The organism is Celeribacter persicus, from assembly GCF_003050785.1.
GTDB classification, from domain to species: Bacteria; Pseudomonadota; Alphaproteobacteria; order Rhodobacterales; family Rhodobacteraceae; genus Celeribacter; species Celeribacter persicus.
The window spans coordinates 53,476-110,121 of sequence record NZ_QAOH01000001.1; the positions used below are offsets into that span (position 1 = coordinate 53,476).

Here is a 56,646-nt window from a genome sequence, read left to right on the forward strand (position 1 = left end):
CTGAACGTCTTGCGTCTGGCCGGACCACTGATGGTCACCTCTGCCAACCGCTCCGGCGCGGACACGCCCGCAACCACCGAGGATGCGCTCATGCAACTCCATGGCTCACCTGATCTGGTGGTGCCGGGCAAGGGCCTAGCCCCCACCCCCTCGACCATCGTCAATTGCACCGTCACCCCGGTCGAGATCGAACGCCATGGCATCGTCTCCCCCGTGCAAATCGCGGAGGCGTTGGCATGAGCGGGCTGATCCTCGGCATAGAGACCTCTTGCGACGACACCTCCGTGGCGCTGGTGGACCGGACCGGCCATGTGGCCGCGATCCGCACCGTGTCGCAATTCGAAATTCACGAGGCCTTCGGTGGGGTTTATCCGGAACTTGCCTCCCGCGCCCATTTGGAAGCCATCCTCCCGACAGTGGAGGGCGTGATGGCCGAGGCCTCCGTCACACCGTCCGATCTGACCGCCATCGGGGTGACACGCGGGCCGGGGCTGATCGGGTCACTTCTGGTGGGCCTTGCGACAGCGGAGGCGCTCTCAATGGGCTGGAATGTCCCCGCCTATGGCGTCAACCACCTGCGCGGGCATATCCGCTCGGTCGAACTGGAAAGCGGGCGCACGGAGTTCCCCGCCGTGATCATGCTGGTGTCCGGCGGGCACACGCTGATCGCCGAATTGAAGGACGCGTGGTCCTATCGCTTGCTTGGCACGACGCGCGACGACTCGGTGGGCGAAAGCTATGACAAGGTGGCGCGGATGCTGTCGCTCGGTATGCCCGGCGGCCCGGCAATCGACCGCGCAGCCAAACTCGGCACACCGGTCCTCCGCCTGCCACGCCCGATGAAGAACGAGGGCTACGAGTTCTCCTTTTCCGGGCTGAAATCCTCGGTCGCACGCCATATCGAGCAGCACCCTGAGGTGTCCATCGAGGATATGTCCGCATCCTTCGTGGCCGCCTGTGTCGATGTGCTCACCGCGAAGGCCGACCGTGCACTTGATGAGTGCAAACCGCGTTCTCTGGTGATCGTCGGCGGGGTCGCCGCCTCGCCGCAAATCCGCGACGCCATGACCGAGGTGGCCAATAAATATGGTGTAGAGCTTTGCCTGCCGCCAATGAAATGGGCGACGGACAATGCTGCGATGATCGCCATGGCAACATGGGATTACGTCGAGCGCGGCCTGCAACCCGATCTCATGCCGAAACCCAATCTCAGCCTTGAGACGCCTTAAAGCACCCCCGACAGCTTGAGTGCATCGCGCGCCTCGACCACAGCTTTGAGGGCCTCTGTCAGGTCGTGATCGCGGGTGCGGTGGTTGACAAAGGCCGCGCGCAGGCAGGTGATGCCTTTCACCTTTGTCGTCGAGAACACCGCCTTTCCAGAGAGTTGAAGTTCATGGCTGATCCGCGTGTTGAGCGCGCTTTGCTCCTCGGGCGACAGGCTCTCCGCTGCGGTGAAAACACAGATGTTCGACACCACCGCTGCCATGAGGCACAGCCCCGGCGTATCTTCGATCAGCGCTCCCATGCGGGCGGCCTGTCGGCAGTTCATGGTGATCGCCGCACCGAGACGCACCTCACCGAGGCTTTCCACCGCCATCCAGACCTTGAGCGCCCGGTTGCCCCGCGACAGGTCCACGCCATAGTCGCAAAACCACGGTTCGGCCCCGGCGAGACCGGCACTTTGCCCTTCGAGATAGGCAGGGCGTGCGGCGAAAGCGGCGCGTTGGTCGACCTCTTCGCGAATGAGTGCAAGGCCGCAATCATAGGGCACGGACAACCATTTGTGAAAATCGCAGGCGAGACTGTCGGCGCGCTCGATCCCGTCGGAAAGATGCCGCCAGGGCGCGTCGGCCAGCCGCGTCCAGGCTCCGAAAGCGCCATCGACATGGAACCAAAGGCCTTCCGCCTGGGCGATCTGCGCCAGCGTTTCGAGATCGTCGAAGCGGCCCATATCCACGGAGCCCGCCGTGCCGATCACCGCAAACGGGCGCAGGCTCTCGGCCTTGTCGCGGGCAATCGCGGCGCGCAACACGTTCATATCCATGCCCGTGTCGCTTTCCGGAATGCGACGCAATGCTCTGGAGCCAAGCCCCAGAAGCTCCATCGCCTTCGCCGAAGAGCTGTGCACCCCTGCCCCTGCATAGGCCACCAAAGGGGCTCCCTGTACGCCCTCCGCACGGGAGGACGCACCCAAAGCACGGGTGCGGGCGGACATGAGCGCCACCACCGTGGCCTGCGACGTCCCTGTGACCAAAACGCCAGAGGCCGTGTCGGGAAAGCCGATCACCCGCCGCGCCCAGTCGATCACCGCGCGCTCGACATAGGTGGCCGCATGATCGCGCCCACCGGCGTTCGAGTTCATCGTGGTGGCGACAATCTCGGACAACAGCCCCTGCGCCAGCCCGGTGCCATGCACCCAGCCCCAGAAGCGCGGATGGGTGTTGCCGGTGTGATATGGCAGGATTTCGCGGGCAATGCGCCGACTGGCGGCAATTTCACCATGGCCTTCGCCCGACAAAGCCAGATGCGGAATGGCCTCTCGCGACATCAATTGCCATGGGTAATCGCGCGCATCACGCAGCCGGTCGATGCACAGGTCCAGAAGCCCATGCGCTTCGGCGCGAAACGCCTCCCAATCCTCGGGGTCCAATCCGTCCCTGTCCATCGCGCGCCTCCTCTTCTGCCGACTGCATAAAGCGCCGGCGAAGGCGGCTCAAGCTCAGAAGGTAAAGCTCGGCAGGCTGTCCATGGCGGATTTCAGCGCCTCGCCCCAGCTTGTCGATATTTCGTGATAATAGGGATCATCGGCCTCGATGCGGCGCTGATAGGCAATCTTGTAGGTATCCTTTTCGATCACCTGAAGATCGAAGGGTAGCCCCACGGAGAGGTTCGCCTTCACCGTGCTGTCGAAAGACACAAGCATGAGCTTCACCGCATCCTCGAACGACATTTCCGGGTCATAGGCGCGCACGAGGATCGGTTTGCCGTATTTCGTCTCGCCGATCTGGAAGAACGGGGTTTCCTTGCCCGCCTCGATGAAATTGCCTTCCGGGTAGATCAGGAACAGCCGTGGCGGCGAGCCCTTGATCTGACCGCCCAAAAGAACGGTGGCGTTGAAGGTGCTGTCGGCGCGCTGGCCCTCATTGGCGTTGGCCGCGATCACATCCTTGAGCGTGCCGGCAACCAGACGGGCGACCTGAAACATTGAGGGGGCGGTCAGAAGATCCGGCTCCCGCTCGCCCGGCGCCTTGGTGCGTTCGTCCAGGATAGAGACCAGCGCCTGCGTCGTCGCCAGATTGCCCGCCGTCATCACCGTCAGAACCCGCTCGCCCGGCACTTCCCATGTGAACATCTTCTTGAAGGTCGAAATATTGTCGACACCGGCATTCGTCCGTGTGTCGGACATCATCACGAGGCCCGCCTCAAGCATCATTCCCACGCAATAGGTCATCGGACCGGTTCGCCTTTATTGTTGCTCTTGTTGTTGCGACACTTCGATCTCGACGGAGAGTGTCTCCCCCGCGCCGCCGTATCGCGTTCCTGTTACAGGAGCGGCCTCCTTGTAGTCCAGCCCCGTTGCGACGCGCACATAGCGTTGATCGGGACAAATCTCATTGGAGACGTCGAAACCGACCCAACCGAGCCCCGGCACATGCGCCTCCGCCCAGGCGTGGGTCGCATCCTGAAGCGTGCGGTCATCCATCATCAGATAGCCCGAGACATAGCGCGCAGGCAGACCCATTTCGCGCGCGCAGGCAATGAAGACATGGGCATGGTCCTGACAGACGCCCTTGCCCTCGGCGATGGCCTCCTCGGCGCTCCATTCCGGGTGCGAAGCGCCGATCTCATATGTGATCGCCTCGCCCACCAGACGCGACAGCGCGTGCAAGCGCTCCAGATCGCTTTCGCCCTCGACCTTTTTGACCAAAGCGCGCACACCCGGCCCCGGTTTGGTCAGCGGCGTCACGGTTTCGAACAGCCAGAGCGGCGAGGGCCCGGTGTGCGGTCCGACAACGCCGTGGTTCTCGGCGATCTCCACCTCTCCCTCGCAGGACACGGTCAACTCGCGGGTTTCGCGCTCAAAGGACAGAAGCTCCACGAGATTGTTCATATGATCGTGGTAGCTCAATTCTTTCTTGCCACCCTGCACAGAGGTCTCCCAGCGGATCACCTCCTGCCCGTGACCGGTTTTCGGCGTCTTGCGCAGCTGTTGCAGCCCGTAAGTCACCGGGTTCTCGAAGGCATAGCGGGTGGTGTGGCGAATGATCAGGCGCATCGGGCTCACTCGTAGAAACGGAAATCTTTTTCGATCTGGCCACCAAGCTGGCCAAAGGAGATCAAAACCGACTGGATATATTCATGCAGCCCGGATTCGAACACGGCGTCGATGTCATGATGCGCGAACCGGTCCACCAGCGACTGCGCCATATGGAAAGACGGTGTTTCCTCGCCGTAATCCGACACCAGATAGCGCAAGTTGTCATGGATTTTCGAGGCGCAGAAATTCAGCGAGCGCGGCATGCGGCGATCAAGGATCAGGAATTGCGCAATGTCGCGGGCGTTGACCTGCGAGCCATAGGCCATGCGGAAACCACCGCGGGCGGAGACCGACCGCAGGATGGTTTCCCAATGCACATTGTCGAGCGAGGAGCCGACCGAAAGCGCGGAGGGCAAAAGCACGTAATATTTCACATCGAGAATGCGCGCCGTGTTGTCGCCACGTTCGAGAAAGGTGCCGATGCGGGCGAAATCGTAGATGTCGTTTCTGAGCATCGTGCCATGGGTCGCGCCGCGCACCAAAGCCGTGCGTTGCCGGATCAGGCCCAGAACCTTGGGCAGGTCGCGCTCCGACACCTTGCGCGCCAGAATGTCGCGGGCTGCCATGTAACAGCCGTTCATCGCCTCCCAGACCTCGTGGGTGAGCGCGGTGCGCACCATCCGGGCGTTCTGACGCGCCTCCGAGATCGTGGAGAGCACCGAGGACGGGTTATCCTTCGCGCGCAGCATCCAGTCGATTGCCGCCTCTTTCGTCACTTCGTCATGGCCCGCCCTGAACGCGTCCAATACAGAGGCCGATTGCATCACGGAGGCCCATTCGTCATCGTCCTGCCCCAGACGGGTCAGACCGATCCGCTGGCCAGTCTCCACGAGGCGCGAGGTGTTTTCGGCCCGCTCCAGATAGCGGTACATCCAATAGAGGCCGTTTGCGGTCTTGCCGAGCATTGCCATCGCGTCAGTCCTCCAATACCCATGTGTCCTTGGTGCCGCCGCCCTGAGACGAGTTCACCACGAGCGAGCCCTTTTTCAGCGCCACACGAGTGAGACCGCCCGGCGTGATGTTGATGCCTTCGGGGCTACAGAGGACAAAGGGCCGAAGATCGACGTGGCGCGGCGCAAGGCCCGCCTTGGTGAAGATCGGCACGGTGGAGAGCGAAAGCGTCGGCTGGGCGATGTAATTGCCCGGCTTGTTCATCAGTTTCTTGCGGAATTCGGCGATTTCCTTTTTCGAGGAGGTCGGCCCGATCAGCATACCGTAGCCGCCCGAACCATGCACTTCCTTGACCACAAGCTCAGACAGGTGATCGAGCACATAGGCAAGGCTGTCCGGGTCCGAACAACGCCATGTCGGCACGTTCTCCAAGATCGCCTTCTCACCGGTGTAGAACTCGACGATATCGGGCATGTAGCTGTAGATCGCCTTGTCATCGGCAATTCCCGTCCCCGGCGCGTTGGCGATGGTGATGCCGCCGGAACGATATACGTCCATGATGCCGGGAATGCCCAGCGCGCTTTCCGGGTTGAAATTGAGCGGATCGAGGAAATCGTCATCGACCCGGCGGTAAAGCACGTCGATCGGCTGATACCCTTGGGTCGTGCGCATGGCGACACGACCGTCCACCACCCGAAGATCGTGACCTTCGACCAGTTCCACCCCCATCTGATCGGCAAGGAACGCGTGTTCGAAATAGGCCGAGTTGTAAATCCCCGGCGTTAGCACCGCCACAGTGGGCACGCCTTCGCAACGGTTCGGAGCACAGGCCGCCAGAGACCGCCGCAGATCGGCGGGGTAATTCTGCACCGGCTGCACACGGTTGCGAGCGAAAAGCTCCGGGAACATCTGAAGCATCGTCTCGCGGTTCTCCAGCATGTAGGAGACCCCCGAGGGCGTACGCGCATTGTCTTCGAGCACGTAGAATTGATCCGGCCCGGTGCGCACAAGGTCGATGCCGACGATATGGGTGTAAATCCCGCCCGGCGGCATCATCCCGATCATCTGCGGCAAAAACGCCTCGTTGCGCGCGATCATATCCTGCGGCAGACGTCCGGCCTTGATGATCTCCTGACGGTTGTAAATGTCGTAAAGAAAGGCGTTGATCGCCCGCACCCGCTGCTCGATCCCCTTGCACAGCTTTTGCCATTCACGCCCCGAAATGATCCGGGGAATGATGTCGAAAGGGATGAGACGTTCCTCGGCTTCGGCCCGGCCGTAAACGTTGAAGGTGATGCCCGTAAGGCGGAAAACCTCTTCCGCCTCGCGTTGTTTTGCCCGCAGCCGCTTCAGGTCTTCGTCCTGAAACCAGCCCTGAAATTCCGTGTAAGGTGTGCGCAACGTCTCGTCGCGCCCCCACATCTCATCGAAAATTTTGTCCTCACTCATGGATCAAATTTAGAACCTCCCGAAATGCCTTCACAATCGGATTCTCGCATTCCGCAAAACGATAGCGGTGATCAAATGCGCATTCGCCTGTTTTTTAGACAAACGCCTTTCTCCGGCATTTTCCTGCGCACAGTCGTACTCCGATCCGCTCAGTTCAAAGCGGTACGGGGGAAGACTCAGTGCCGCAGACCGCATCGGTATACATTCGCACACATTGACTTGACCCTCCGACTTCGCTACCCGGTTTTCCAAGCGCAGACGGGGCCATTTTGCTCCGCTGCATGTTCGTGACAGTGGAGGACCAAATGGCCGACAAGACCCCCGACATTATCTATACCATCGTGGACGAAGCCCCCGAGCTTGCCCGCGGCTCGCTCCTGCCGATCATCCAGTCCTTCTCCGAGGCTGCGAGCGTCGAAGTGGCGACCAGGGACATCTCGCTGGCCGGTCGTATCCTCGCCCTTTTCCCGGACCTGCTTTCCGACGAGCAGCGCGTCTCCGATGACCTCGCCGAACTTGGCGAACTGGTGAAAACCCCCGACGCCAATGTCATCAAGCTGCCGAACATATCGGCCTCCGTGCCGCAGCTTGAAGCCGCGATCAAGGAACTGCAATCGCAGGGCTACCCGATCCCGGCCTACCCTTCTGACCCGCAAACCGACGAAGAGAAAGCCGTTCGTGCCAAATACGACACCGTCAAAGGCTCCGCCGTGAACCCGGTGCTGCGCGAAGGCAACTCCGACCGTCGCTCCGCCAAGGCTGTGAAAGAATACGCGAAAGCCAACCCGCACCGCATGGGCGAATGGAAATCGACCTCGAAAACCACCGTCGCCGCCATGCCGGGCGACGATTTCTTCGCCAATGAGAAAGCCGCCACCATCACCGCTGCGCAGGCCGGTGGCGCGAAAATCGTCTTCACCGCGAAAGACGGCACCGAGACGGTTCTGAAATCCGGTCTCAAGTATCTCGAAGGCGAGATCGTCGACGCGACGTTCATGTCCGCCAAGGCATTGCGTGCCTACATCAAAAAAGAAGTCGAGACGATGGAGCCGGGCGTACTCTTCTCCGTGCACCTCAAAGCCACGATGATGAAGGTCTCCGACCCGATCATCTTCGGTCATTTCGTGTCTGTGTACCTCGAAGACTTCCTTGCCAAGCACGGCGACAAGCTCGATTTCAACCCGAACTCCGGCATCGGCGCGCTCGAAAAACTCATCGCTGGCAATGCCGAGATGGAAGCCGATCTGAAAGCCGCACTTGCCGCCAAGCCGCCGATGTACATGGTCGACTCTGACCGCGGCATCACCAACCTGCACGTCCCCTCGGATGTGATCATCGACGCCTCCATGCCCGCCGTGATCAAGGCCGGTGGCATCGGCTGGGGGCCGGATGGTAAAGCAGCTGACACCAAATGCTGCATCCCGGACAACTCCTACGCCTGCGTCTATGACGAAACGGTCGAGTATTTCAAAGAAACCGGCACGCTCGACGTCACCACCTGTGGCGCCGTGTCCAACGTCGGCCTGATGGCGCAAAAAGCCGAGGAATACGGCTCCCACCCGACCACCTTCGAGATGACCGCCGACGGCACCGTCTCCATCGTTCTCGACAGCGGCGAAGTGCTTTTGTCCAACGAGGTCGAAGCGGGCGACATCTGGCGCTCCTGCACCGCGAAGAAAGCCCCGATCCTCGACTGGATCAAAACCGGCATCGAACGATTCGACGTCGAAGGCACCGGTGCCTTCTGGCTCGACAAGAATCGTGCGCACGACGCCGAGCTGATCAAATATGTCGAACCGGCTCTGAAAGAAGCGGGTAAGGACATCCCGATCATGGACCCGCGTGCGGCTACCCGCTTCACATGGGAAGAGATGCGCAAGGGCAAGAACGTCGTGACCATCACCGGCAACGTGCTGCGCGACTACCTCACCGACCTGTTCCCGATTCTCGAACTGGGCACCTCCGCCAAGATGCTCTCCATCGTGAAACTGATGAACGGTGGCGGTCTGTTTGAAACCGGTGCCGGTGGCTCCGCGCCCAAACACGTGCAGCAGGTTCAGGAAGAAAACCACCTGCGTTGGGACAGCCTCGGCGAGTTCTGTGCGCTGGGTGAAAGCTACAACTTCCTCGCCGCGTCCAAGGGCAAGCCGAAAGCCGCCGTGCTCGGTGCCGCCGTCGAGGTCGCGACCCAGAAGCTACTCTTGGAGAACAAATCGCCGGAGCGCAAGGTCGGTCAGAACGACAACCGCACCTCGCATTACTGGTTCGCCCGCTACTGGGCCGAGGCGCTGGCCGCCCAAGGCGACGACGCCGATCTGGCCGCGCATTTCGCGCCCATCGCGAAAGAGCTGGCCGAGAAAGAAGCGACCATTCTGAGCGAGCTTCAGGCTGCCGAAGGCAAACCCGCGGACATGGGCGGCTACTACCACGCCGACCCTGCCAAGATCGCTGCGATCATGCGCCCCTCGGCCACGTTCAACGCGATCATCGGCTGAGACCACCTCAGGTCAGACAACGCAAAGGGGGAGCGCAATGCGCTCCCCCTTCATCATTTCGCACGGTACCCTTTGGGCCCGGATCACATCTTGAAGATGCGATAGATCGCCGGGATGACCAGAACCGTCAGAGCGGTCGAGGACAGAAGCCCAAAGAACAGCGACAGCGCCAGCCCCTGGAAGATCGGATCGGCGAGGATCACCGCCGCCCCGATCATCGCCGCCACGGCGGTCAGCAGGATCGGTTTGAAGCGCGTGGCTCCCGCCTCGATCAGAATCTCCGTCGTCACCTTGCCCTCGTCATCGGCGTTGCGGATGAAATCGACCAGAAGGATCGAGTTCCGCACGATAATCCCCGCCAGCGCGATGAACCCGATCATCGAGGGCGCGGAGAACGGCGCATTGAACAACCAGTGCCCGATGATGATACCGAGGAAGGTCAGCGGCACCGGGGTCAGGATCACCAGCGGCAGACGGAAGGAACCGAACTGCGCCACCACGAGGATGTAAATCCCCAGAAGCGCCACACCGAAGGCCGCTCCCATGTCGCGGAACGTGACCCAAGTCACCTCCCACTCACCATCCCAAAGAAGCACCGGTTTCGACGTGTCGGTCGGTTGACCATGAAGTGAAATCTCCGGCTTCATCCCTTCGGGCCAGTCCATCTCGTCGAGCTTGTCGGCCACGGCGAGCATACCGTAAAGCGGAGCCTCATAGGTTCCGGCCAGTTCCGCCTGAACCATTTCCGCGTCATAGCCGTTGTGCCGGAAGATCGGGTAGGAGGTGGTCTCCTCCGTGATCTCCACTACATCGCCCAACTCAACCACGCCACGCCCACCGGGCAGCGCATCGGCCGGAACCGGCGTCGACAGCGCCGCGGCATCCATCACGCGGTCAGACTTGTCCCGCCCGACCACGATCGGGATCGGACGTCGGCCCTCGCCACGATGCGAATAGCCGATCGTGGAATAGCTGTTGAGATATTGCAGAGTCTGCGCGGCATCGGCCTCCGCCACCTGATAGAAGTTCAGATCGGACGGCTTCATCTCCGCCCGGAGACGTCGGGCCTGTTCGCCATAGCTGTCATCGGTGTCGACAATGAAATCGACGCTCTCGAAGGCTTCGCGCACCTTGTCGGCCACGGCACGGCGGGTGTCCCCGTCCGGGCCGTAGATTTCGGCCAGAAGCGTCGAGATCACCGGCGGTCCCGGCGGCGGTTCGACCACTTTCATCGCCGTGCCCGGCGGCACGGTAATTCCGCTCAACAGCATCTCCCGAAGTTCGAGCGCGATATCGTGCGAGGTCCGGTCGCGCGCATGTTTCGGCAGAAGCTTGAGCTGTACCTCGCCCATCTGCGGATATTCCCGCAGATAATAGTGCCGCACCAAGCCGTTGAAGTTGAACGCACCGGGCGTTCCCGCATGGGTCTGCGCCGAAATCACCTCCGGCAGGGTCATGGCAAGACGCGCCGCCTCCTGTGCCACCGCATCGGTCGCCTCGACCGAGGAGCCCTCGGGTAGGTCGATCATCACGGAAAGTTCGGATTTGTTGTCGAACGGCAGGAGTTTCACCGTAACATGCTTGGTATAAAGCGCGCCGAGCGAGCCGAAGGACAGCACGATGACAACCAGCAGGAAGATCCAGGCATGGCCCTTACTGTGCAGCACCGGGCGCGCAATGGTGGCGTAGATCTTGCCGAGCCTGCCACCGGGCACCTCGCCTTCCACATGCTCGCCGTCATGATGCAACTCCGCCCGACCCGCGATTTTCAGCATCAGCCAGGGCGTGATCATCACCGCCACGAAGAAGGAAAAAATCATCGCGGCAGAGGCGTTCGCCGGGATCGGCGACATATACGGCCCCATCATGCCCGACACGAAGAGCATCGGCAAAAGCGCCACCACCACGGTCAGCGTCGCGACGATGGTCGGATTGCCCACCTCCGCCACGGCGGCCACGGCAGCCCCGAACCGGTTCTGCCCCGGACGTTTCATGCCCCAGTGCCGCGCGATGTTCTCGATCACCACGATGGCGTCATCGACGAGAATCCCGATGGCGAAGATCAGAGCGAAAAGCGACACACGGTTGAGCGTGTACCCCATGATATAAGAGGCAAAAAGCGTCAGAAGGATGGTCACCGGGATCACGATGGCAACTACGACAGCCTCGCGCCAGCCGATGGCGATGAGCACGAGACCGACGATGGAGAGCGTCGCGAGGCCAAGGTGGAACAGAAGTTCATTGGCCTTTTCATTGGCGGTCTCGCCATAGTCGCGGGTCACTTCGACGGACACGCTGTCGGGGATGATCTCGCCCTTCATCGTCTCGATGCGATGCAGGATTTCATCGGCCACGACGACCGCGTTGGCGCCCGCGCGTTTGGCAATCGCCAGCGTCACCGCCGGACGACGGATCACCGGCGCATCAAGATCGACGGTTGCGTGTTCGCCCTCGTCCGCCTCATGTGCACCTTCACGGGTCAGGGTCGCGACATAGTGCTCGTCGAGATCGGAGACAAAAGCGACATCAGCCACATCCCGAACATAAACCGTGCGCCCGTCGCGTGCGGTGAGCTCGAGATTGCCGATTTCCTCGGGTGTGGTCAGCGTCTTGCCCACGATCAGGCCGATCTGTTCGCCACCTTCGCGCAACATGCCGGTTGGGGCGGCGGAGTTCGCCCCCTGCACCTTGTTGACAAGCTGTTGCAGCGTGATGCCATAGAGCGCCAGTTTCTCGGGATCGGGAGCCACCCGCAGCGCCTCCTCCGTCCCCCCGATCACATAGGTCAAACCCACGTTTTCGATCTGTGAGAGCCGGGTTTCGACTTCCTTGACGACCCGCGTCAGATCGGCGGCATTCATGTCAGGGTTGTTTTCGTTCGGCGAGAAGGTCAGCGCCACGATGGCCACGTCGTTGATGCCGCGCCCGACCACCAGAGGTTCTTCGATCCCCACGGGCAGGCGGTCGAGATTGGCCATGATCCGGTCGCGCACCCGCACGATGGCGGTTTCCGACGGCACGCCGACTTCGAAACGGGCCGTGACCATGATGGTGTCATCATTGCTCTGGGAATAGACGTGTTCGACCTCGTCGATACCCTTGACGATGGTCTCAAGCGGTTCGGTCACGAGTTTCAGCCCGTCCTGCGCCTTGAGGCCGGGGGTGTCGACGTGAATATCCACGAGCGGCACCGAGATTTGCGGCTCTTCCTCGCGTGGCAGGGAAATAAGCGCGATCATCCCCACGGCCAGAGCGGCCAAAAGGAACAGCGGGGTCAGAGGCGAAAGGATAAAGGAACGGGTCAGGCGCCCGGCAATGCCGAGCGAGCCCGTCGGTCCGTGCGGATTACTCATGAGACGTCACCACCACATCGCCGGCGGACAAACCGCTCAGGATTTCCACGTAATCGCCATCTTCGAGATGTACCGTGTTGCCCGGCACGACCACGCGTTCCGAGGCGTGGCCATGGGTTTCCACCGTCACGAAATCGAGCCCGCCTGCCTGCGACAGCGCAGTGACCGGCACAAGAAGCGCCTCATGGCTCCCCACCGGCAGGCGCACCTGCACCCGGCGACCGATGAAGCTCGCATCCAGCCCTTCGACCTCGACATCCGCCTCGACCCGGCCGCTTTCGATCAACGGATAGATCTTGGCGAGCTTGCCCGAGCGCATCCCGCCGGTCTCGTAAATCTCGATTGTATCGCCTTCCTTGAGGTTGTCGGCATAGCGTTCCGACACACCAAGGCGCAGGTAGGCGTTCCCGGCTGCGATGGTTGCAACCTCCTCGCCCGACATGATCACCGCCCCTCTGGACACCGGCACGTCGATCACCAGACCGTCTTCGGGGGCAAGCACCTCTCCCTCTTCGATCTGGCGCGAAATCACCTGACGATCGGCCCTCAGCGCAGTGATCTGACCTTCGAGCACGTTCACATTGGTCTGAAGCGCCTGAAGGCTTGAGGTCGAGATGACGCCCCGCTCGGAAAGCGACTCACCGCGGGTCAAATCGTCCTGTGCCTTTTCGAGCTGCGAGGCATAGGAGGTGAGCTGGGCGTCGATGCCCTCGATCTGGAACTGGAGCTTGGTGTCCTCAATCAGCGCCACACGCTGACCGGCCTTGACCATATCCCCCTCGGTCACGTCCAGCGTGGTGATCGTTCCCCCGATCCGCGCCCGCGCCGGGACCTGATCCCGGGTCTCCACCTCGGCATAAACCGGTTTCCACTCCGTCACCGATTGCGGCGACAGGGTGAGGGTTTCCGACAGGACGGGACTTCCGGCCAGGAGCATTCCCGGCAGAAGCGTCATCGTAAGCATAAAGGCGCGGCGCATTTGGACCTCTGTTCTGAGAAACGGTCTTTGCCCCCTCAGGCGCAGACCTAATATTCAATTTATTGCATATGTAGCAAATTTCTTACCATACGCAAGTATACTGTTGATCGGAAATTATGATAGGGCATTCACCGGACTGCGGTCATTCACCCCCGGGCCGCATCGGGAGCCATCGCCACTCCGCGTGGCATTGTAACGCGACACGGCAACACTCCCTGTATCCGACCGTTTTCAAGCCAGACCGAATCGTAAAGATGCCTTGGATCATCCCTCAGCGGCTTGCGTTCACCATGATCTGGCCACAGATTTTCGTATTTCCCGTTGATTTTTGGCATAAACCCGCCGAAACGGTCAAAAAAACATCGCAATTTGTTAATTGCAATCACGATCTCACAATGTTCTCATGTGATCGTGATAAAAGCACGCTAAAGTATATTATACTTCGTAGTATGGGTGAGCGCGCAGCCTGACCGCCCAGACTGCAAAGATGGACTGAACATGCATCCGGATTTTGATCAGGTAACGGTTAAAGGCATCAAAATGACTTATATTTCCAAGTCCGCCCAAGAATTTGTACCAGGCACCAAAGTCTCCGCATCGCCCGCGAGCATTTCCGACCCGGTGAAATTCTCCTTTTACCGCAAAATAGGCAAACGCGCGTTCGACATCCTGTTCCTGTTGCTGGTTTCCCCCATGGTCTTGCCGGTCATCTTCCTGTTGGCCGCACTCATCAAACTCGATGGCGGCCCCGCCTTCTACGCTCAACGCCGGGTTGGCCGGAACGGCAAGGTCTTTCAGTTCTACAAACTTCGTTCCATGCATATCAATGCAGATGAATTGCTGGTCAAACTCTGCCGTGAAAATTCCGAGATCGCGGAGGAATGGCAGACTTTCCAGAAGCTGCGCAACGATCCCCGGATCACGAAGATCGGCCATTTCATCCGCAAGACTTCGCTCGACGAATTACCCCAGCTTCTGAACATCTTCAAAGGCGATATGAGCTTTGTCGGCCCGCGCCCCTTCATGCCCGGCCAGCAGATGCTCTATGAGGCCGCTAATGGGAAGGCTTATTTCCGGCTCCGCCCCGGTCTGACCGGCGTATGGCAAGTGTCCGCGCGAGGCGAAAGCAGCTTTGTCGCCCGCGTCCGCTACGACAATCTCTATGACCGCAAGATTGGCTTTCTCACCGATCTGGCCCTGATCCTGCGCACGTTCAGCGTGGTGTTGAAAACCACCGGACACTGAGCCTCGGGACCATTACACACCCGCGCGTCGATCTGCCGCTGAAATATCAGTTCGTCTGACGCAGACACTCCACCGCAACCCGCCCGATGCGCAGTTGCCGTCCGGTATAGGCCCCTGTGATGGCCAACCCTTCCAGAGGCACCGCGTCACAAGGCAAGTCCCCCGTGACGACGACCAACACCTCTCCTGTGGCATCTTGTGGCAAGGTCCGGGTCTGGGCGTAATAGCTCGACGCGCGCCCGTCTTCCGGCAAGGCATAAAGCGCCACACTCCGGTCACGTCCGGTGTAGAACAGATCCGCCAGCACATCGCGGTTGCCACTGACCACCGGCAGCCCTTCCGCTTTGGCCAGATCGAGGATGCTTTCCGAGAGGGCATGACGTCCGAGATAGCGTTCCAGCAGCGGCCTTCCCCCGATCTCGGGCCATGGCGCGAGGGTGATCAGGATCGGCAGGCTCACGGACAGCACCAGATTGAAAACCAGCGCGGCGATCCGCCAGACCCGCGTCAGCGTTATAACTGCAAGAACTGTCCCGGAGAAATAGGTGGCGATCGCCCAGTTGGCATAGGCCTGGTCCAGAAGCGCCTGCACGGTGACGGTCAAAAGCGCCGGGACCGAGAACATCACAAGCGCCGGACGCATTCCACCGCGCGGCCGAAGATAGGCGAGGATCAGCGCGCCCATGGTCACGGGGCCGAACACGCCGAACTGGCTCAGCAGGAACTCCGCCATCGAGGCGAGATCGAAGGCCGCGCCGTCGCGCACCCAACCGGCATTGTCCATCGTATGAGACACGGTGGTCAGCTCATGCGACAGGTTCCAGAGCACGTTCGGCGCAATCACCACGGCGAAGGCGACGATCATAAGGCCGAGATTGCGCCAGCCGGGACGCAGCGTGGACTGCGTCAGCATTACAAGCGCCGATCCCACCAGAAAATAGATCGCGGCATATTTCGCCATGAAGGCCATCCCCGCGAAAACTCCGACCGCCAGCGCATCCCCCGCGCTTCGCGTCTCAGCCGTGCGGAAAAAGAACAGCAAAGCCGCCGCGTAAAACGGCGCCATGACCGTATCGGTGGAAATCATCACCGAGCCGAGCGCCACAAAAGGCAAGGTCAGGTAAAGCGCCACAGTCCAGAGAGCCGCCGCCCGCCCTGCAATCCGGGCGGCCAGCGCCCCCAGCAACAATGCCGTAATCCCGTGCAGCACCGCTCCGGGCATCCGCACCCAGAAAGCCGCATCCGACCCGGCGAGATCGGTCCCCAGACGGATCACCCAGCCGATCAGCGGCGGCTTGGAATAATAACCGAAATCGAGGTTCTGCCCCCAGAACCAGTATTGCACCTCATCGACGAACAAGTCGGTGCGATCAAAAGCCAGTGCCAGAAGCCGCAGCGTCACCGCCACGGCCACAAGGACCAGCGCCCGGGGCAACCAGTCCTCAAGCGGCGTCTTTTGCGGGATCTTTTGTGACGCGTCGGTTTGCATAAATCAGCCAGAGATTGCGGGAATAGATGATCACGCCAAGCGACTGGCCCAGCACGAACACCGGGTCCTTGCGATACAGCGCATAGGCAAAGAGCATCAGCCCGCCCACCAGAGAAAAATACCAGAAGGCAATCGGCATCACCGAGTTCTTCGCCCGCTCCGAGGCGATCCATTGCAGCAAAAACCGTGCGGTGAACATGAGCTGCGCTGCGAGACCGAAGAGCACCCACCAGAGCTCGCCCGTCGTGTCCACATGCAGGATCGTCATCAGCCACTGCATCGCTTCAGCCCTCCGTCCGATCCACGACCACCTCGGTCGGGCGCGCCTTTTTCCGGCGCTTGAGCAACCATGCCACGCCCATCAGATCGACGATGCCAACGAGCCCGCGTTGCAGGTTCGAGTAATGCGACCGTCCACCGCCACGTGCGCGGTGCGACACGTCGACATGGGCGACTTCCCAGCCATCGCGAGCAAAGAGCGCCGGAAGATAGCGGTGCATGTGATCGAAATAGGGCAGAGCCAGAAAATCGTCGCGGCGGAAGGCCTTGAGCCCACAGCCCGTGTCGCGCGTACCATCCTTGAGGATCTTCGCGCGCAAGGCATTGGCGAATTTCGAGGCGTAGCGTTTGGAGAACGTATCCTGCCGTCCGACCCGCTGCCCGGCGACGACACCAATTTTTGCGCCGTTTGGCCCGGCAAAGGGCGCAATCATGTTGGGAATCTCGGTGCCCGGGTTCTGTCCGTCGCCATCGAGCGTGCAACAGATCGTGCCGCGCGCCGCACGTACACCGGAGTGGACTCCCGCCGACTGCCCGCCGGAGCGGTCGTGCCGGATCACCCGAAGCTGCGGCATCTCCCGCATCCGTGCGGCCAGAATATCCGCCATACCGTCGTCCGAGGCATCGTCGATCACGATGATCTCATAGGGACCGATCGCCGTGCAGGCCGCCACGATTTCGTCGAGCAACGCGCCGATATTTTCCGCCTCGTTGCGGCACGGAATGATGATGGAGGTGTCACACATGCACTTTACCGCCTTACTCAAAGTCGCCTCCGCGCTTACCGGAGCCGCCCCATGATGTAAAGCGAAACGCCCCTCCTGCCGCGCGCATGGCTCAATCCGGCCCGCGCTCCGAGTCACTGAGAAATGGCCCCTGACGTATCCAATGGCATAGTCTTCCGAGATCGCAGGGGCATGTAAATCCCCCCAGAGCCTCCAGCGGATCGCTCTCGTGATAATCGCCTCGAAGAGTCAGCGGCTTATGGTAGCATCCGGAAAAGGCAATCATCTGGCAGAATGAATCGCGCACCCCGCGGACGCCGACAAAAAAACAGGCGCCCCCGGTCCGCACACCGGGGACGCCCGCCCATCAGGTCGAACGGAACGAACCGACCCTCAGGATTCGGTCACCTGTTTCGGCGGTTTGACGAGGGACTGGATGGTGTAGACCAGAATGGCCATACCAATCGCCCCCATCACCGCCACACCAAGGAATACGATCACGTCAATCGCGCCACCGATGTCGGAGGGCGCGGAATGGGTCATCGCCATGACGAACCACACCGCGAGCACCGCACCGACCGGCATGGAAAGCTGGGCCCAAAGGAATTTGCGCCAGCTCACCGCACGGTCGCGGATCAGCACGTAAAGATAGGCCAGCGTCACCACGACAGCGGCGACCACCATGGCCCAGAACAACCCGCGCCCGAAGATTTCCTCGAAAACGGCAATCAGGGTTTGAAACGTAAGCTCTTTCATGTCGCTCTCTCCTTAGGCCTTGCCGCGCAGCATGGCGTTATACGTGGCCTTCAGCGCCACCTCTTTCATCAGCCAGGAAATCCACAGCTCTTCGAGCGGCGGGATGATCCCCGGGAAGGAGGGCGTGAGGTTGTTGTTGTAGTCGAACTCCACCAGCATGGCGCGGCCGATCTTGGTGATCATCGGGCAGGAGGTATAGCCGTTGTAGCTTTCCGACGGGTCGGAGCCTGCGATGGTGGAGACGATCTGGTCCTCGACCACCGGCACCTGCCATTTCACGGAGGCGGCGGTTTTGCCCTTTGGCACACCGGCGACATCGCCGAGTGCCCAGATTTCCGGGTAGCGCAGGTGACGCAGCGTGGCCTTGTCGCATTCGACCCAGCCCTGATCGGTCCATTTGTCGGCCCAGCTCAGACCGGACTGACGGATCACCTCGGGGGCGCGTTGCGGCGGGATCAGGTGGATGTAATCGTAATCCATCTCCTCTTCACCGTTTTCGGTGTTGAAGGTCACGCGTTTCGCACCCGCGTCGATGGCTTTGACCGTATGCTTGTAGACCGGTTCGATGTCGCGGTCGCCAAAGAGCATGCGTACTTTCTCCGACACGATCGGCACACCGAAGAGCGCGCCGTCATGGGCGCCATAGGTGATCTCCGCCTTGCCACGGTTACCCGCGCGGCGCAGGCGGTCGTCGATCAGGAAGGTGTGTTTGAGCGGTGCACCGGCGCATTTCATCTCGGTGCCGGGACGGGTGAAGATGCCATGACCGCCCTCCTCGATGAATTTGGAAGCCGCCTGCCAGGTCTTCGCGGCATATTCCGGCCCTGCGTAAAGCGCGCCAATGCCATTCTGGCCAACCATGTCGAGCGAAAAGCCTTCGATGGCGTCGTGATCGAGGATGAGCCCCGGGGCCACGACGAGGAAATCGTAGGACAGGGTCTGGCCGCCCTCGGTCGATACGGTTTTCGCGACGGGGTCGATGGCGGCGGCTTTCTCCTGAATGAGGGTCACATCTTTAGGCAGCCAGTCGGTCGTCTCAGACAGTACATAATCGGCGGGTTTCAGACCCGCCGCAACCAGCGTCAGGCCCGGCTGGTAGAGGTGGTTCTTGCGCGGGTCGATCAGGGTGATTTGAGCCCCATCGAGACGCTCGACGAGGCGGTTGGCCAGGGCGGTGCCGCCAGCGCCGGCACCGATGATGACGATCTTGGCGTTGGTCTGAACGGTTGCGGCCCGGGCCTCACCGGAGGTGGCGGCGAGTGCCGTCGCTCCGGCGGCGAGGCCCAGAAAGCCCCGGCGGTTCACCGCGGGAGATTTGGGTGAGTGCATGTCTCTCTCCATATATTTGCATGCATATGTATGCATATTTTTTGGTGCGGAAAATTCCGCCCACCGGCAGCGGGCGGAACAGTTTGATAAGCGCCCCGGGGATGGTGGAACGACATCTCCGGGGCAATGCCACCTGAAGAAGGGACGTAATCAGGCGGTGTCGTCGTGCTCGTCTGCGAGGCGCGCGTCTTCGCGCATCTCAAGCCACATCGCGTTCAGAACGGCGAAGAGGGCGGCGAGCGGAAGCCCAAGAATCCAGGCGAAATACCACATAAGTCGCTCCTTTCTCAGTAGCTTTGAGCGTTGTTTTCAAGCTCTTCCTCGGTGACCTTGCCCCAGAGCACTTTGTAAACCCATGCGGTGTAGGCGAGGATGATCGGCACGAAAATAACGGCACAGATCAACATCACGAACAGGGTCAGATGCGAGCTGGAGCTGTCCCACACGGTGAGAGAGCTGTTCGGATCGACAGTCGAGGGCAGGATGAACGGGAACATCGTGAGCCCGACCGAGGAGATGATGCCGGTGATACCGAGTTTGGACCACAGGAGCGTCGAAACTTCCTTGCCCTTGCGCAGCCCCATCACCGCCATACCGATGCCGAGGAAGGCAAGCACCGGAGCGATCACGATCCAGGGACGGTCCGCATAGGCCTGCATCCAGGAGCCGCCATGGGTCACCTCGGACATCAGTGGGTTGGAAGGACCGTCCTTCACGACCTCACCGACGATCTGGTAGCCTTTGATGCCGAGCGCGAGCCAGACACCCGCGAGCGCATAGGCTACGGCGGCGACAATACCCGCGACAGTGCCGATTTTCTGCGCCCGTTGCTGCACCACACCTTCGGTTTTCAGGCCGAGCCAAGCCGCACCATGCATCAGGAGCATGGAGAGGGAGACCACACCGGCCAAAAGCGCGAAGGGGTTGAGCAGAAGCAGGAGCTTCATGATCGCGTTGCCATCATAGCGCGGCATCAGCAAATCCGGGGTGATGTGGAAGGGCACGCCTTGCAGCACGTTGCCGACCGCGACACCGAAAATCAGCGCCGGAACCGCACCGCCCACGAAGAGGGCCCAATCCCAGTTGTTGCGCCAGCGCGCGCTCTCACGTTTCGAGCGGTATTTGAAACCGACCGGACGCAGGATGAGAGCCGCGAGGACGAGGAACATCGCCAGATAGAAACCCGAGAAGGACACCGCATAGAGCGGCGGCCAGGCCGCAAAGATCGCGCCACCGCCAAGGATGAACCACACCTGGTTGCCTTCCCAAACCGGGCCGATGGTGTTGATCACCACACGGCGCTCGGCATCGGTCTTGCCGACGAAGGGCAGCAGGGCGCCGACCCCCATGTCGAACCCGTCCGTGAGCGCGAAGCCGATCAGCAGCACACCGAGGAGCAGCCACCAGATCACGCGGAGGACTTCGAAAGTCATGAATTCATGCAGGATCATCGTTCGTTACTCCGCAGGTTCGGCCGCAAAGGGCCCTTTGCCATCATGGGTGCTCAGACGGTGGGAATGGCGTTTCATCCATGCATCCGTTTCCTCGACATCCATATACGGACCTTTTTTGATATATTTGATCATCAGGCTCATCTCGATGATGAAGAGCACCGTGTAGAAGAGCACGAAGCCTGCAAGCGTGATCAGAAGATCGGTGATCGACAAGTGCGAGGCGGACAGAGCCGTCGGAAGCACGCCGTCCACGGTCCAGGGCTGACGCCCGAATTCCGCAACGAACCAACCGAGTTCGGCCGCGATCCACGGGGTCGGAATGATGACCACAGCCGCACGCAGCGCCCAGCGCGGGAATTGCATGCCTCTGAAAGATGCCCGGTAGAAGAAGTAGAGCATCACGGCGATGAAGCTGAAGCCCAGAGCCACCATCAGACGGAAGGCCCAGAACAGCGGCCCGACGCCCGGAACAGTGTCATCGGCGGCCATGGCGATCTGCTCGTCAGTGGCCTGACGCGGATCGTCCACGTAACGTTTGAGCAACATGGCAAAGCCGAGATCGGCGGAATGTTCCTCGAAGGTCGCCCGCACTTCCGCCGGGGTCGCATCGCGCTGTTCGCGGATGGTCATCAGCGCATCGTAGGCGACGATACCGGACCGGATCTTGTCATTGGCCTCGGCCACGAGCTGATCCACACCCGGAATTTCATTCGTGAGCGAACGCGTCCCGATCAGCCCCATCACATAGGGAATGTGAATGGCGTAATGGGTTTCACGCGCTTCGCGGTCCGGAATACCGACCAGCGTAAAGGAGGCAGGCGCTTCCTGAGTTTCCCACATGCCTTCGATGGCGGCGAGTTTCATTTTCTGGGTGTGCGTGGCGGAATAACCCGACTCGTCGCCCAGAATGACGACGGAGAAGGCAGATGCCAGACCGAAGGCCGCCGCAATCGCGATGGAGCGACGGGCCAGTTCCGTATGACGCCCCTTGAGCAGGTACCAGGCGGAGACGCCCAGAACGAAGACCGACGCGGTCACGTAGCCCGCAGATACGGTGTGCACGAATTTCGCCTGCGCCACTTCGTTGAAGACCACCTCAAAGAAGTTGGTCATTTCCATGCGCATGGAGTCCGGGTTGAACTCTGCCCCCACCGGGTTCTGCATCCAGCCGTTTGCGATCAGGATCCAGAGCGCGGAGAAGTTCGAGCCGATGGCCACCAGCCAGGTGACGACCATGTGGGCGACTTTCGACATCTTGTCCCAGCCGAAGAACATCAGACCGACGAAGGTCGCTTCCATGAAGAAGGCCATGAGTCCCTCGATGGCGAGCGGCGCACCGAAAATGTCACCGACATAATGGCTGTAGTAGGACCAGTTCATGCCGAACTGGAATTCCATCGTGATCCCGGTGGCCACACCGAGCACGAAGTTGATCCCGAACAGTGTTGCCCAGAATTTCGTCATTTGCCGCCAGATAGGCCGGCCGGTCATGACGTAGACCGTCTCCATGATCGCCACGATGATCGACAGACCAAGCGTGAGCGGCACGAAGAGGAAATGGTACATGGCTGTCATCGCAAATTGCAGGCGGGACAGCTCAACGAGTCCGAACTCCATTTTCCCTTGCTCCTTTCCTGCGAAAACATGTTTCGCAGATACACTTTTGTAACGCCGGATTAGAACGTCACACGCTGGGGTACTTTGACCCAAATCAAGAATGCCATATTATAGATGTATCTTAAAGTGACCGCGACATCGCGGCGCGCCCTCCCGTTTTCCGATCACTTGCCCGTGATTTTGTCTGTGATCTCGCCTGTGATCTCGCCTGTGGTGTCGGAAACCTGAGAACCGACCTGCCCCCGCTGAAGATGCAGAACGCGATCCGCGGCCCCCTGTTCTTCGATGCGATGGGCTGCCATCAGCACCGCCGCGTGTGGCAAAGCGGCGCGAATCCCTCGCAAAACCCGTTCCGCCGTCGCGTGATCGAGCCCTTCCGTGGGTTCGTCCAGCAGCAACACCTGTGGCCTGCGCAACACCGCCCGCGCCAGCACGAGCCGCCGCGATTCGCCGCCCGAGAGGCCGGAACCACGCGGACCGAGCCGGGTTTCAAGCCCGCCCTTCCCTCGGATGACCCCATCGAGCGCCACCGCAGTGAGCGCCGCCCAAAGAGCTGCGTCATCGGCCTCAGGCGCCGCGAGACGCAGGTTTTCCGCAACCGCCCCCTGAATGAGTGCCGATCTTTGCCCGACGAGCGTCACCAGCCCGGGCAAACAACTTACAACGGGCTGATCGGCCAGCAAAACCTGCCCGGACAGAGGCCGGATCGCCCCCGCGGCAAGCAACAGAACCGTGCTTTTGCCGACGCCGGAGGCACCTTGCAACGCAACCCAGTCGCCGGGCATCAGAGACAGGTTGAACCCCGAAATCACCGCGCGAGCCTCGCCACGTGCAAAGCTCACATCCTTGAAGTGGAGCGCCAGAGGACCGTCGGGCACATGCGTCGGCACCGGCTCGGACGGGGTCCGCATCTGCTCGTTCACACGGCGGGCTGCGCCGATCATACGCCCGATCTCGGCCACGGCGCGACGCAGCGGCGCCACGGTTTCCATCAGCGCCAGTGCTGTGAAAAACCCGATGGCGGCGCGTGCGGGCGTGATCTCCCCCGCCTCGGCGAGTGTGCCGCCGATCCAGAGCGCCGCCGCCCCCGCCAGAGCGGAAACGACCATCAACGCGGCCCCGGCCTGACGCTCGCGGAAATCGGTAACGGTGGCGGCGGCCTGACGACGGTCCTCCGCGTGCTGTGCATCGTCAAGTTGACGCGGCAGTTGCCCATAGACGGCGAGGTCTTCGCGGGTCGTAATCAGATCAATGAAGCGGCTGCGAAAGGCCTGCGCCGCCGCCTCGGCCCGCCGCGACGGCGTGCGGGCACGGGACATGCCCCAGAGCAGAACAGCGAAACCACCCAGCGTATAGATCGCGAAAACCGCCAGCGCCACGGAGGGGGCGACCAGCCAGGACAGAATGACAAGCGCGAGAAGCTGCGTCACGCCACCAGCGATCAGCGGCACGAAGAGGCGCAAAGGCACACCGTCGAGCGCATCGACATCGGCGAGAATGCGGTTGAGCGCCTGCGCACCCCGGAGCCGGATCAGCCGTTCATGCGAGCGCAGGGACAGCGCCGAGAGAAGCGCCACGCGCAGCCGCGCGAGTGCGCGCAAGGTGGCGTCATGGGTCAGCACCCGCTCGCCGTAACGCGTCGCCGTGCGGGTGATGGCGAGGAAGCGGACCATGGCGGAGGGGCGGAACACGTCGAAGACCGCGCCGACGCCCGCAAGCCCGGCGGCGGAGGCGGCGACGATGAACCAGCCGGAGAGGCCCAGAAGCGCACCGCCCATGATCAGCACCAGCGCCGCGAGAAGAAGACCGCGCCGCAATGCCTTGGCCTCGCCTTGCATCATGACGCGGAAGATATGCCAGAGGTTACGCATCGGCGATCTCCTCGATCGCGGGGGCGATCTCGATCACCCGATCCATTTTCGCGATGAGACGCGGATCGTGGGTGGCGACGATCAGGGTCGCCCCACGGGATTTGAGCGCCAGAAGCGCCTCGGTGACCCGGTCGGCGGTCTCTTGGTCCAGATCGGCGGTGGGTTCATCGGCGAGGACAAGATCGGGCATGGCCGCGAGGGCGCGGGCCAGCATGACACGGCGCGCCTCGCCGCCCGACAGACCGCCACCGGTTTCGCCGAGCACGGTCAGATCGCCTTTCGGCAGGGCGGCCAGAACGCCATCGAGCGCGGTGTCCGCGATCAGATCGGGGGTAAGGGCAGCCCCGAAGGCGATATTGTGGCGTAGGGAGCGGCCAAGAAACATCGGTGCCTGCGGCATCCAGCCGAGGCGTGCGCGCCAGGCGTCAGCGGTCTCCTCCGTCAGAGGTTGCCCTGCGACAGTGATCTGGCCGGAGGCCGGTTTCTCAAGCCCCGCGATCAGACGCAGAAGCGTGGTCTTGCCCGCACCCGACGGGCCGGAAAGCGCCACCCGCGCACCCGGAGCAATCTCCGTATCGGGATAGGAAATCGTCCGCGCACCTCGCCGCGCGGTGAGATGGTGCAGCGCAACGGAGGCAGGACCGGCGAGCGGTGCGACCTTGGCCCCCTGCCCCAGAAGCGTCTCGGCCTCATGCTCTTCCCACTCCGCCAACTCGCCCGCGACGGCGAGGGCAGCGGCCTTGTCATGCCATGCGGCGGAAAGATCGCGCAGCGGCTGGAAATAATCGGGGGCCAACAGCAAAAGGAAAATCCCGCCCCAAGGCGTGATACCCGCACCGTAAGCACCCCATGAAATCTCACCCAGAAGCGAGAAACCGACCCAAACCGCGACCATAGCAACACCAAGGGCAGCGAACAGTTCGAGCACGGTGGAGGACAGAAAGGCGATGCGCAGCACCGCCATGGTGCGCGACCGCAGATCGTCAGCAGCATGATCGAACCGGGCGATCAGACGCGGCGCGGCGCCCAGAAGCCGGATGTCGGCCAGAGCGGCCAGACGGTCGACCAGGAGATCGCCCAGAGAACCGATTTCCTGCATCTGCCGTTCGGAAGCCTCTTTCGCGGCATAACCGACGAGCGCCATGAAGAGCGGAATGAGCGGGCCTGCGATCAGGAAGACCAGCCCCACCGCCCAGCTTTGCCAGAACGCCAGCGCAAGAATGGCGAAAGGTACGGTCATCACCCGCATCTGCGCGGGCGCGTAACGGGTGATATAGGGCAGAAGCGCATCGAGCTTTTCGCCCGCCAGCGCCGCCAGCGCGCCGGGACCGCCCAAAGGGGAATGTCCAGTGCTTTGCGCCTCGCGCGCGAGAATACGGGTGCGGGTCGTCGTCACGATGGACTGACCGGCGCGGAACAGAAGACCTTCGGCGAGATAGTTCAGGATGAGACGCAGGGCGGCAAAACCGAGAAACCCGAGCGTGCCGATGAGAACCGAGACCCCGCCCTCGCCCAGAAGCAACCGGGAGAACAGCGCCGCCACCAAAGCAGCCTGTGGCAGCCACAACAGCGACGACAGCGCGGTGAGCCGTGACGCCAGACGGATCGCTCCGGCTCCGGGGGTCAAAAGCGTCTTGAGCATCCGCTTGTCGGCGGAGGGCTGCTTTTTCGTCTCTCGTGTCATGCGCGCGTGATCCGACGATGGTTTTTTGCTTCTTGCGGTCTTGCTGGCACGTCCTGCCATGGGATGCAATCGTATGCCGTCCCGCAAAAGCCGCCTGCGTCGGGGTGTCTCACCTCAAACAGACCACAAAGGAGGCTTTCAGCGTGTCTCTTCCGTTTTCGCTCGCATCTCCAAAGGTGTCACAAAACTTTCACTTGGCTCAAACCTTATATTTCGATAATTCGAGAATTATGGAACAATTAAACCTCGACTCCCCCACTGCCACACGCGCCTTCGCTGCACTCGGCCATGCCGGGCGGCTTTCTGTCTTTCGCATGATCATGCGTTTTGCGCCCCGCCCCGTGCGCCCCACGGAAATCGCGGAGGCACTCGGCATGAAACCCAACACGCTGTCGGGCTATCTCTCGGATCTGATGCAGGCCGGGCTGATCGAGGCGGAGCGCGACGGGCGCGCCCTTTATTACAAGGCCGCACTTGCGACTTGCGACGCGCTGGTCGGCTATCTGGTCAACGATTGCTGCCGGGGCCGCCCGGAAGTCTGTCTGAACAGCCTGCCGCTCAGCGGGGATCGCCCCTACCGCGTGCTCTTCCTGTGCTCCGGCAATTCGGCGCGGTCGATCATGGCGGAGGCTTTGCTGCGTGATCTCGGCGCAGGCCGGTTCGAGGCGGCCTCAGCGGGCACCGACCCCAATGGCGAGATCCATCCGCAGGCGCGCGCGCTTCTGGAACGCAAAGGGCATGACACGCTTGGACTGTGGTCGAAACCGATGTCGCGGGTGCAAGGCGACGAAACCGGGTTCGATTTCGTCTTCACCGTCTGCGACCGCACGGCGCGCGAGGAATGTGGCCCCCTCCCCGGCCAACCGCTGTCAGCACATTGGGGCCTGCCCGATCCGGTGAAGGTCGAAGGGACAGAGGCCGAACGCGCGCTGGCCTTTGCACAAACCTATGATGCGCTGCGCCGCCGGATCGAAATTTTCACCGCCCTTCCCATCGAGAAACTGGATCGGATGTCGCTTCAGGCGAAGATCGACGATCTCTCTGTCATATAGAGGATGACCATGCCAAAAATCGCCCTGAACGGCCTCGGCCGGATCGGAAAACTTGCGCTGCGCGACCTGTTCGACCGGGGGCTTGGCGAGAATATCGTCTTGCTCAACGATCTTGCCGGAGATGCGGAGCAACATGCGCTTCTCTTGGAATTCGACTCGGTGCATGGGCGCTGGGGGGCGGAGATTTCCCATGATGCCGACAGCCTCACCGTGAATGGCACACATATGATGCTGACACGGGCGGCACGGATCGAAGACCTGCCTTTGGAACAGTTGGGCGTCGATCTGGTGATCGACTGCACGGGGTATTTCAAGACCGCCGGTCGGATTGCACCCTATTACGAGGCCGGGGTGAAGAAGGTGGTAGTCTCGGCCCCGGTGAAGGACGGCGGCGCGCTCAATCTTGTTTACGGGGTGAACAGCGATCTTTACGACCCGACGGCGCATGATCTTGTGACAGCGGCGTCCTGCACGACGAACTGCCTTGCGCCGGTGGTAAAGGTGATCCACGAGAACCTCGGGATCAAACACGGCTCGATCACGACAATCCATGACGTGACCAACACACAGACCATCGTCGACCGGCCCGCCAAGGACATGCGGCGAGCGCGCTCGGCGCTCAACAACCTGATCCCGACCACGACGGGGTCTGCCACGGCGATCACACTGATTTACCCGGAGTTGAAAGGGCGTCTGAACGGCCATGCGGTGCGGGTGCCTTTGCTCAACGCCTCACTGACCGATTGCGTCTTCGAGGTGGAGCGGAAAACTACGGCGGAAGAGGTGAACGCGCTGTTCAAGGCAGCGTCCGAGGGGGAATTGGCGGGCATTCTCGGCTATGAGACGCGCCCCTTGGTGTCCTGCGACTATATCAACGATTCGCGCAGTTCCATCGTGGACGCAAACTCCACGATGGTGATCAACGGCACACAGGTGAAGATTTACGCCTGGTATGACAACGAATGGGGCTATGCCTGCCGTCTCGCCGATATTGCGCGGATGGTTGCGGGGGCGATGTGATGGCGCAGACTGCAACGGCGGAGAATCCCCTTCGCGCCTATATGGCCGTCACGGCGGCCTATTGGGCCTTCATGCTGTCGGACGGCGCGTTGCGGATGCTGGTGCTGTTGCATTTCAACGGGCTCGGGTTTTCGCCGATCCAACTAGCCTACCTGTTCCTATTCTACGAAATTGCAGGCATCGTGACGAACCTCTCGGCGGGCTGGCTTGCGGCACGGTTCGGTTTGACTTCAACACTTTACGCGGGGCTTGTGATCCAGATCGGGGCGCTGGCGGCACTCGCCAGGCTCGATCCGACGTGGTCGGTGTCGGCCTCTGTCCTCTATGTCATGGCAGTGCAAGGGGCGTCGGGCGTGGCCAAGGATCTTGCGAAAATGTCGTCCAAGTCAGCGGTCAAGATCCTTGCCCCCAAAGGTGACGGCAGCCTGTTCAAATGGGTCGCCGTTCTGACCGGATCGAAGAATGCGGTGAAAGGCTTCGGCTTTTTCCTCGGCGCGGCTTTGCTGGCGCTCGCGGGGTTCAAAGCGGCGGTCTGGGGCATGGCTTTCGTGCTTGCGGTGATCCTCGTGGCGGTCGTGGTCTTCATGCCGAAGGGCCTTCCGACCGGCAAGAAAGGCACCAAAATCTCCGCGATCTGGTCGAAGGACCGCCGGATCAACCAGTTATCACTCGCCCGCATGTTCCTCTTCGGCGCGCGCGATGTGTGGTTCGTCGTTGGCATCCCGATCTATTTCAAGGCGATTTTCTCCGACGGCACACCCGAAGGCGCACGACAGGCGTTTTTCATCGTCGGCACCTTCATGGCGCTCTGGATCATCGGATACGGCTTTGTGCAGGGCATCGCGCCGCGCTTTCTCAAAGGGGCGGCGGGCGATGATGCGGCAGGTGCGCGCATGGCCGTCAAATGGGTCGGGCTATTGACGCCCATTCCCTTTGCCCTCGCCGCCCTCGCGCTCATGGCTGGCGCACCGACGCTCTGGCTGACGCTTTCTCTGGTGGTGGGGCTTTTGCTCTTTGGCTTTGTCTTTGCGGTAAACTCTTCTGTGCATTCTTACCTCATCCTCGCGTTCTCGGGAGAGGACCGCGTAACGATGGATGTCGGGTTCTACTACATGGCCAACGCGGCGGGGCGGCTTTTGGGCACACTTCTGTCGGGGCTCTCGTATCAGGTGGGAGGATTGCCGCTCTGCCTCGCGACAGCGGGGGTGATGGCAGCCTTGAGTTTGCTCTCGGCAAGACAGCTTGAAACCTGACCATGCGGTCGGGAAATACGGGAGTATTCCTGTATAATTTTGCAGCTCCGTGCGATGCGCCAGCGTTTTGAAAAACTTCTCCGCAATTTTGCAAATCAAACCGCTGCCTATCGAAAAAGGGGGTTTACCAGAGGTCAATGAGCCGCTTATCACTCAGCGCCAAAGACACAAGGCCGGCGCGAAACCGGCTCAGCTCCGGAGGAGAGACCATGACCACGCGCGACATCACCCTGATCGCTTTGTTTACCGCCCTGACCGCCGTGATGGCGGTGTTCCCGCCGGTGACCCTGCCGCTTCTGCCGGTGCCGATCACGGCACAATCTCTGGGCGTGATGCTCGCAGGTGGTGTGTTGGGCGCGAAACGTGGCGGGCTGTCGATCCTCCTGCTTCTGGTGCTGGTCGCCATCGGCCTGCCGCTTTTGTCGGGCGGGCGTGGCGGTCTGTCGGTGTTCTTCGGCCCGACCGCAGGCTTCCTTCTCGGCTGGCTTCTGGCCGCCATCGCCATCGGCTGGATGACCGAGAAATTCTGGGACGGGCTGTCCTTTGTCTCCGCCACGCTGATCTGCGTCATAGGCGGCATCGGTGTGATGTATGCGGTGGGCATTCCGGGTATCAGCCTCGCCGCAGGCGTGCCGTTTTCCAAAGCCTTCATGGGCTCCGTGACCTTTATTCCCGGTGACATCGTCAAGGCCCTGATCGCCGCCGCCGTGATGGTGACGGTCAAGAAATCCTACCCGATCATCGGTCAGGCCGCCTGACCATGACCATGCGCTTCGACAGGGTCTCCGTAACCAAAGGCACGCGCGAGATCCTGTCGGAGATCACCCTGAGCCTGAACGAACACCGCGTCGGCGTGATCGGCCACAACGGCTCCGGGAAAAGCACGTTTCTGCGGCTTTTCAACGGGTTGGAGAAACCGTCTTCTGGCACGGTCCGGTTCGGAGAGACCGAGGACGACCTGCGCCACCATGTCGGTTTCATGTTCCAGAACCCGGACAATCAGGTCGTCTACCCGATGGTTGAGGAAGATCTGGCCTTTGGCCTCAAATCCCGAAAATTACCGAAAGCCGAAGTCGCTGCGCGCATCGAGCGCGTGCTGAGCGAGCTGTCTCTAACCCATCTCAAAGACCGCCTGACCCATCAGCTCTCCGGTGGCGAAAAACAGATGGTCGCGCTGGCGGGTGTGCTGGTCACAGAGCCGGAATTGATCTGTTTTGACGAACCCACGACGCTTTTGGATCTGCGCAACAAGATGCAGTTCATGAGTGCGCTCTCCACCCTACCCCAACCCGCCGTGGTGGTATCCCATGATCTCGACCTCTTGGCCGGGTTCGATCGCATCCTGCATATCGCAGATGGCCGCATTCACGCGGATGGCAAGCCCGAAGACGTCATCCCCGCTTACAAAGCACTCTGCGAAGATTTGGACGAATGCTGACCGATCTCTATATCCCCGGCGACAGCCTGCTGCACCGTGCGCGACCCGCGTGGAAGCTGGGCGTGCTGTTTCTCTATTGCACCTCGGTTTTCGTGATTTCCCATCCACTGATGCTGGCGGCGGGGCTTGCGCTTGTCGCTCTGGGCTACGGCATCGCCGGACTCGGTCCTCGCGACGCGTTCACCGCAATCCGACCCGCCCTTGTCGTCCTGCTGATTATCTTTGTCGCCCAGCTCTGGCTCGAAACCCTCTCGCTCGCAGCTTACGTGACGCTCAGACTCATGGCCCTTCTGATGGCCGCCGCTCTCGTGACCTACACCACGCGGGCGAGCGAATTCACCGAAGGCATTCTTGCGCTTCTGTCCCGCGCGCCGAAATGGGTGCCGAAAGACAAGATCGCGCTCGCCATGTCCCTGGTCTGGCGGTTCATCCCTATGATCCGCGCCCAGTTCGACGAGGTGCGCGAGGCCCAACGCGCGCGCGGGCTGGAACGCAACATGCTGGCGCTTGTCGTGCCTTTGGTTGTGCGCACCCTCAAAACCGCCGATGAGGTCGCCGAGGCGATTACCGCGCGGTCTCTCGATTAGAGCACCCGCCTCAATCCGGACTGCACTTTGAGCAATTTCGGCAGGTAGGTCGGCATCAAAGCCTCGGCCTTCTCCTGCGTCGCGGCCATGCCGGTATTCAGCGCGGCGACAATATGGCCGTGACCGTCGACCAGCGGCACGGCGATGGAGCGCAGACCGATTTCCACCTCCTGATCAATGATCGCATACCCCTGTTTATGGGCTTCCTCGACACGCTTCATAATCTCGTCCGGGTCGGTGATGCTGAACGTCGTGCGCGGAGACAGGTCGGAGGCCTCGACAATCGCACGGGCTTCGTCCTTTGGCAAAGCGCCCAAGAGAATGCGCCCCATGGAGGTGCAATGCGCCGGAAGACGCGAGCCGGGCATGAGGCCAATGGACATCACTCGCTTTTGCGCGGCGCGGGCGAGATAGACGATCTCCGTGCCATCGAGGATCGAAACGGAACAGCTCTGACCGATCTGCTCGGTGAGTTGATCGAGCCAAGGCTGGACGATCTGTGGCAGGGGCAGCGCGGAGATCGCCCCCATTCCGAGCCGCAGCGTGCGCGGCGTGAGCGTGAAGAATTTGCCATCGTAATCGGCATAACCCTCCGCATGAAGCGTCAGAAGACAGCGCCGCGAAGTCGCTCGGTCGAGCCCCGTCGCCTTGGACACATCGGTAATCGAAAGCTTCGGCGTCTTCGCCCCGAAACATTCGAGAACGCGGAGCCCCTTCGCGAGAGAAGAGATGGTATCGGATGATTTGCTCGTCGCCCTGTTCGTCATGCGCACAACTTTTCGCGGCATCCGAACAAATGTCAAGATGCGTACAAAAAGACTCGTCGCCACGCGCACGGAAGTCTAGATCAGAGCGCGTAATCTGGAGGACATCATGGATAAAACCATCTCTACCGTGGCCGAGGCGGTCGCGGACATTCCCGATGGCGCACAGGTGATGATCGGCGGTTTCGGCGGCTCTGGCGCGCCAATCGAACTGATCCACGCGCTGATCGACCGTTTCCGTGCCACCGGCAGCCCGAAAAACCTGACCGTGATTAACAACAACGCAGGCAATGGCTATATCGGCATCGCCGCGATGATCAAGGCAGGCATGGTCAAGAAGATGATTTGCTCCTTCCCGCGCAGCTCGAACGCCGAGGCGTTCAACGAGAAATACCTTGCGGGCGAGATCGAGTTGGAGCTGGTGCCGCAGGGAACGCTCGCCGAACGCATCCGCGCAGCGGGCGCAGGCATCCCGGCGTTTTACACACCGACATCTTTCGGGACGGAACTGGCCGAGGGCAAGCCGACCGAGGAATTCGACGGCAAGATGTATGTGCGCGAGCGTTGGCTAAAAGCCGATTTCGCGTTGATCAAAGGCCAGCAGGGCGACACGGTCGGCAATATGACCTACCGCATGGCGGCCCGCAACTTCAACCCACTGATGGCGATGGCCGCCGCGAAAACCATCGCGCAGGTTTCTGAACTGGGCGAGCCGGGTTCGATTGATCCGCAACAGGTGATCACCCCCGGCATCTTCGTCGACGCGATTGTCGAAGTTGCACAACCTCAACAAGAAGAAGTGCTTGTGCGCACGGGAGTGGTCTACTGATGCCCGATTTCAACATTATGGAAGACAAGCTCTCCAACGCCCAGATCGCATGGCGCGCCGCCCAGGACATCGAGGACGGCTCCTATGTAAACCTCGGCATCGGCTTCCCGGAGATGATCGCGAAATTCCAGCCGGAAGGCCGCGATGTCACCTATCACACCGAAAATGGCGTGCTGGGCTTCGGCAAGGCACCGAAAGAAGGTGAGGAAGACTGGGACCTGATCAATGCGGGTAAAAAGGCGATCACGCTCAATCCGGGTGCCTCGTTCTTCCACCATGCCGACAGTTTCTCCATGGTCCGTGGGGGTCACCTCGATCTCGCCGTGCTGGGCGCCTATCAGGTCGCGCAGAACGGCGATCTGGCGAACTGGCGTGTCGGCACCAAGGGCGTCCCGGCCGTGGGTGGCGCGATGGATCTGGTCCATGGCGCCAAACGTGTGGCCGTGGTCACCGATCACGTCACGAAAGATGGTGGACCGAAACTGGTCGAGACCTGCACCTTCCCGCTCACCGGCGTCGGCTGTGTAACCCGTGTCTACACCTCGCTCGCCGTGATCGACATTGAGGGCGGCAAGTTCATCCTGCGGGAGAAACTGCCGGGTCTCACTATGGAAGCGCTGCAAGCCGTCACCGGGGCGACGCTCCACACTGACGGCAACGTTCTTGATCTGATTGTCCCGGAGGACCTGTGATGACCGACGTTTATATCTGCGACTATATCCGCACGCCCGTGGGCCGTTACGGCGGTGCGCTGTCTTCCGTGCGGGCCGACGATCTGGGCGCGATCCCCTTGAAAGCGCTCGCGGAACGCAACCCGTCGATGGACTTGGCGGCGATTGACGACGTGATCTTCGGCTGCGCCAACCAAGCGGGCGAAGACAACCGCAACGTTGCGCGCATGTCGCTTTTGCTGGCGGGCTACCCGGAGACGGTGTCCGGCACGACGATGAACCGGCTCTGCGGCTCCGGCATGGACGCGATCATTGCGGGCGCGCGGGCGATCAAGGCAGGCGAGGCCGATCTGATCATCGCGGGCGGCGTCGAGAGCATGTCTCGCGCGCCCTTCGTGATGCCGAAGGCGGAAACCGCCTTTTCACGCGCGAACGCGGTCTATGACACGACCATCGGCTGGCGTTTCGTCAACAAGCTGATGAAGGCCCAATACGGCGTGGATTCTATGCCCGAAACCGCCGAGAACGTCGCGGAGGATTTCAACATCTCCCGCGAGGATCAGGACCTGTTTGCCCTGCGCTCGCAACAGAAAGCGGGCGCTGCGATGGCGAACGGGCGTCTGGCACGCGAAATCGTCCCCGTAACCATTCCGCAGCGCAAGGGCGACCCTATCGTGGTCTCAGAAGACGAGCATCCGCGCCCCTCCACCACGCTGGCAGCCCTGCAAAAGCTCAAAACCTTCGTCAAAGCCGACGGCACCGTGACTGCGGGCAATTCCTCCGGCGTCAATGACGGCGCGGCGGCGCTGATCCTTGCCTCGAAAGAAGCGGCGGAAAAGCACGGGCTGAAACCGATTGCCAGGGTGCTGGGTGGGGCGGCCGCCGGTGTCGCGCCGCGGATCATGGGCTTTGGCCCGGCGCCCGCGTCGAAAAAGCTGATGGCACGTCTCGGTCTCAAGCAGGAAGACTTTGCGGTGATCGAGTTGAACGAAGCCTTTGCCTCGCAGGGCCTCGCGACGCTGCGCGATCTCGGGATTGCGGATGACGACCCGCGCGTGAACCCAAACGGCGGTGCGATCTCCATCGGTCACCCGCTTGGCATGTCCGGCGCGCGGATCACCGGCACGGCGATGTTGGAGCTGAAACCGGGTGAGAAATCGCTGTCGACCATGTGCATTGGCGTCGGCCAGGGCATCGCGATTGCCCTCGAAGCCGTTTAACAAACCTCAGCGGGCGGAGAATTCCTTCGCCCGCCGATGCAACAGGCTGGCCAGAAAGTCTGCCGGACTGTCGCGCGTGAAATCGAATTTCCGCGTCAGCCCTACCGCCCCCGTCATGTAATCCACGCCGAGATCGAGCGTCGAAAGCCGCCCCTCGGACAACTCGCGCTCGACCACGCCACGCGAGATAAACCACAGCATGTCGGAACGCTCCACGAGCGGCAGACCGACCGGGCGCGCCACGGTTTCGAAGCGCACATTCACAGTTTCATCAAGCCCCGAGGCGATGAGATATTGCATAACCTGCTGGCGAATAATCGAGCCGGGATTAGGCAGGATAACGGGGTAGCGCCTCAGCGCCTCGACCGGGGAGAGGCCCAACCCGGGATGGTCTTTGCGGGCGACCAGATAGACGGTTTCGTCATAAAGATATTCGAACGACAGACCCGCCATATCGCGCGCAGGCGCCATGCGCCCGACCACGAGGTCAAGCCCGCCGGAGCGCATGCGATCAATGAGATAGCGGTTCGGGCCGGTGATGACGGCGATGCGGGCATCGGGCCTGAGTTCGGAAAACTCCAGCGCCACGGCGGGGAAAAGACCGCTGGCCACGGTGGGTAAAACGCCGACCTTGACCACATCCGTGCGCCCGCCGCCGGTGATGGCTCGCACCCCGGCCTCAAGACTTTGCAGCGAGGAGAGCGCATGACGGCGAAACGCCTCCCCGGCGGGGGTCAACACCGCCTGCCGCCCGGTGCGCGTGAACAGCGGTGTACCAAGCTGAGCCTCCAACTCCGCGATGGTTTTCGACAGGGCCGGTTGCGAGACATGCCGTTCCCGCGCCGCCGCCGAGATGGTCCCGACTTCCGCGACGGAGAGAAACGCCTCCAGATGGCGCAGCTTCATGCCATTCGGTATATTCATTTGGTTATACTTTATACATCATATTGTATTTTTCGCACTGCAAATCTTATGGCAAATTGAAGAAAAGGGAAGACAGGAATGCACGCACTGAAACGAGACTGGGGCACCATGCATGTCCGCCACAAGGGCGGTAAGGGACCGGCCCTGGTGTTCATCAACTCGCTCGGAACCGATCTTCGGATGTGGGACGAGGTGTGCGGTCACCTGCCGCAGGACTGGATCACACTGCGCATGGACAAGCGTGGACATGGGCTGTCAGAGACCGCGCTGGAGGGCTACGGCATTCCGGAACTGGCCGAAGATGTGATCGCGGCGATAGACGATGCGGGGCTAGCAAGCGCCATTCTCGTCGGCTGCTCCATCGGAGGACTGATCGCGCAGCATGTGGCGCTTATGGTGCCGGAGAAGGTACAAGGTCTGGTGTTGTCGAACACCGCCTCGATGCTTGGTGCTGCCGAGGGCTGGCACGCGCGGATCGCGGGCGTGCGGGAAAACGGCATGGCGGCGATGGCCGAGGGCATCCTTCCGCGCTGGTTCGGGCCGAAGATGCTGGCCAATCCGAACGCGCCCCTGTGGCGCACGCTTTTGGCCCGCACGGATCAGGAGGGCTATATCGCCACCTGTGCAGCGATTGCGGGCACGGACATCACGGATCGCTTGGGCGAGATCACCCAACCCGCGCTGGTGTTCGGCGGCAAGCACGATCTGGCGACCCCGCCGGAAGTGGTGGAGGCGCTGGCGCGCAACCTGCCGCGCGCCGATCTGGTGATGTTTGAAGAGACCGGGCATTTGCCCGCCATCGAAGCGCCCGAAGCCTTTGCGGAAGCGCTGGTGAAATTTGTGGAAAGGATCGCCAAATGAGCGAGAAATTCGATCAGGGGATGAAAACGCGGCGCGAAGTCTTGGGCGATGCCCATGTCGACCGCGCCGAGGCGGCGAAGACCGAATTTGATCTGCCCTTCCAAAGCCTGATCACCGAAGGTGCCTGGGGGACCGTGTGGTCCTCGGATAAAATCAGCCGCCGCGAACGCTCGATGCTGACCATCGCGCTATTGGCCGCGACCGGGAATTTTGAGGAAATTCCGATGCATATCCGCGCCACCGTGCGCACCGGGGCATCAAAAGACGATGTGGCGGAGGCGCTGCAACACGTTGCGATCTATGCGGGCGTGCCGAAAGCGAACCATGCGCTCAAGCTTGCCAAGCAGACCTATGCAGAGATGGAGGAGACCCAATGACCAGCCTGATCACCGATCAGGGCCCGCTGATCCCGCGCAATCGTGCGATTCACCCGGAGCCCTACGACCCGGCCTATAAGACATCCGTGTCGCGTTCGCCGAACCTGCCGCTTTTGTCGATGGAAAGCTCGCCATCGGAAGAGACCGGTCCCACTTTCGGTCACAACAAGCTCGGTGCGCTCGACAATAACCTGATCCTGAACTGGACCAAGGGCGCGGCCCCCGCCGTGGGCGAGCGTATCCTGATGCATGGCCGGGTTCTCGATGAGAACAACCGTCCGGTGCCGAACACGCTGATCGAGATCTGGCAGGCCAACGCAGGTGGCCGTTACCGCCACAAGAAAGACACCTATTTCGCCCCGCTCGACCCGAACTTTGGCGGTTGCGGTCGGACCATCACCGATGAGAACGGCTATTACGAATTCCTGACCGTGCGTCCCGGTGCCTACCCTTGGCCGAACCGTGCGAACGACTGGCGCCCGATGCACATTCACATCTCGATCTATGGCCACAGCTTCGGCCAGCGACTGATCACGCAGATGTATTTCGAGGGCGATCCGTTGATTGATCATTGCCCGATCGCGGCGACGATCAAGGATCGCAGCCAGCTTGACCGCCTTGTCGCGCCGCTCGATTTTTCGAAATCGCGTCCGCTCGATTTCCTCGCCTATAAATTCGACATCGTGCTGCGTGGTCGACGCCAGACCATGTTCGAGAACAAGCTGGAGGGCATGTGAGATGACCCAGAAACTTGATGTTTTGCAAGAAACCCCGTCGCAAACCGCAGGCCCCTACGTTCATATCGGCTTGATGCCGACCTATGCGGGCAACGGCGGTTATTACGAGGAAGAGATCGGCACCACGCCTTTCGTCGATGAGAGCAAGGCCAAGGGCGAGATCATCGAGATCGTCGGCTCCGTCTTCGACGGCACCGGCTGGGCGCTGCGCGATGCCCTCATTGAATCCTGGCAATGTGATGCGGGCGGCGTGTTCCCGGGCGCGGACGGCGCCGATCCGGCCTTCACCGGGCATTGCCGTTTTGCCGCCGATGCGGTGACCGGCGAGTTCACGCTCCGCACCGTGAAGCCGGGCTCTTACAAAGGCCGCGGTGGCACAGTGAGTGCACCGCATATCTCGCTTTGGGTCGTGGCCCGCGGCATCAACATCGGCCTCAACACCCGGATTTATTTCGAGGATGAGGCTAACGATGACGATCCGCTTCTGAACCGGATCGAACAACGCCCGCGCGTCGACACCCTGATCGCGAAGAAGATCGAAGATGGCAAATACCGTTTCGACATCCGCCTTCAGGGGCAGGATGAGACCGTATTTCTCGATCTATAAAACTTGCACAAAATCAACTATAAGGGGCGGCAAAGACCGCCCCTTTGGTTATTCATAAGGACAAATCCGATGAGTCTTTCCATTTTCGATCACCTCTGGCTGTCCGGTCTGTTTGGCGACCCGGAAATGGCAGCGATCCTCGCGCCGGAGCGCCAGATGGCACATATGCTGGCGTTCGAGGCGGCCTGGTCGCGGGCTTGCGGCAAGGCCGGTCTGTTCGATGCGGCGAAGGCGGAAGAAGCGGCGATTGCGATCGAGGCGGCGGAGATTGATTTTGAAGACATCGCGGCGGGTATGGGGCAGGATGGCGTTCCGATCCCGCGTTTGGTGAAGCAGTTGAAGGCGATTGCACCGGCCGAGGCCTTGCACAAGGGCGCGACATCGCAGGATGTGGTGGACACAGCGATGGTGTTGGCGCTGCGCGAGGCGTCCAGCCTGATCGCCGGTCGGTTGATAGAGTTGGAAACCCATCTCAAAACCCTCGAAGACCGGTTCGGCGATGCGCCTTTGATGGGTCGCACCCGGATGCAGGCGGCGACTGAGATGACCGTGCGGGACCGAGTTCTGGTGTGGCGTTTGCCGATTTCGGATCATCTCAAAACGCTCGACCAGAAACGCGCGGATGTTGAAAAAGTGCAAGTTGGCGGGGCATCGGGGGATCGCAAGGCACTTGGCGACAAGGCCGATTTCGTGGTTGCCGAGGTGGCGAAAACCTTGACCCTCGCGCCGACCGACAAGACATGGCAAACCATGCGGCACGGGATTGCGGGCTATGCCTCTTTCCTGTCGCTTGTCACAGGAAGCCTTGGAAAAATCGGACAGGATATCGCGCTCATGGCGCAGCAAGGCATTGAAACCGTGTCGATTTCCGGTGCGGGTGGATCATCCGCCATGCCGCACAAACAAAACCCCGTGTCTGCTGAACTTTTGGTCACGCTCGCCCGGTTCAACGCGACGCAGGTCAGCGCTATGCATCATGCGGTGGTGCATGAGCAGGAACGATCCGGAGCTGCATGGTCCCTTGAATGGATGGTCCTGCCGCAGATGCTGATGGCCACGGGGCGGTCGCTCTCCATGGCCATCGAACTTGTTCAAAACATTCAGAGATTGGGCGATCCGGTTTAAAACGGCAGACCGATGTAATTCTCCGCAAGATCGCGCCGCGCAGTCTCGGAGGTCGCAAGGTGGTTCAGCGTCGCTTTGCGCATCTGCTCGGCAAAGGCGTCCTCTCCATCAAATCGGTGCAGCATGGTCGTCATTTGCCAGCTGAACCGCATCGCCTTCCAAATGCGCGCCAGCGCCCGGGTCGAATATTCGTCAATGCCGGAGGTCTTGCCCTTCACGGCGTCGATCAGCGCCGTGTAGAGATAGTACACGTCAGAGGCCGCGAGGTTCAGCCCCTTCGCCCCGGTGGGCGGGACGATATGGGCGCTGTCGCCCACGAGGAAAAGATTGCCCCAACGCAGCGGTTCGGACACGAAACTCCGCAGAGGCGCGATGGATTTTTCAATGGACGGTCCGGTAACGAGACGGCTTGCCGCCTCCGACGGAATGCGGCGGGAGAACTCGTCCCAGAACCGCTGATCCGACCAATCCTCGACCTTGTCCGTCAGCGGCACCTGCACGTAATAGCGCACGAGATTTTCGTTGCGCATGGACGCAAGCGCGAAACCGTGGCGGGAATTCGAGTAGATCAGCTCGTCGTTGACCGGCGGGGTTTCCGACAATATCCCAAGCCAGCCAAAGGGATAGACGCGCTCGAATTCCTTGCGCTTCTCTTCCGGAATGGTCTTGCGCGACACGCCATGGAACCCGTCGCAGCCCGCCACATAGAGGCACTCAAGACGTTTGCGCGTGCCTTCATGGGTGAAATCGACATAGGATTTTGCCTGATCCAGATCGTGGATTTCCACGTCGGAGACCTCATGCAGCACCGTCGTCCCCATGGCAGCCTGAGCATTGTAGAGATCGGTCGTCACCTCGGTCTGACCGTAGACCATGACCTGTTTGCCAGTCAGCCCCTTGAAGTCGATATGCACCATCAGTTCTTCATCCGTCAGATAGCAGCCGTCATGCGGGATGCCCTCCTTGTCCATCCGCGCATCGACACCGGCTTCGCGCAGAAGCTCGACGGTGCCCCATTCGAGAATGCCCGCACGGATACGGGACAGAACATGGTCGCGGGTGGCACGTTCGAGAATGACGGTGTCGATCCCTGCCTTGTTCAGAAGCTGGGACAAAAGCAGCCCCGAAGGTCCGCCGCCAATAATCGCGACTTGGGTGGTCAATGTGGTCATGTGCGTCTCCTCCATTTGCGAGGAGATTAGCGATATGCGGTTCAGATCAGAATGGACCGGCGCGGCAATGAATGGTACTTTTCCGGCATGAGTGAAATCAGCCCCATCCCCGCTTTCAATCTTTTCGGTGAAACCAGCGCCTTTCCCGATGTGATCCACTGCGAGAGGGTGTTCGACCGGGCACGCTTGCATGGCTGGAAAATTTCGCCGCACCGGCATCACCAGATGGCGCAGGTGTTTCATATCGAGAAGGGATTTGCGCGGGTCACGCTGGACGGAACGGAAACTGCCTTGAAGAATGGTGAATTTCTCTATGTCCCGTCCAAAATCGTGCATGGGTTTGCCTTCGAGAAGGGCACGGAGGGGATCGTTCTCTCCCTGCCCTCTCCCGTGGTTCATCGGCTTGGACCGAAGGCTCCTGCGCTCACAACATGGCTCAACGGGGCGCACCATGCACCCCTGTCAGAACTTGCCGCCTCCCTGCTCTCGCAGATTGCACTTTTTCATGAGAAATCTGGCACATTTCGCGCACAGCGCCTTGTGGCCCTCTCCCATGCGCTCCTGACGACACTGGCCGAGGACACGGCCCGGTCCGAAACACCGGAACAGGATCAGACACGGCAGATGCAGCGCCTTGACGCCCTGATTTCCGAGCATCTGACGGAAGGCTGGAGTGCGGCGGATTATGCCCGCGCGCTTCATATGACCGCCGGTCATTTAAACCGGATCGTGCGCAAGGACACGGGCGCGACGCTCACGCAATATCTGGAAACCGCAGTGATGACGGAGGCCTGTCGGCACCTTGCGTTTACACGTCTGCCTGTGGCGGAAGTGGGCTATCGGTTGGGGTATACGGACCCGCCGTATTTTTCCCGCCGCTTCCGGGCGCGCATGGGGGAGACCCCCACAGAGTATCGCGCCCGGGTCGCGGGAGAGATTTAAGTCGCGAGCGGCAAGCGCACCGGCAAGGGGCGACGGGCCACGCGCCTGGCGAGACGGGTCATCTCTGGCTCCCCCGTCGCCGCCAATTTGCACCAGACGGCACGAAACAGAAGTTCGCAGGTCAAAGCCATGAAATCATGCGCTTTCTCAATCGCACCCTCTGACATGCCTGCCTGCTCACCCTGCCAATCGGACAACAGCGCAAGACAATCGGCATTCCCGGAGGCGAGGTCTTCGATCAGGCGAGCAAAGGCGTCGGGACCCTCTGACGCACGCAGACCACGGGTTGCGGTGGCGATGGCATGGATACCATTCGCACCCTCATAGATCGAAGTGATCCGGGCATCGCGCCAGGTCTGGGACACACGGTATTCGGTCAAATAGCCGTAACCGCCGAGCACCTGAATGCCGAGATCGGCGGCGCGAATGCCGGCATCAGTGCAGAACACCTTGCAAAGCGGGGTCAAAAAATCCACCAGCGCACGGTTCTGACCGAGGGTCAGTTCGGCCATGGTGAGATAGGTCATCGCACGTGCCCCGAGCGCGAGGGTTTTCTGTTCGTCGAGCATACGCTGCACGTCCGGGTGATCGAACAACACAGCCTCAGAGCCATCCGCTTTGCGGCCCTGTTTACGCTCGGCGGCGTAGTCCGAGGCGATATGCGCGGCGCGCGAGGCATGGGCAACGCCTTGCAGCGACACATCGAGACGGGCGTGATTCATCATGGTGAACATCGCCATGAGGCCCGCTCCCTCCTCCCCGATCAGCTCGCCATAGGCACCGTCGAAGGCGAGTTGGCAGGTCGGCGAGGCATGCAGGCCGAGTTTTTCTTCGATCCGGGTGACCGTGACTGCATTTCGCGCCCCGTTTACATCGGAGGGACAGAGGAAAAGGGACAGGCCCTTGATCCCTTCTCCGCCGGTGCGGGCGAGCACAAGGTGCAGGATGTCGTCTGACATGTCCTGATCGCCACCGGAGATGAAGATTTTCTCTCCCTCGATCCGCCAACTGTCGCCCGAAGGCGTGGCTTTGGTGCGGATACGAGAGAGATCGGACCCCGCGCCCGGTTCGGTCAGGCACATGGTGGAGAGCGTTTCACCTGCCGCAAGACGCGGAATCCAATACTGTTTCTGGTCCTCGGAGCCGAATTTCATCAGCGTCGAAATGGCGCCGGGGACGAGATTGCAGACCATCTGCATGGCATGGTTCGCGCCGGAGAAAATCTCCGACACGCCCGCCGCCAGAAGCGCGTTCTGCCCCATACCGCCGAACTCTTCGGGGGCGGTGAGCCCCTGCCAACCGCCCTCGGCGAGTTGATCGAAGGCGTCCTTGAACCCGTCGGGCATAGTGACGCGACCGTCTTTCAGCGCACAGCCCTGCGCATCGCCGGGCTCGTCCAGGGGCGCGATCACGCCCTCGGCGAAAGAGGCGAAATGCTCAAGGATGCCCTCGGCCAGTTCATCGTCCCAGTCCGGCAAACGCCCGGCACCGGCAACATGGCGCAGGCAAAACAGGATGTCGTCGAGCGGGGCTTTGAACGGCGTCATTCGGAGACCCCCAAAAGCCGCATCGCATTCTCCTTGAGGATCAAAGGCCGCACCTCCTCGCGGAATTCGGCCTTGTCGAAGGCATCGAGCCATTTTTCCGGCGCGATCATCGGCCAGTCGGAGCCGAAGAGCATCTTATGCTTCAGCATCGTGTTGGCGTAGCGCACGAGGATCGGCGGGAAGTATTTCGGCGACCAGCCGGAGAGGTCGATATAGACGTTGGGCTTGTGGGTCGCGACCGACAGCGCCTCTTCCTGCCACGGAAAGGACGGGTGGGCGAGGATGATCGGCATGTCGGGGAAATCGACGGCCAGATCGTCCATATACATCGGGTTCGAATATTTGAGCCGCATGCCATTGCCGCCCTTCATCCCGGAACCGACACCGGTTTGGCCGGTGTGGAACAGCGCGGGTTTACCGGATTCCGCGATGGCCTCGTAAAGCACGTAAGCGTTGCGGTCGTTGGGGTAGAACCCCTGCATCGTCGGGTGGAACTTGAAGCCCTGAATGCCGTGGTTCTCCACCAGATCGCGGGCCTCGCGCGCGCCCAATTTGCCCTTGGCGGGGTCAATGGAAGCAAAGGGGATCAGGATGTCCGAGTGCTTGGCGCAGGCGTCGGCCACCTCGTAATTGTTGTAGCGGCGATAGCCCGTCTCACGCTCCGCATCGACCGGGAAGATCACCGCGGCGATGTTCATCTCACGGTAATGCGCGGCGGTCTGGTCGATGGTCGGCGGGTGGCTCCACGGCGCACCGAAATATTTGGCCATGGAGGCCTGAAGATCGTCATAGCCGTCATCGTGGTGACAGCCACAGGCCTCCTCGGCATGGGTGTGAAAATCAATCGCTCTGACTTGGGAAAAATCTACCATGTTTCAATTCCTTACACGCGGATGAGGGCCGGATCCTCGTTATCGTACATACGTTCGAGAAGATCGGCGCGGCGGGTGATGATTTTGCGGGTGTTGAGCGAGCCCTTGTCGGTGATCTCACCGTCTTTGACGGACGGCGGCTCGGCAAGGATGATGGCGCGGGCGATGCGCTTGGCCGAGCCCGACGCGGCGCGGGCCATCTTGCGCAGAACGTGGTGAATCTCGGCCTGAAGATGTTCGTCGATCACCGCGCCCTCGGACGTATTGTCGCTATGAACCTGATCCGGACGCGGGAAGATGAAAAGACCGATCTCGCCCCGGTCATGACCGCAAACCACCACATCGAGCACCAGACCGCGCAGGGCCTCCAGAACATCGAGCCGCAGTTTGCCCGCCTGCACCCATGTGCCGGTCAGCAGCTTGAAATCCTCGGAGACGCGCCCGTCGAAGACGAGGCCCCGGTCCGGGGCGTCATTGTCGAGAAATTTCACCGCATCGCCGGTGATGAAAAAGCCCTCTTCATCGAACGCCTCGGCGGTCTTCTCCGGATCATGGAGATAGCCGGGCATGACGTTCGGGCCTTTGACGCGGATTTCACAGCGCATGTCATGGTCAGGGATGAGTTTGACCTGAACACCCGGGATCGGCACACCGATCACACCGGAGCGTCCGATCGGCTCATGCACCATGACATTGGCGGGGGCGGTCTCGGTCAGACCCCAGCTTGAGATCATCAGGGGAAGACGTCCGCGCACTTCGAGGGCCATTTCCTCAAGCCGGGTCCAGATGTCCTGCGGCAGCGACGCTCCGGCATAGAACAGCATGTCGAGGTCTTTGAAATAGGCCTCTCGCAGGGCCAGATTGTGCTCCATCTCATGCACCAGCATGGAAAAGCCCACTGGCACGTTGAAGGCGAAATTGCCCGCCTTGTCGGTGATGTTGTCGATCGTGTGCTGGAACAAGGCCTTCGTCGGCTTGCCGTTGTCGATGTAGAACGAGCCGCCATGCAGGAGCATCATGTTGACGTTATGCGAACCGCCGAAAACGTGGTTCCACGGCAGCCAGTCGACAATGCGCGGCGGGCGTTCCTTGGTGAACGGTAGAACGGAGGCCATCTGTGCCTGATTGGCACACATCATGCGCTGAGTGGTCATGACGCCTTTCGGATCGGACGACGAGCCCGAGGTGAAAAGGATTTTCGCCAGCGTATCCGGGCCGACCGCCGCGTGAACGGCGGACAGGTCCACGCCCGCGTCCCCCTTGAGAAGCTCGGAAAGGGGGGTGACCGGGCGTGGCGCGCCCTCCGGGAGAGAGGCCACGATTTCGATCCCGTCGAGATCGGGAAGCGCGAGCGCCTTGGCATAACGGGCGGCATCGTCGACGAAGGCCATTTTCGGTTTCGTCTTGTTGATCGCGTATTGCAGACGGAAATGCGCTTCTTCGATCAGGGAATATTGTTCGGCCAGAGGCACGGTGGGGACACCGGCCCATTGCGCTGCGAAGGACATCAGCGCGTGATCGACCGAATTGCCGGACATGATCAGGATCGGCGTGCTCTCGTTCAGACCACGCGCGGCGAGCGCGGAAGCAATGGCTTTGACGCGGGCGAACACCTCGGCGTAGCCCAGCTCGCGCCAGCCCTCGCCGGAGCGCTCGGCAAGAAAGACGTGACCCGGGCGCTTGGTGGCCCATTTCTCAAGCCACACCCCGGTGTGCGCGACCACCGGGTCGAGCGGGATGTTCGAAGTGAGGATGAAATCGCCCTCCCGACGCTCCATCCGAACCGAATGCGGAGCAATGGTCAGCCCCGTGATCGTATCTTTCATGCGTTCCTCCCATGATCCTTTCGGGGATCCTCTCCAAAGACCCTTCGCGACGCCTGTCGCGCCGCTATGTGCGCCGGACCCGCCGCAGAAGATCGCGCAGGGTCGCGCGCTCCTCTGTCGACAGGTCGTGAAACAGAGCGTCTTCATGTGCATGAACGGCGCGCTCCGCCTCTTTCCATTTCGTCTCCCCTGCCTCGGTTGTGCGCAGGGCGTATTGCCGGCGGTCCCCTTCGACGCGGCCGCGCTCGATCAGATCGGCGCTCTCCAGTTCATCCACCAGCACCACCACGCCGGAGCGCTCGATATGGAGCGCCTCGGCGAGGCGGCTCTGGGAGATGTCGGGATTTTCGCGAATGATCGCCAAGGCAGAGAAGGAGGTCATCCGCAGGCCCAGAGGCTCCAGCACATTCGCCAGATCTTCGCGCACGGACAGAAAGGCGCGCTTCATGTTGTAGCCCACGAATTGACGCAGGTTCTGATCTGTAATTGCTGTATCCTTGTCGCATTTGGTCATCGTCTCATCCTCAATTGGCCACCAAGTCTACCAGCCAATAACTCAACACCGGGAAGCTCACCAGAAGGGCGATCCGGAAGAATTCCGCCACGATGAAGGGCGTGGTGCCTCGGAAAATCTGCGCAGTGGGGATGTCTTTGGCCATCGAGGAAATGACGAAAAGATTCATCCCCACGGGCGGCGTGATCAGTCCCATTTCAACCACCACCAGAGAGATGATGCCAAACCACATGGCCTGTTGCTCCGGCATGAGGCCGAAATCGAGCGCCATGATGGTCGGGAAGAATACCGGGACGGTCAGAAGGATCATCGAGAGGCTGTCCATGACGCATCCCATGATCAGGTAGAACACGATGATGCCCATCAGAATCACGATGGGAGCCACATTGGCCTGCGAGAAGTAGGCAGCGACATCGGCGGGCATTTGCGACAGTGCCAGAGCCACGTTGAAAATATCCGCGCCGAAGACGATGGCGAAGATCATCGCGGTGGAACCCGCCGTGTCGATCAGGCAATCGAGGATGGTGCGGGTGTTGAGCCCCTTGGTCAGAAGCCCGGTGATCAGCATCAGGACGACCCCGACAGAGGCGCCTTCTGCAGGAGTGAAGAACCCGCCATAGATGCCACCCAGCACGACCACGAAGATCGCGACGACATGCCAGATGTCTTTGAGCGCCTTCATACGTTGGGCAAAGCTTGCGGGTTCGTGGGTCGGGCCTTCTTCGGGGAAGAGCCGGACGTAAACCGCGATGGCAATGCAAAAGCCGATGACCGCAAGCGTGCCGGGAATGGTGGCCGCGAGGAAGAGTTTGACGATGTTCTGTTCGGTCAGAAGCGCGTAGATGATCAGCACCACGGAGGGCGGGATCAGGATGCCAAGCGTGCCGCCCGCCGCCAGAGAGCCGGAGGCCAGCGCGCCAGAATAGCCGTGTTTGCGCATCTCCGGCAGGGCGACACGCGCCATGGTGGAGGCGGTCGCAAGCGAAGAGCCGGAGATCGAACCGAACATCGCACAGCCCGCGACGGACGCCATGGCGAGACCACCGCGCAGATGGCCGATCCAGGCGTTCGAAGCGGCGAAGATCGCGGCCGAAATGCCGGAACGTGTTGCGAGATGACCCATAAGGATAAAGAGCGGCACAATGGCCAGTTCATAGGACATGAACTTGTCGACCCATGCGGTGTTGAAATAGGCCATCAAAGCCCAGGGCGAGGCAAGCGTGATGTACCCCACCGCGCCGACAAGCCCCATGCCCAGCGCAATCGGCATCCGTGCGAAGATCAGCATCAGAAGTGCTGCGACCATGACAATGGCAATCGTCAAAGGCTCCATCACCGCACCTCCAGCGCACGAAACGCGCCGCTCATCATCGGCAGGGATTGCAGGAAGGCGACTACGGCAGACAGGCCCATGCCGAAGATCGCGGGCAGGTAGACCATCCAGACCGGCGCACGCAGCAACATGGTGCGGTCACCGTAGTCATGCATCTCGGCCATACCGAGGGTGAGACGCCATGTCACGAAGCCCCAGCAGGCGGCGAAGATCAGGGTCCAGACCCCGTCGAAACGGCGCTGGATCACGGGTTTCAGCCAAAGCGTGAAGAGATCGACCATGACATGCCCCTTGTTGAACTGACAGAGCGGCAGGAAGAGCGAGGCACAGGCGGCGCAGGCCAGTTCCACCAGCTCGAAATCGCCGCGAATGCCCCCGAACCCCAGATTGCGCATGACAACCGACAGGGTGACGGTCAGCGAAGCGACGAAAATCACCGCCCCGCCCAGCCCCGCCGAGATCAGGCAAACCGTGCGGAGGAGGCGAAACAGGGGGGTATGCTCCCCCTGCTCGCTCTCGTTATGAAGCCGTTCGGCCATGGCTCAGCCCTGCGCGTCGAGGAGTTCGTTGGCGCGGGCGACAATGGCCGCCCCGTCGTGACCGGCCTTGTTCAGTTTCTCGATCCAGGTGTCGTAGATTGGCTGCGCCATCTCACGCCATTTGGCAATTTCCGCCGCCGGGATGGTGTGGATATCGTTGCCCTGCTTCTCGACAACACCACGCCCAAAGGCTTCGAACTCATCGAACTGCGCGCCGAGACGGCGGGACAGATCGGGGCCGGAATGATCGTCGATCACCTTGCGCAGATCGTCGGACAGACCTTCATATTTGCGCTCGTTCATGACGAGGGCAAAGGTGTTGCAATAGACGCCGCGCCCGCCCGCTTCGGGTTCGTTGGTCACCGAGGTGAGTTCCTGAAGCTTGAAGGCCGGCACCACCTCATAGGGCAGGCAGCAGCCGTCGATCACGCCGTTCGAGAGCCCCACAACCATCTCGGTCACCGGGAAGAACACAGTTTCGGCACCCATGAGGGTCAGCATCTCACCCGTCGCCTGATTGGGCGCGCGCAGTTTGAGGCCCTTGAGGTCCTCGACCGTGTTGATTTTCTGCCCACGGGTGTGGAATTTGCCACCGTCATGGGTGTGGAAGGCCAAGGGTTTCAGACCCTTGTATTCGTTCTGACCGAACTCCTTCATGAGTTGATCCATCGCGATGGAGGTCTTTTCCGCATTCGTCACCATGAACGGCAGAGCGAAGGTTTCCGCCACCGGGAAACGGTCCGGCGTGTAGACCGGCAGGGTCCATGAGATGTCAGCGATGCCTTGGCGCGCCTGATCGGCGAGCTGGGGCGGCTTGCCGCCAAGCTGCATCGAGGGGAACATCTGCATCTCGATCGCACCATCGCTGGCGTCGGAAATTTCCTTGGCCCAGACATCAAAAAACCGGGTCTGCATGGGCGCAACGCCCGGCAGAAAATGGGCAACGCGCAGCGTCACCTCGGCGGCGTGGGCTTTTTTCAGAAAGGCCGGGGTTGCGAGAGCCGCACCCATGGTGGCCAGTGCCGTACGGCGAGTCATCGTCGTCATGTATTATCCTCCCAAATCATGACATACGCCCGTGTTGCGGGTCTTTATCTCTTGGAGCGGGCGGCCTCCTCTCCGCCCGACTCGCACGCGCATGGGGTCTTACCGAAAGACCGGCGCGCGTTTTTCGAGGAAGGCTTTCAGGCCCTCTTCGGCATCTGCACTGGTTTGCGACACGGCGGCGCACATGCTTTCCATGAACAGCCCGTCCGCCTTCGCCATATCTTCGATCCGGCTGATCGCCTGGATCATCATGTAATTCGACAGGGTGGCGTTTTTCGCGATCTTGGCGGCAAGCTTTTGCGCCAGAGCCATCGCCTCGCCCTCGCCCACCGCGTAATGGGTGAGGCCCAGCGCCAGACCTTCGTCCGCGTTGTATTTGCGCCCGGTGAGCATCATCTCGCACATACGATCTGCGCCGAGGATGCGCCCGACGCGCACGGTCGCGCCTCCGCCGACGAAAATCCCGCGCATGCCCTCGGGCAGTTGGAAAATCGTCGAGGGCTCGGCAATGCGCACATGGGTCGCCGCCGCCATTTCAAGCCCACCACCGATCACCGCGCCGAACATGGCGGAGATCACCGGCAACCCGCCAAACTGGATTTTCTCCATCACCGCATGCCAGTTGCGCGAGTGGCGCATGGTGCCCTCGGCATTGCGGGCGACATGTTCAGACAGGTCGAGCCCCGAACAATAATGTCCTTCGGTGCCGGTCATGATGACGACACGCACGCCTTCGGGCGGGGCGGAAAAGAAATCGTCTATGGCGTCCAGAAGCTCGTCGCACATGGCGTTGCGCTTGCCGGGACGGTTCATGGTGAGAGTGGCAATCGGCCCCTCGATCTCGATTTTGAGAATCTCGCTGGTCATTGTCTTCTCTTCTTCTTACTTGATCGGCATGCGCGCGGCAGCGTCGAGGCGAATGATGGTCCCGTTCAGCATCGGGTTTTCGACGATGGCCTGCACAAGGCGGGCGTATTCATCGGGATCGCCCATGCGCGACGGGTATGGCACGGATTTAAGGATATCGGCGCGGATGTCGTCCGGCAGACCGGCACTCATCGCGGTCTCGAACAGGCCCGGCGCAATCGCCATCACACGAATGCCAAACCGCGCCAACTCGCGCGCGGCAGGCAAGGTCATGGAAGCCACGCCGCCTTTCGAGGCGGAATAGGCTGTCTGCCCGATCTGGCCGTCCTCAAACGCGACCGAGGAGGTGTTGACGATCACACCGCGCGCGCCGTCCGCGTCGATGGGGTCGGCCTTGGCCATGGCGCGGGCGGCGACGTTCATCACCGCGTAAGTGCCCAGAAGATTGACGTTCAGCGCCTTGGCAAAGCTGTCGATGGTGAGTGAACCGTCACGCGGCAGAATGCGGGCCGCCGTACCGATCCCCGCGCAGGACACGACAATGCGGGGCGTGCCCATGTCTTCTTCGATCTGCGCAAATGTCGCCTCGACCGCCGCCGGATCGCTGACGTCCACGGCATAGCCTTGGCCACCGATCTCGCCAGCGGCCCGTGCCGCAGACGCCGACGACAGGTCGAGAACGGCAACCCGTGCCCCCTGCTCTGCCAACCGTTTCACCGTTGCGAAACCGAGGCCGCTGCCCGCGCCGGTAACGGCCGCGACAAGCCCTTCGATCTTCATGATGATCCTCCCGTTTGAGAAAACCATGCAAAAAGTTAATTGTTATGTCAATGAACAATTAAACTGATGATCAATATCGCAAATGCAGCAAGACACAACTCTGAAAATGCCAGAGAAAACAAAACCCCGCACCAAACGGCACGGGCCATGCACACCAAATCCGCTGCGACGCGGCAGGGACGTTCAGGCTTTCTTGTCGAGAATCAGTGGCGCGCGGCTCAGGTGATTGCCGCCTTCCGCCGCCTTTGCGGCCAGACGTAAAAACTCGCTGCGCTCTTCCCGGCTCAGGCCGGAAAGGATTTCGTCTTGGAAATGGCGCACCACGGGGATCAGCTCATCGAGCAGCACCTCTCCTTCCCGCGTCAAAGACACAAGTCGCGCGCGCCGGTCCTTTTCGCAGACCGAACGCAGGATCAGCCCCTTGGTCTCCAGCCGGTCGAGCACGCCGCCGATGGTGGCGCGGTCATAGGCGATCATCTCCGCAAGCCGCGCCTGTTCGATGCCGGGCTGGGCTCGAATCGCGTTCAATGCGGCGAATTGCACGGAGGTCATGGTCTGGCCATGCGCTTTCATCCGTTCGGTGAAAACCGACATGGAAATCTGGTTCAGGCGGCGAATCAAATGACCCGCCATGTTGTGAATTTCAAGAGCCATCCGCCTCTTCCCCTCCCCCTCACCACAGCGCATTGTCTTTCCCAATGCCTTAAATCCCTGATGCAGGTCAATAATAAGTATGCTTACGGAATTGACTCAGATCAATAGTAAGTATACCCATTATATTGGCGCAACGGGAGTGCGCCCAGAGACAAGAGGAGGAGCTCACATGAATCTCAAGGCCAAATTGCGCGGCACCCTTGCCGCAGCGACCATCGCCGCAATTTCCGGCACAGTCACCGCCACGTCCGCCTTCGCACAGGACGTCACGCTGATCCTGCACCATTTCCTGCCGCCGGTGTCCAACGCCCATAAGGTGATGCTGGAACCTTGGGCCGAAAAGGTCAAGGCCGACAGCGACGGGCGCATCGAAGTCCAGATCTACCCGTCCATGTCGATGGGCGGCAAGCCGGGCGAGCTTTACGGCCAGGTCCGCGACGGCACCGCCGACGTCGTCTGGACACTTCTGGGCTACACGCCGGGCGTATTCCCGCGCACCGAGGTGTTCGAACTGCCGACCGTGCATAAGGGCTCCGCGACCGACACGACCATCGCACTGAACGCATCCATGGATATGCTGGCCGAAGATTTCGAGGACATTCACGTCCTGTTCCTCCATGCCAATGACGGCAACCTGATCCATTCGGGCGGCAAGGAAGTCACCACCTTCGAGGACGTTGCGGGCATGAAGCTGCGCACGCCATCCCGCACCGGGGCCTGGCTGATCGAGGCGCTCGGCGCCGAACCCGTGAGCCTGCCCGTTCCGGCCGTGCCCGAGGCCATGTCGAAAGGTGTGATCGACGGCGCGATGACCACCTATGAAATCGTGCCCTCGCTGAAACTTCAGGAACTCGACAAATACACCGCCGAGCTGCCGAATGGCGACCGTTTCGGCACCGCCGTCTTCATGCTGGCAATGAACAAGGACGTCTATGACGACCTCCCCAACGATCTGAAAGCGGTAATCGACGCCAATTCCGGCATGAATGTCGCCGCCGAGATCGGCACCATGTGGGAGGATTTCGAAGTGGCCGGCACCGACGCCCTCGACGCCGCCGGCGTGACCCGCAACGTTTTCTCCGAAGAGGAAGCTGCAAAATTCTACGACGTGAGCGAACAGGTCGTTGCCCGCTGGGTTGACGAAGTGTCTGCAAAAGGCATCGACGGCGCTGGCCTCGTCGACGCCGCCCGCGCTGCGATTGCCGCGGCGCATACCGAATAACGACCGCAAGAGTCGTCCAAGACCGGAGAGGCGGGTCTCGCCCGTCTCTCCCCCATAACCCCGAAACACGCACCCAATACCGGGAGGCATGCTATGTACGCTGTTGTCACGCGTCTGGCAGATTTCTTTGCCATGCTCGGAGGCGCCATCCTCTTTGTCATCGTTCTGGTCACCACCACGAACACCGGCGCCTTCATTCTCGATCGGTTTCTCGGCCCCTTTGGCCTCAACGTCTCTGGCCTTCCCGGCTATGAAGATTTCGTTCAGCTCGCCATTTCCGGTGCAGCTCTGATGTTCTTTCCTTTCACCCAGGCCTCGCGCGGGCATGTGGCCGTCGATCTCTTCGTCGCCAATGCGCCGATGCCGGTGAAATGGCTTCTGGACCGCATGTGGTTGACGCTCACCGCCGGAGTCGCGCTGTTTCTGGCGTGGTGGATGGTGCAGGGCATGCTTGAGGTGCGCTCCGACGCTGTCGAGGCCGGTGTTCTGGGCTGGCCGATCTGGCCGTTCTATTTCCCCGGTATCGCCTCCATGATCCTTTGGGCCATCGTGTCCGTCAGCCAGATGTTCGGAGACGCACGCTATGCTTGATCCCATCACCATCGGGGTTCTGGGCCTCATCATCCTTTTCGTCCTTCTGATCCTGCGCATGCCGGTCGGCATCGCGATGATCATCGTCGGCATCGGCGGCACCTATGTGCTGTCGCTCGCCCTGCCCTATGTGCGTTTCGTGCCCTATATCCGGCAGTTCAAGACGCTCCTGTGGGAGAACGTCGCAAGCTATGACCTCTCGGTCGTGCCGCTCTTTGTCCTCATGGGCTATATCGCCGCCGAAGCGCGGTTGTCGTCGGACCTGTTCAAGGGGCTTGAGGCGCTTCTGTCCCGCCTGCGCGGTGGCGTTGCCATGGCGGCGATCGCGGCCTGTGGCGGGTTCGGCGCGGTCTGTGGCTCGTCTCTGGCGACGGCGGCGACCATGGGCAAAGTGGCCCTGCCGGAACTCAAGGCGCTTGGCTACAAGGACCGCCTCTCCGCCGGTGCGCTGGCTGCGGGAGGCACGCTTGGCATCCTGATCCCACCGTCAGTGGCGCTGGTGATCTATGCGATCATCGTCGAGGGCTCGATCCTCAAAATGTTCCAGGCCGCCGTGCTGCCGGGTCTTCTGGCCGTACTCTCTTTCATCCTCGTGATCGCCGTTCTGGTCCGGGTGAACCCGTCGCTCGCTCCCGAGCCGCGCCCGATGGAGCGCGAAGAGCGCAACCGTGCGCTCAAACGCCTCTTCCCGGTGATCGGCATTTTCGGCGCGATCATTCTCGGGCTCGGTTTCGGCCTCTTCACCCCCACCCCCGCCGCCTCCATCGGCGTGTTCCTGATCGCTGTCTACGGCTTCATTCTGCGCGCCCGTACGGGCGAAGGGCTGAACTGGGACGGGCTGAAACGCGCACTGCATGCCACCGCGATTACCTCCGGCATGATCTACCTGATCCTGTTCGGCGCAGAAGTGCTCAAGGGCTTCTTCACCCGCTCCGGCCTGCCGCAGGCGCTCTCAGAGTGGGCGGCAAACTCCGGCATGGACCCGATGCTGGTGCTCGTCCTGATGCTGATCGCCTTTGTGATCCTCGGGTGCTTCATGGAAAGCCTCGCAATGATCCTCGTGGTGGTGCCGTTCTTCTGGCCGACCCTGATCGCGATGAATGGTGGCGAATATGTCACCGCCGACATGGCCGCCTTCGGGATGACCAATGAGGACCTGAAAATCTGGTTCGGCATTCTCGCGCTGATCGTCGTCGAGCTTGGGCTGATCACACCGCCCGTGGGGCTCAACGTCTTCATCATCTCTTCGCTCGCCAAGGACACGCCCATGTCCACCGTCTTCCGCGGCGTCATGCCTTTCCTGGGTTCCGAGATCATCCGTGTGGCCCTGATCATCCTGATCCCGGCGCTCACCCTCACCATTCCACGCCTCATAGGCGGTTGACACATAAGGAGACACGTTATGTCTGATCTTCCCATTATCATTGCCGGTGGCGGCATCGGCGGTCTGGCGGCAGCCTGTGGTCTGGCGCGCAAGGGCCATCGCTCCATCGTCGTCGAGCAAGCCCCGGCGCTCGGCGAGATCGGCGCTGGCATCCAGATCGGCCCGAACGCCTTCCACTGCTTCGACTATCTGGGCGTGGGCGACGAGGCACGCGAAAAGGCGGTCTATATCGACAAGCTGCGTCTGATGGATGCGCAAACCGCCGAGGACATCACCTCGATCCCGCTCGACGAACCGTTCCGCGAGCGCTTCAAGAACCCCTATGCCGTGGTGCACCGCGCCGACCTGCATGGCGTGTTGCTCAAATATTGCGAAGACAGCCCGCTCGTCGACATTCGCACCTCTCATGTGGTCGAAGGCTATGAGCAGGACGGCACTTCCGTGACGCTCAAACTCAAAGACCGCGATCCGATCAAAGGGTCTTTCCTGATCGGCGCTGAGGGCCTGCGATCTCCGATCCGCGCCCAGATGGTGGGCGACGGCGAGCCGCGCATCTCCGGCCACACCACCTATCGCTCCGTCATCCCGACCGAGCAGATGCCGGAAGACCTGCGCTGGAACGCAGCGACGCTCTGGGCCGGTCCGAAATGTCACATCGTGCATTACCCGCTCAAGGGCTGGAAGGTTTTCAACCTCGTCGTGACCTATCACCGCGACGTGCAGGAAGCGATTGCCGGTCGTCCGGTCTCGAAAGAAGAGGTTGCCGCCGGTTTCGAGCACATCCACCCGAAAGCCCGTCAGGTCATCGAACATGGGTCTGATTGGAAACTCTGGGTGCTCTGTGACCGCGACCCGATTTCCAACTGGGTCGACAACCGCGTAGCGCTTCTGGGCGATGCCGCCCACCCGATGCTGCAATACTTTGCGCAGGGCGCCTGCATGGCGATGGAAGACGCCGTAGCCATGTCCCATTGCATCGAGCATTACGGCGAGAACGTCGAACGCGCGTTGCAAATCTATCAGGAGATGCGCAAGGTCCGCACCGCCCGCGTGCAGATGAACTCCCGTCTGATCGGCGAATACATCTACCACCCGGACGACGCGAAAGCCGCCGTGCGCAACCACGTTATGTCCAACATGACGCCGGACGAATGGTACGACCAACTGTCGTGGCTCTATGGCTCCACCGGTCTCGATGAGAGCACCGTCAATGCCGCGCTGAAAACCGCTGCTGAATAACTCTTCAAGAAACGCAAAAAGGACAAACCTATGGCTTATGTCTTCCCCTCCGCCGAGCCAGCCACCGTGGCCGTCGATGGCTCCGATGACCGTCTTCCGGTCCGCCGCATCTTCTGTGTCGGGCGCAACTACGCCGCCCACGCGCGCGAGATGGGCAGAGACCCGAATCGCGAACCGCCCTTCTTCTTCACCAAACCGGCCGATGCCGTGGTGGACAGTGGCGAAGTGGTCGCCTACCCGCCGGAGACCGAGAACTTCCACTACGAGGCCGAGCTTGTTGTGGTGATCGGCAAAGGCGGCAAGAATATCGCGGAAGAGAACAGTCTGTCGCACGTTTGGGGTTATGCTATCGGCAACGACCTGACCCGTCGCGACCTGCAACTCAAGGCGCGCGAACAAGGCCGTCCGTGGGACTGGGGCAAAGCGTTTGACCGCTCTGCCGTGATCGGTCCGGTGTTCCCCGTCGAAAAAGTCGGCCACCCGGACAAAGGGTCGATCAAGCTCACCGTGAACGGTGAAGTGAAACAGGATGCAGACCTGAACGAGCTGATCTGGTCCGTGCCGGAAATCATCTCGATCCTGTCGCACTCGATGACATTGCAGCCGGGCGATCTGATCATGACCGGCACGCCTGCGGGCGTGGGCGCGCTTGTCGAGGGCGACACCTGCGTGGTCGAAATCGAAGGTCTGGGCCGGATCGAGACCCCGATCGGTAAAC

54 protein-coding genes (2 of these 54 cut by a window edge) are annotated in these 56,646 nt (G+C 61.2%); 24 read left to right on the forward strand and 30 right to left on the reverse strand.

The window, feature by feature from the left end:
* Both C8N42_RS00335 and tsaD read left to right on the forward strand, forming a co-directional pair.
* Positions 1-240 carry the 3' portion of an L-threonylcarbamoyladenylate synthase gene (locus C8N42_RS00335; protein ID WP_107814558.1) on the forward strand. 354 nt of this gene lie to the left of the window's left edge, so the window shows 240 of its 594 coding nt (coding positions 355-594); its start codon lies off the left edge, out of view; its stop codon occupies positions 238-240.
* Positions 237-1,229 carry a tRNA (adenosine(37)-N6)-threonylcarbamoyltransferase complex transferase subunit TsaD gene (tsaD, locus tag C8N42_RS00340; protein ID WP_107814559.1) on the forward strand — a complete coding sequence of 331 codons (993 nt, stop codon included), beginning with the start codon at positions 237-239 and terminating at the stop codon, positions 1,227-1,229. The genes C8N42_RS00335 and tsaD overlap by 4 nt, the downstream gene beginning before the upstream one ends.
* Here tsaD and C8N42_RS00345 read toward each other — a convergent pair.
* The 5 genes from C8N42_RS00345 to C8N42_RS00365 are packed head-to-tail and all read right to left on the reverse strand — an operon-like array spanning position 1,226 to position 6,658.
* Positions 1,226-2,665: a pyridoxal phosphate-dependent decarboxylase family protein gene (locus C8N42_RS00345; protein WP_107814560.1), complete on the reverse strand. Its 1,440-nt coding sequence runs from the start codon at positions 2,663-2,665 to the stop codon at positions 1,226-1,228. The genes tsaD and C8N42_RS00345 overlap by 4 nt on opposite strands.
* 54 nt (positions 2,666-2,719) lie before the next feature.
* Entirely contained in the window at positions 2,720-3,451 is a 732-nt protein-coding gene (locus C8N42_RS00350) for a proteasome-type protease (RefSeq protein ID WP_107814561.1), read from the reverse strand.
* 15 nt (positions 3,452-3,466) lie between these two features.
* Complete coding sequence (locus tag C8N42_RS00355; RefSeq protein WP_107814562.1) at positions 3,467-4,276, reverse strand: transglutaminase family protein; 810 nt, start codon at positions 4,274-4,276, stop codon at positions 3,467-3,469.
* A gap of 5 nt (positions 4,277-4,281) precedes the next feature.
* Positions 4,282-5,223, reverse strand: coding sequence for an alpha-E domain-containing protein (locus tag C8N42_RS00360; RefSeq protein WP_107815032.1), 942 nt, complete (start codon positions 5,221-5,223; stop codon positions 4,282-4,284).
* Between the two features lie 10 nt (positions 5,224-5,233).
* Positions 5,234-6,658 carry a circularly permuted type 2 ATP-grasp protein gene (locus tag C8N42_RS00365; RefSeq protein ID WP_107814563.1) on the reverse strand — a complete coding sequence of 475 codons (1,425 nt, stop codon included), beginning with the start codon at positions 6,656-6,658 and terminating at the stop codon, positions 5,234-5,236.
* 305 nt (positions 6,659-6,963) lie between these two features.
* On the opposite strand from C8N42_RS00365, the gene C8N42_RS00370 reads away from it, so the two are divergent.
* The gene (locus tag C8N42_RS00370) at positions 6,964-9,153 is read left to right on the forward strand and encodes an NADP-dependent isocitrate dehydrogenase (RefSeq protein ID WP_107814564.1); all 2,190 of its coding nucleotides are present in this window, start codon (positions 6,964-6,966) and stop codon (positions 9,151-9,153) included.
* An 83-nt stretch (positions 9,154-9,236) separates the two neighbouring features.
* On the opposite strand, the gene C8N42_RS00375 is transcribed toward C8N42_RS00370, so the two are convergent.
* Entirely contained in the window at positions 9,237-12,506 is a 3,270-nt protein-coding gene (locus C8N42_RS00375; RefSeq protein ID WP_107814565.1) for an efflux RND transporter permease subunit, read from the reverse strand.
* Positions 12,499-13,485, reverse strand: coding sequence for an efflux RND transporter periplasmic adaptor subunit (locus C8N42_RS00380; protein ID WP_107814566.1), 987 nt, complete (start codon positions 13,483-13,485; stop codon positions 12,499-12,501). The genes C8N42_RS00375 and C8N42_RS00380 overlap by 8 nt, the downstream gene beginning before the upstream one ends.
* A 540-nt stretch (positions 13,486-14,025) precedes the next feature.
* Here C8N42_RS00380 and C8N42_RS00385 point away from each other — a divergent pair.
* Positions 14,026-14,730 (forward strand): sugar transferase, encoded by a 705-nt coding sequence (locus C8N42_RS00385; RefSeq protein ID WP_107815033.1) that lies wholly within the window; start codon positions 14,026-14,028, stop codon positions 14,728-14,730.
* A gap of 46 nt (positions 14,731-14,776) precedes the next feature.
* Here the strand turns inward: C8N42_RS00385 and C8N42_RS00390 are convergent, their stop codons facing one another.
* The 10 genes from C8N42_RS00390 to cydD form a co-directional block, all read right to left on the reverse strand.
* Positions 14,777-16,219 carry an ArnT family glycosyltransferase gene (locus C8N42_RS00390; protein ID WP_107814567.1) on the reverse strand — a complete coding sequence of 481 codons (1,443 nt, stop codon included), beginning with the start codon at positions 16,217-16,219 and terminating at the stop codon, positions 14,777-14,779.
* Positions 16,173-16,499: a lipid-A-disaccharide synthase N-terminal domain-containing protein gene (locus C8N42_RS00395; RefSeq protein ID WP_107814568.1), complete on the reverse strand. Its 327-nt coding sequence runs from the start codon at positions 16,497-16,499 to the stop codon at positions 16,173-16,175. Before C8N42_RS00395 ends, C8N42_RS00390 begins: the two co-directional genes overlap by 47 nt.
* Positions 16,500-16,503: 4 nt before the next feature.
* Positions 16,504-17,244 carry a glycosyltransferase family 2 protein gene (locus C8N42_RS00400; protein ID WP_107814569.1) on the reverse strand — a complete coding sequence of 247 codons (741 nt, stop codon included), beginning with the start codon at positions 17,242-17,244 and terminating at the stop codon, positions 16,504-16,506.
* Positions 17,245-17,616: 372 nt separating this feature from the next.
* The gene (locus C8N42_RS00405) at positions 17,617-17,979 is read right to left on the reverse strand and encodes a DUF5368 domain-containing protein (protein ID WP_107814570.1); all 363 of its coding nucleotides are present in this window, start codon (positions 17,977-17,979) and stop codon (positions 17,617-17,619) included.
* A gap of 12 nt (positions 17,980-17,991) precedes the next feature.
* A complete protein-coding gene (locus C8N42_RS00410) occupies positions 17,992-19,308 on the reverse strand; it encodes an NAD(P)/FAD-dependent oxidoreductase (RefSeq protein WP_107815034.1) in 1,317 nt (438 codons plus the stop codon).
* Between the two features lie 150 nt (positions 19,309-19,458).
* Complete coding sequence (cydX, locus tag C8N42_RS00415; RefSeq protein ID WP_066708555.1) at positions 19,459-19,581, reverse strand: cytochrome bd-I oxidase subunit CydX; 123 nt, start codon at positions 19,579-19,581, stop codon at positions 19,459-19,461.
* Positions 19,582-19,595: 14 nt separating this feature from the next.
* Positions 19,596-20,759 carry a cytochrome d ubiquinol oxidase subunit II gene (cydB, locus tag C8N42_RS00420; RefSeq protein WP_107814571.1) on the reverse strand — a complete coding sequence of 388 codons (1,164 nt, stop codon included), beginning with the start codon at positions 20,757-20,759 and terminating at the stop codon, positions 19,596-19,598.
* 6 nt (positions 20,760-20,765) lie between these two features.
* Positions 20,766-22,379, reverse strand: a complete 1,614-nt coding sequence (locus C8N42_RS00425; RefSeq protein WP_107814572.1) for a cytochrome ubiquinol oxidase subunit I — start codon at positions 22,377-22,379, stop codon at positions 20,766-20,768.
* A 164-nt stretch (positions 22,380-22,543) separates the two neighbouring features.
* Positions 22,544-24,250 carry an amino acid ABC transporter ATP-binding/permease protein gene (locus tag C8N42_RS00430; protein WP_107814573.1) on the reverse strand — a complete coding sequence of 569 codons (1,707 nt, stop codon included), beginning with the start codon at positions 24,248-24,250 and terminating at the stop codon, positions 22,544-22,546.
* The gene (gene cydD, locus C8N42_RS00435) at positions 24,243-25,934 is read right to left on the reverse strand and encodes a thiol reductant ABC exporter subunit CydD (RefSeq protein WP_107814574.1); all 1,692 of its coding nucleotides are present in this window, start codon (positions 25,932-25,934) and stop codon (positions 24,243-24,245) included. Before cydD ends, C8N42_RS00430 begins: the two co-directional genes overlap by 8 nt.
* A gap of 230 nt (positions 25,935-26,164) precedes the next feature.
* Between cydD and C8N42_RS00440 the strand changes: the two genes are divergently transcribed.
* The 6 genes from C8N42_RS00440 (at position 26,165) to C8N42_RS00465 (ending at position 31,284) form a co-directional block, all read left to right on the forward strand.
* Positions 26,165-26,986, forward strand: a complete 822-nt coding sequence (locus tag C8N42_RS00440) for an arsenate reductase/protein-tyrosine-phosphatase family protein (protein WP_107814575.1) — start codon at positions 26,165-26,167, stop codon at positions 26,984-26,986.
* A gap of 9 nt (positions 26,987-26,995) precedes the next feature.
* The gene (locus C8N42_RS00445) at positions 26,996-28,006 is read left to right on the forward strand and encodes an ArsJ-associated glyceraldehyde-3-phosphate dehydrogenase (RefSeq protein ID WP_107814576.1); all 1,011 of its coding nucleotides are present in this window, start codon (positions 26,996-26,998) and stop codon (positions 28,004-28,006) included.
* Entirely contained in the window at positions 28,006-29,259 is a 1,254-nt protein-coding gene (gene arsJ, locus C8N42_RS00450) for an organoarsenical effux MFS transporter ArsJ (RefSeq protein ID WP_107814577.1), read from the forward strand. Before C8N42_RS00445 ends, arsJ begins: the two co-directional genes overlap by 1 nt.
* Before the next feature lie 209 nt (positions 29,260-29,468).
* A complete protein-coding gene (locus tag C8N42_RS00455; protein WP_107814578.1) occupies positions 29,469-30,017 on the forward strand; it encodes a biotin transporter BioY in 549 nt (182 codons plus the stop codon).
* Positions 30,018-30,019: 2 nt separating this feature from the next.
* Complete coding sequence (locus C8N42_RS00460; RefSeq protein ID WP_107814579.1) at positions 30,020-30,697, forward strand: energy-coupling factor ABC transporter ATP-binding protein; 678 nt, start codon at positions 30,020-30,022, stop codon at positions 30,695-30,697.
* The gene (locus C8N42_RS00465; RefSeq protein WP_107814580.1) at positions 30,691-31,284 is read left to right on the forward strand and encodes an energy-coupling factor transporter transmembrane component T family protein; all 594 of its coding nucleotides are present in this window, start codon (positions 30,691-30,693) and stop codon (positions 31,282-31,284) included. Before C8N42_RS00460 ends, C8N42_RS00465 begins: the two co-directional genes overlap by 7 nt.
* Here C8N42_RS00465 and C8N42_RS00470 read toward each other — a convergent pair.
* Entirely contained in the window at positions 31,281-32,051 is a 771-nt protein-coding gene (locus C8N42_RS00470; RefSeq protein ID WP_107814581.1) for an IclR family transcriptional regulator domain-containing protein, read from the reverse strand. The genes C8N42_RS00465 and C8N42_RS00470 overlap by 4 nt on opposite strands.
* A 106-nt stretch (positions 32,052-32,157) precedes the next feature.
* Here C8N42_RS00470 and C8N42_RS00475 point away from each other — a divergent pair, with 106 nt between their 5' ends.
* Genes C8N42_RS00475 through pcaF form a run of 3 tightly spaced genes read left to right on the forward strand, consistent with a single transcriptional unit; the run spans position 32,158 to position 34,768 of the window.
* Positions 32,158-32,877, forward strand: coding sequence for a 3-oxoacid CoA-transferase subunit A (locus C8N42_RS00475; protein WP_107814582.1), 720 nt, complete (start codon positions 32,158-32,160; stop codon positions 32,875-32,877).
* Between the two features lie 17 nt (positions 32,878-32,894).
* Entirely contained in the window at positions 32,895-33,569 is a 675-nt protein-coding gene (locus tag C8N42_RS00480; protein WP_107815035.1) for a 3-oxoacid CoA-transferase subunit B, read from the forward strand.
* Positions 33,569-34,768, forward strand: coding sequence for a 3-oxoadipyl-CoA thiolase (gene pcaF / locus C8N42_RS00485; protein ID WP_107814583.1), 1,200 nt, complete (start codon positions 33,569-33,571; stop codon positions 34,766-34,768). The genes C8N42_RS00480 and pcaF overlap by 1 nt, the downstream gene beginning before the upstream one ends.
* A 6-nt stretch (positions 34,769-34,774) precedes the next feature.
* Here the strand turns inward: pcaF and C8N42_RS00490 are convergent, their stop codons facing one another.
* Positions 34,775-35,692 (reverse strand): LysR substrate-binding domain-containing protein, encoded by a 918-nt coding sequence (locus C8N42_RS00490; RefSeq protein WP_107814584.1) that lies wholly within the window; start codon positions 35,690-35,692, stop codon positions 34,775-34,777.
* Positions 35,693-35,770: 78 nt separating this feature from the next.
* On the opposite strand from C8N42_RS00490, the gene pcaD reads away from it, so the two are divergent.
* The 5 genes from pcaD to C8N42_RS00515 all read left to right on the forward strand — a co-directional run bounded on the left by pcaD (position 35,771) and on the right by C8N42_RS00515 (position 39,399).
* Entirely contained in the window at positions 35,771-36,553 is a 783-nt protein-coding gene (pcaD, locus tag C8N42_RS00495; protein WP_107814585.1) for a 3-oxoadipate enol-lactonase, read from the forward strand.
* A complete protein-coding gene (gene pcaC, locus C8N42_RS00500) occupies positions 36,550-36,930 on the forward strand; it encodes a 4-carboxymuconolactone decarboxylase (RefSeq protein ID WP_107814586.1) in 381 nt (126 codons plus the stop codon). The genes pcaD and pcaC overlap by 4 nt, the downstream gene beginning before the upstream one ends.
* The gene (gene pcaH, locus C8N42_RS00505; protein ID WP_211309129.1) at positions 36,927-37,667 is read left to right on the forward strand and encodes a protocatechuate 3,4-dioxygenase subunit beta; all 741 of its coding nucleotides are present in this window, start codon (positions 36,927-36,929) and stop codon (positions 37,665-37,667) included. Before pcaC ends, pcaH begins: the two co-directional genes overlap by 4 nt.
* 1 nt (position 37,668) lies before the next feature.
* On the forward strand, positions 37,669-38,274 hold the full coding sequence (gene pcaG, locus C8N42_RS00510) for a protocatechuate 3,4-dioxygenase subunit alpha (protein WP_107814587.1): 606 nt from the start codon (positions 37,669-37,671) through the stop codon (positions 38,272-38,274).
* A gap of 69 nt (positions 38,275-38,343) precedes the next feature.
* Positions 38,344-39,399, forward strand: coding sequence for a 3-carboxy-cis,cis-muconate cycloisomerase (locus tag C8N42_RS00515; RefSeq protein WP_107814588.1), 1,056 nt, complete (start codon positions 38,344-38,346; stop codon positions 39,397-39,399).
* Here C8N42_RS00515 and pobA read toward each other — a convergent pair.
* On the reverse strand, positions 39,396-40,571 hold the full coding sequence (gene pobA, locus C8N42_RS00520; RefSeq protein WP_107814589.1) for a 4-hydroxybenzoate 3-monooxygenase: 1,176 nt from the start codon (positions 40,569-40,571) through the stop codon (positions 39,396-39,398). The genes C8N42_RS00515 and pobA overlap by 4 nt on opposite strands.
* Positions 40,572-40,658: 87 nt before the next feature.
* On the opposite strand from pobA, the gene C8N42_RS00525 reads away from it, so the two are divergent.
* On the forward strand, positions 40,659-41,513 hold the full coding sequence (locus C8N42_RS00525) for a helix-turn-helix domain-containing protein (RefSeq protein ID WP_107815037.1): 855 nt from the start codon (positions 40,659-40,661) through the stop codon (positions 41,511-41,513).
* Here the strand turns inward: C8N42_RS00525 and C8N42_RS00530 are convergent.
* The 10 genes from C8N42_RS00530 to C8N42_RS00575 all read right to left on the reverse strand — a co-directional run bounded on the left by C8N42_RS00530 (position 41,510) and on the right by C8N42_RS00575 (position 51,492).
* Positions 41,510-43,060 (reverse strand): acyl-CoA dehydrogenase family protein, encoded by a 1,551-nt coding sequence (locus C8N42_RS00530; protein ID WP_107814590.1) that lies wholly within the window; start codon positions 43,058-43,060, stop codon positions 41,510-41,512. The genes C8N42_RS00525 and C8N42_RS00530 overlap by 4 nt on opposite strands.
* The gene (locus C8N42_RS00535) at positions 43,057-43,932 is read right to left on the reverse strand and encodes an amidohydrolase family protein (RefSeq protein ID WP_107814591.1); all 876 of its coding nucleotides are present in this window, start codon (positions 43,930-43,932) and stop codon (positions 43,057-43,059) included. Before C8N42_RS00535 ends, C8N42_RS00530 begins: the two co-directional genes overlap by 4 nt.
* Before the next feature lie 11 nt (positions 43,933-43,943).
* The gene (locus C8N42_RS00540; RefSeq protein WP_107814592.1) at positions 43,944-45,758 is read right to left on the reverse strand and encodes a feruloyl-CoA synthase; all 1,815 of its coding nucleotides are present in this window, start codon (positions 45,756-45,758) and stop codon (positions 43,944-43,946) included.
* A 64-nt stretch (positions 45,759-45,822) separates the two neighbouring features.
* Positions 45,823-46,272 (reverse strand): MarR family winged helix-turn-helix transcriptional regulator, encoded by a 450-nt coding sequence (locus C8N42_RS00545; protein WP_107814593.1) that lies wholly within the window; start codon positions 46,270-46,272, stop codon positions 45,823-45,825.
* A gap of 10 nt (positions 46,273-46,282) precedes the next feature.
* On the reverse strand, positions 46,283-47,605 hold the full coding sequence (locus tag C8N42_RS00550) for a TRAP transporter large permease (protein WP_107814594.1): 1,323 nt from the start codon (positions 47,603-47,605) through the stop codon (positions 46,283-46,285).
* The gene (locus C8N42_RS00555) at positions 47,605-48,144 is read right to left on the reverse strand and encodes a TRAP transporter small permease (RefSeq protein ID WP_107814595.1); all 540 of its coding nucleotides are present in this window, start codon (positions 48,142-48,144) and stop codon (positions 47,605-47,607) included. Before C8N42_RS00555 ends, C8N42_RS00550 begins: the two co-directional genes overlap by 1 nt.
* A gap of 3 nt (positions 48,145-48,147) precedes the next feature.
* Positions 48,148-49,191: a TRAP transporter substrate-binding protein gene (locus C8N42_RS00560; protein WP_245889926.1), complete on the reverse strand. Its 1,044-nt coding sequence runs from the start codon at positions 49,189-49,191 to the stop codon at positions 48,148-48,150.
* Positions 49,192-49,290: 99 nt separating this feature from the next.
* On the reverse strand, positions 49,291-50,058 hold the full coding sequence (locus C8N42_RS00565; protein ID WP_107814596.1) for a crotonase/enoyl-CoA hydratase family protein: 768 nt from the start codon (positions 50,056-50,058) through the stop codon (positions 49,291-49,293).
* 15 nt (positions 50,059-50,073) lie between these two features.
* A complete protein-coding gene (locus C8N42_RS00570) occupies positions 50,074-50,838 on the reverse strand; it encodes an SDR family NAD(P)-dependent oxidoreductase (protein ID WP_107814597.1) in 765 nt (254 codons plus the stop codon).
* A gap of 183 nt (positions 50,839-51,021) precedes the next feature.
* Positions 51,022-51,492 (reverse strand): MarR family winged helix-turn-helix transcriptional regulator, encoded by a 471-nt coding sequence (locus tag C8N42_RS00575; protein WP_107814598.1) that lies wholly within the window; start codon positions 51,490-51,492, stop codon positions 51,022-51,024.
* A gap of 169 nt (positions 51,493-51,661) precedes the next feature.
* Here C8N42_RS00575 and C8N42_RS00580 point away from each other — a divergent pair, with 169 nt between their 5' ends.
* The 5 genes from C8N42_RS00580 to C8N42_RS00600 form a co-directional block, all read left to right on the forward strand.
* Positions 51,662-52,714 carry a TRAP transporter substrate-binding protein gene (locus C8N42_RS00580; protein ID WP_107814599.1) on the forward strand — a complete coding sequence of 351 codons (1,053 nt, stop codon included), beginning with the start codon at positions 51,662-51,664 and terminating at the stop codon, positions 52,712-52,714.
* A gap of 93 nt (positions 52,715-52,807) precedes the next feature.
* Complete coding sequence (locus C8N42_RS00585; protein WP_107814600.1) at positions 52,808-53,305, forward strand: TRAP transporter small permease; 498 nt, start codon at positions 52,808-52,810, stop codon at positions 53,303-53,305.
* The gene (locus C8N42_RS00590) at positions 53,298-54,689 is read left to right on the forward strand and encodes a TRAP transporter large permease (RefSeq protein ID WP_107814601.1); all 1,392 of its coding nucleotides are present in this window, start codon (positions 53,298-53,300) and stop codon (positions 54,687-54,689) included. Before C8N42_RS00585 ends, C8N42_RS00590 begins: the two co-directional genes overlap by 8 nt.
* A gap of 18 nt (positions 54,690-54,707) precedes the next feature.
* Positions 54,708-55,928 carry a 3-hydroxybenzoate 6-monooxygenase gene (locus C8N42_RS00595; RefSeq protein WP_107814602.1) on the forward strand — a complete coding sequence of 407 codons (1,221 nt, stop codon included), beginning with the start codon at positions 54,708-54,710 and terminating at the stop codon, positions 55,926-55,928.
* A 30-nt stretch (positions 55,929-55,958) separates the two neighbouring features.
* Positions 55,959-56,646 carry the 5' portion of a fumarylacetoacetate hydrolase family protein gene (locus tag C8N42_RS00600; RefSeq protein ID WP_107814603.1) on the forward strand. Its footprint extends 11 nt past the window's final position, so 688 of the gene's 699 nt are visible here — the first part of the coding sequence; its start codon is at positions 55,959-55,961; its stop codon lies beyond the right edge, outside the window.

Coding starts and splice junctions, on each gene's coding strand:
- pcaG (WP_107814587.1), top strand. CDS start 37,669: ATGACCCAGAAACTTGATGTTTTGCAAGAAACCCCGTCGCAAACCGCA.
- C8N42_RS00535 (WP_107814591.1), bottom strand. CDS start 43,932: ATGGTAGATTTTTCCCAAGTCAGAGCGATTGATTTTCACACCCATGCC.
- C8N42_RS00540 (WP_107814592.1), bottom strand. CDS start 45,758: ATGAAAGATACGATCACGGGGCTGACCATTGCTCCGCATTCGGTTCGG.
- C8N42_RS00550 (WP_107814594.1), bottom strand. CDS start 47,605: ATGGAGCCTTTGACGATTGCCATTGTCATGGTCGCAGCACTTCTGATG.
- C8N42_RS00595 (WP_107814602.1), top strand. CDS start 54,708: ATGTCTGATCTTCCCATTATCATTGCCGGTGGCGGCATCGGCGGTCTG.
- C8N42_RS00375 (WP_107814565.1), bottom strand. CDS start 12,506: ATGAGTAATCCGCACGGACCGACGGGCTCGCTCGGCATTGCCGGGCGC.
- C8N42_RS00385 (WP_107815033.1), top strand. CDS start 14,026: ATGACTTATATTTCCAAGTCCGCCCAAGAATTTGTACCAGGCACCAAA.
- C8N42_RS00515 (WP_107814588.1), top strand. CDS start 38,344: ATGAGTCTTTCCATTTTCGATCACCTCTGGCTGTCCGGTCTGTTTGGC.
- C8N42_RS00390 (WP_107814567.1), bottom strand. CDS start 16,219: ATGCAAACCGACGCGTCACAAAAGATCCCGCAAAAGACGCCGCTTGAG.
- C8N42_RS00345 (WP_107814560.1), bottom strand. CDS start 2,665: ATGGACAGGGACGGATTGGACCCCGAGGATTGGGAGGCGTTTCGCGCC.
- C8N42_RS00360 (WP_107815032.1), bottom strand. CDS start 5,223: ATGCTCGGCAAGACCGCAAACGGCCTCTATTGGATGTACCGCTATCTG.
- arsJ (WP_107814577.1), top strand. CDS start 28,006: ATGGCGCAGACTGCAACGGCGGAGAATCCCCTTCGCGCCTATATGGCC.
- C8N42_RS00400 (WP_107814569.1), bottom strand. CDS start 17,244: ATGTGTGACACCTCCATCATCATTCCGTGCCGCAACGAGGCGGAAAAT.
- C8N42_RS00475 (WP_107814582.1), top strand. CDS start 32,158: ATGGATAAAACCATCTCTACCGTGGCCGAGGCGGTCGCGGACATTCCC.
- C8N42_RS00350 (WP_107814561.1), bottom strand. CDS start 3,451: ATGACCTATTGCGTGGGAATGATGCTTGAGGCGGGCCTCGTGATGATG.
- C8N42_RS00410 (WP_107815034.1), bottom strand. CDS start 19,308: ATGCACTCACCCAAATCTCCCGCGGTGAACCGCCGGGGCTTTCTGGGC.
- C8N42_RS00365 (WP_107814563.1), bottom strand. CDS start 6,658: ATGAGTGAGGACAAAATTTTCGATGAGATGTGGGGGCGCGACGAGACG.
- C8N42_RS00555 (WP_107814595.1), bottom strand. CDS start 48,144: ATGGCCGAACGGCTTCATAACGAGAGCGAGCAGGGGGAGCATACCCCC.
- cydD (WP_107814574.1), bottom strand. CDS start 25,934: ATGACACGAGAGACGAAAAAGCAGCCCTCCGCCGACAAGCGGATGCTC.
- cydB (WP_107814571.1), bottom strand. CDS start 20,759: ATGATCCTGCATGAATTCATGACTTTCGAAGTCCTCCGCGTGATCTGG.
- C8N42_RS00470 (WP_107814581.1), bottom strand. CDS start 32,051: ATGACGAACAGGGCGACGAGCAAATCATCCGATACCATCTCTTCTCTC.
- C8N42_RS00575 (WP_107814598.1), bottom strand. CDS start 51,492: ATGGCTCTTGAAATTCACAACATGGCGGGTCATTTGATTCGCCGCCTG.
- C8N42_RS00405 (WP_107814570.1), bottom strand. CDS start 17,979: ATGAAAGAGCTTACGTTTCAAACCCTGATTGCCGTTTTCGAGGAAATC.
- pcaC (WP_107814586.1), top strand. CDS start 36,550: ATGAGCGAGAAATTCGATCAGGGGATGAAAACGCGGCGCGAAGTCTTG.
- C8N42_RS00580 (WP_107814599.1), top strand. CDS start 51,662: ATGAATCTCAAGGCCAAATTGCGCGGCACCCTTGCCGCAGCGACCATC.
- C8N42_RS00590 (WP_107814601.1), top strand. CDS start 53,298: ATGCTTGATCCCATCACCATCGGGGTTCTGGGCCTCATCATCCTTTTC.
- C8N42_RS00455 (WP_107814578.1), top strand. CDS start 29,469: ATGACCACGCGCGACATCACCCTGATCGCTTTGTTTACCGCCCTGACC.
- pcaF (WP_107814583.1), top strand. CDS start 33,569: ATGACCGACGTTTATATCTGCGACTATATCCGCACGCCCGTGGGCCGT.
- C8N42_RS00530 (WP_107814590.1), bottom strand. CDS start 43,060: ATGACGCCGTTCAAAGCCCCGCTCGACGACATCCTGTTTTGCCTGCGC.
- C8N42_RS00480 (WP_107815035.1), top strand. CDS start 32,895: ATGGAAGACAAGCTCTCCAACGCCCAGATCGCATGGCGCGCCGCCCAG.
- C8N42_RS00490 (WP_107814584.1), bottom strand. CDS start 35,692: ATGAATATACCGAATGGCATGAAGCTGCGCCATCTGGAGGCGTTTCTC.
- C8N42_RS00570 (WP_107814597.1), bottom strand. CDS start 50,838: ATGAAGATCGAAGGGCTTGTCGCGGCCGTTACCGGCGCGGGCAGCGGC.
- C8N42_RS00425 (WP_107814572.1), bottom strand. CDS start 22,379: ATGGAGTTCGGACTCGTTGAGCTGTCCCGCCTGCAATTTGCGATGACA.
- C8N42_RS00465 (WP_107814580.1), top strand. CDS start 30,691: ATGCTGACCGATCTCTATATCCCCGGCGACAGCCTGCTGCACCGTGCG.
- pcaH (WP_211309129.1), top strand. CDS start 36,927: ATGACCAGCCTGATCACCGATCAGGGCCCGCTGATCCCGCGCAATCGT.
- tsaD (WP_107814559.1), top strand. CDS start 237: ATGAGCGGGCTGATCCTCGGCATAGAGACCTCTTGCGACGACACCTCC.
- C8N42_RS00380 (WP_107814566.1), bottom strand. CDS start 13,485: ATGCGCCGCGCCTTTATGCTTACGATGACGCTTCTGCCGGGAATGCTC.
- C8N42_RS00525 (WP_107815037.1), top strand. CDS start 40,659: ATGAGTGAAATCAGCCCCATCCCCGCTTTCAATCTTTTCGGTGAAACC.
- C8N42_RS00445 (WP_107814576.1), top strand. CDS start 26,996: ATGCCAAAAATCGCCCTGAACGGCCTCGGCCGGATCGGAAAACTTGCG.
- C8N42_RS00460 (WP_107814579.1), top strand. CDS start 30,020: ATGACCATGCGCTTCGACAGGGTCTCCGTAACCAAAGGCACGCGCGAG.
- C8N42_RS00545 (WP_107814593.1), bottom strand. CDS start 46,272: ATGACCAAATGCGACAAGGATACAGCAATTACAGATCAGAACCTGCGT.
- C8N42_RS00585 (WP_107814600.1), top strand. CDS start 52,808: ATGTACGCTGTTGTCACGCGTCTGGCAGATTTCTTTGCCATGCTCGGA.
- C8N42_RS00395 (WP_107814568.1), bottom strand. CDS start 16,499: ATGCAGTGGCTGATGACGATCCTGCATGTGGACACGACGGGCGAGCTC.
- C8N42_RS00430 (WP_107814573.1), bottom strand. CDS start 24,250: ATGCGTAACCTCTGGCATATCTTCCGCGTCATGATGCAAGGCGAGGCC.
- C8N42_RS00565 (WP_107814596.1), bottom strand. CDS start 50,058: ATGACCAGCGAGATTCTCAAAATCGAGATCGAGGGGCCGATTGCCACT.
- cydX (WP_066708555.1), bottom strand. CDS start 19,581: ATGTGGTATTTCGCCTGGATTCTTGGGCTTCCGCTCGCCGCCCTCTTC.
- pobA (WP_107814589.1), bottom strand. CDS start 40,571: ATGACCACATTGACCACCCAAGTCGCGATTATTGGCGGCGGACCTTCG.
- pcaD (WP_107814585.1), top strand. CDS start 35,771: ATGCACGCACTGAAACGAGACTGGGGCACCATGCATGTCCGCCACAAG.
- C8N42_RS00560 (WP_245889926.1), bottom strand. CDS start 49,191: ATGACGACGATGACTCGCCGTACGGCACTGGCCACCATGGGTGCGGCT.
- C8N42_RS00355 (WP_107814562.1), bottom strand. CDS start 4,276: ATGCGCCTGATCATTCGCCACACCACCCGCTATGCCTTCGAGAACCCG.
- C8N42_RS00440 (WP_107814575.1), top strand. CDS start 26,165: ATGGAACAATTAAACCTCGACTCCCCCACTGCCACACGCGCCTTCGCT.
- C8N42_RS00370 (WP_107814564.1), top strand. CDS start 6,964: ATGGCCGACAAGACCCCCGACATTATCTATACCATCGTGGACGAAGCC.